General features: G+C 35.6%; 32 protein-coding genes and 1 other RNA gene. 18 read left to right on the top strand and 15 right to left on the bottom strand.

The window, feature by feature from the left end:
- Window positions 1-462: 462 nt before the first annotated feature.
- On the bottom strand, window positions 463-3,408 hold the full coding sequence (locus H0V01_03165) for an SBBP repeat-containing protein (GenBank protein MBA2582370.1): 2,946 nt from the start codon (window positions 3,406-3,408) through the stop codon (window positions 463-465).
- A 202-nt stretch (window positions 3,409-3,610) separates the two neighbouring features.
- On the opposite strand from H0V01_03165, the gene H0V01_03160 reads away from it, so the two are divergent.
- The 3 genes from H0V01_03160 (at window position 3,611) to H0V01_03150 (ending at window position 9,941) form a co-directional block, all read left to right on the top strand.
- Window positions 3,611-6,898, top strand: coding sequence for a T9SS type A sorting domain-containing protein (locus H0V01_03160; GenBank protein MBA2582369.1), 3,288 nt, complete (start codon window positions 3,611-3,613; stop codon window positions 6,896-6,898).
- A gap of 36 nt (window positions 6,899-6,934) precedes the next feature.
- Window positions 6,935-8,611 carry a T9SS type A sorting domain-containing protein gene (locus tag H0V01_03155; GenBank protein MBA2582368.1) on the top strand — a complete coding sequence of 559 codons (1,677 nt, stop codon included), beginning with the start codon at window positions 6,935-6,937 and terminating at the stop codon, window positions 8,609-8,611.
- Between the two features lie 613 nt (window positions 8,612-9,224).
- Window positions 9,225-9,941 carry a methyltransferase gene (locus tag H0V01_03150; GenBank protein MBA2582367.1) on the top strand — a complete coding sequence of 239 codons (717 nt, stop codon included), beginning with the start codon at window positions 9,225-9,227 and terminating at the stop codon, window positions 9,939-9,941.
- 34 nt (window positions 9,942-9,975) lie between these two features.
- Here H0V01_03150 and H0V01_03145 read toward each other — a convergent pair whose 3' ends face one another.
- The gene (locus H0V01_03145; GenBank protein MBA2582366.1) at window positions 9,976-11,310 is read right to left on the bottom strand and encodes a saccharopine dehydrogenase NADP-binding domain-containing protein; all 1,335 of its coding nucleotides are present in this window, start codon (window positions 11,308-11,310) and stop codon (window positions 9,976-9,978) included.
- 219 nt (window positions 11,311-11,529) lie between these two features.
- Window positions 11,530-13,353, bottom strand: a complete 1,824-nt coding sequence (htpG, locus tag H0V01_03140) for a molecular chaperone HtpG (protein ID MBA2582365.1) — start codon at window positions 13,351-13,353, stop codon at window positions 11,530-11,532.
- A gap of 625 nt (window positions 13,354-13,978) precedes the next feature.
- Here htpG and H0V01_03135 point away from each other — a divergent pair.
- Together H0V01_03135 and H0V01_03130 are read left to right on the top strand one after the other, a co-directional pair.
- Window positions 13,979-14,893 (top strand): WD40 repeat domain-containing protein, encoded by a 915-nt coding sequence (locus tag H0V01_03135; GenBank protein MBA2582364.1) that lies wholly within the window; start codon window positions 13,979-13,981, stop codon window positions 14,891-14,893.
- Window positions 14,894-14,979: 86 nt separating this feature from the next.
- Entirely contained in the window at window positions 14,980-15,513 is a 534-nt protein-coding gene (locus H0V01_03130) for a hypothetical protein (GenBank protein MBA2582363.1), read from the top strand.
- A 49-nt stretch (window positions 15,514-15,562) separates the two neighbouring features.
- Here H0V01_03130 and H0V01_03125 read toward each other — a convergent pair whose 3' ends face one another.
- The 5 genes from H0V01_03125 to H0V01_03105 all read right to left on the bottom strand — a co-directional run bounded on the left by H0V01_03125 (window position 15,563) and on the right by H0V01_03105 (window position 22,001).
- Window positions 15,563-16,480, bottom strand: a complete 918-nt coding sequence (locus tag H0V01_03125) for a hypothetical protein (GenBank protein MBA2582362.1) — start codon at window positions 16,478-16,480, stop codon at window positions 15,563-15,565.
- Between the two features lie 4 nt (window positions 16,481-16,484).
- A complete protein-coding gene (locus tag H0V01_03120) occupies window positions 16,485-17,477 on the bottom strand; it encodes a S1/P1 Nuclease (protein ID MBA2582361.1) in 993 nt (330 codons plus the stop codon).
- A gap of 98 nt (window positions 17,478-17,575) precedes the next feature.
- Window positions 17,576-18,316: a 2-phosphosulfolactate phosphatase gene (locus H0V01_03115; protein ID MBA2582360.1), complete on the bottom strand. Its 741-nt coding sequence runs from the start codon at window positions 18,314-18,316 to the stop codon at window positions 17,576-17,578.
- A gap of 18 nt (window positions 18,317-18,334) precedes the next feature.
- Window positions 18,335-19,417, bottom strand: a complete 1,083-nt coding sequence (gene gcvT / locus H0V01_03110) for a glycine cleavage system aminomethyltransferase GcvT (GenBank protein MBA2582359.1) — start codon at window positions 19,415-19,417, stop codon at window positions 18,335-18,337.
- 160 nt (window positions 19,418-19,577) lie between these two features.
- On the bottom strand, window positions 19,578-22,001 hold the full coding sequence (locus tag H0V01_03105) for a M1 family metallopeptidase (protein MBA2582358.1): 2,424 nt from the start codon (window positions 21,999-22,001) through the stop codon (window positions 19,578-19,580).
- 586 nt (window positions 22,002-22,587) lie between these two features.
- Here H0V01_03105 and H0V01_03100 point away from each other — a divergent pair.
- From H0V01_03100 to H0V01_03090, 3 genes are read left to right on the top strand one after another with little or no spacing between them, the layout of a single operon-like run.
- Window positions 22,588-23,136 (top strand): hypothetical protein, encoded by a 549-nt coding sequence (locus tag H0V01_03100; GenBank protein MBA2582357.1) that lies wholly within the window; start codon window positions 22,588-22,590, stop codon window positions 23,134-23,136.
- Window positions 23,133-23,339 carry an RNA-binding S4 domain-containing protein gene (locus H0V01_03095; protein MBA2582356.1) on the top strand — a complete coding sequence of 69 codons (207 nt, stop codon included), beginning with the start codon at window positions 23,133-23,135 and terminating at the stop codon, window positions 23,337-23,339. The genes H0V01_03100 and H0V01_03095 overlap by 4 nt, the downstream gene beginning before the upstream one ends.
- 7 nt (window positions 23,340-23,346) lie before the next feature.
- Entirely contained in the window at window positions 23,347-25,476 is a 2,130-nt protein-coding gene (locus H0V01_03090) for an RNA-binding transcriptional accessory protein (protein MBA2582355.1), read from the top strand.
- Between the two features lie 40 nt (window positions 25,477-25,516).
- Here the strand turns inward: H0V01_03090 and H0V01_03085 are convergent, their stop codons facing one another.
- Window positions 25,517-27,268 carry a hypothetical protein gene (locus H0V01_03085; GenBank protein ID MBA2582354.1) on the bottom strand — a complete coding sequence of 584 codons (1,752 nt, stop codon included), beginning with the start codon at window positions 27,266-27,268 and terminating at the stop codon, window positions 25,517-25,519.
- A 273-nt stretch (window positions 27,269-27,541) separates the two neighbouring features.
- The gene (locus H0V01_03080; GenBank protein ID MBA2582353.1) at window positions 27,542-30,424 is read right to left on the bottom strand and encodes a cation:proton antiporter; all 2,883 of its coding nucleotides are present in this window, start codon (window positions 30,422-30,424) and stop codon (window positions 27,542-27,544) included.
- A gap of 39 nt (window positions 30,425-30,463) precedes the next feature.
- On the opposite strand from H0V01_03080, the gene H0V01_03075 reads away from it, so the two are divergent.
- From H0V01_03075 to H0V01_03065, 3 genes are all read left to right on the top strand, one after another.
- A complete protein-coding gene (locus H0V01_03075) occupies window positions 30,464-30,652 on the top strand; it encodes a hypothetical protein (protein ID MBA2582352.1) in 189 nt (62 codons plus the stop codon).
- 426 nt (window positions 30,653-31,078) lie between these two features.
- Window positions 31,079-31,879: an acyl-CoA desaturase gene (locus H0V01_03070; protein MBA2582351.1), complete on the top strand. Its 801-nt coding sequence runs from the start codon at window positions 31,079-31,081 to the stop codon at window positions 31,877-31,879.
- Complete coding sequence (locus H0V01_03065) at window positions 31,880-32,827, top strand: isoaspartyl peptidase/L-asparaginase (GenBank protein MBA2582350.1); 948 nt, start codon at window positions 31,880-31,882, stop codon at window positions 32,825-32,827.
- Between the two features lie 13 nt (window positions 32,828-32,840).
- On the opposite strand, the gene H0V01_03060 is transcribed toward H0V01_03065, so the two are convergent.
- Entirely contained in the window at window positions 32,841-33,734 is an 894-nt protein-coding gene (locus tag H0V01_03060) for a cyanophycinase (GenBank protein MBA2582349.1), read from the bottom strand.
- A gap of 224 nt (window positions 33,735-33,958) precedes the next feature.
- Between H0V01_03060 and cphA the strand changes: the two genes are divergently transcribed.
- Window positions 33,959-36,601: a cyanophycin synthetase gene (cphA, locus tag H0V01_03055; GenBank protein MBA2582348.1), complete on the top strand. Its 2,643-nt coding sequence runs from the start codon at window positions 33,959-33,961 to the stop codon at window positions 36,599-36,601.
- A gap of 199 nt (window positions 36,602-36,800) precedes the next feature.
- Here the strand turns inward: cphA and H0V01_03050 are convergent, their stop codons facing one another.
- Both H0V01_03050 and H0V01_03045 read right to left on the bottom strand, forming a co-directional pair.
- Window positions 36,801-38,420: an ATP-binding cassette domain-containing protein gene (locus tag H0V01_03050; protein MBA2582347.1), complete on the bottom strand. Its 1,620-nt coding sequence runs from the start codon at window positions 38,418-38,420 to the stop codon at window positions 36,801-36,803.
- Between the two features lie 216 nt (window positions 38,421-38,636).
- The gene (locus tag H0V01_03045) at window positions 38,637-39,362 is read right to left on the bottom strand and encodes a murein L,D-transpeptidase catalytic domain family protein (GenBank protein ID MBA2582346.1); all 726 of its coding nucleotides are present in this window, start codon (window positions 39,360-39,362) and stop codon (window positions 38,637-38,639) included.
- 244 nt (window positions 39,363-39,606) lie between these two features.
- Here H0V01_03045 and H0V01_03040 point away from each other — a divergent pair, with 244 nt between their 5' ends.
- The 4 genes from H0V01_03040 (at window position 39,607) to H0V01_03025 (ending at window position 44,279) form a co-directional block, all read left to right on the top strand.
- A complete protein-coding gene (locus H0V01_03040) occupies window positions 39,607-40,476 on the top strand; it encodes a sigma-70 family RNA polymerase sigma factor (GenBank protein ID MBA2582345.1) in 870 nt (289 codons plus the stop codon).
- A 273-nt stretch (window positions 40,477-40,749) separates the two neighbouring features.
- Window positions 40,750-41,421: a ribulose-phosphate 3-epimerase gene (locus H0V01_03035; protein ID MBA2582344.1), complete on the top strand. Its 672-nt coding sequence runs from the start codon at window positions 40,750-40,752 to the stop codon at window positions 41,419-41,421.
- A 419-nt stretch (window positions 41,422-41,840) separates the two neighbouring features.
- On the top strand, window positions 41,841-43,043 hold the full coding sequence (locus H0V01_03030) for an outer membrane protein transport protein (GenBank protein ID MBA2582343.1): 1,203 nt from the start codon (window positions 41,841-41,843) through the stop codon (window positions 43,041-43,043).
- Window positions 43,044-43,058: 15 nt separating this feature from the next.
- Entirely contained in the window at window positions 43,059-44,279 is a 1,221-nt protein-coding gene (locus tag H0V01_03025; GenBank protein ID MBA2582342.1) for a carboxylesterase family protein, read from the top strand.
- Between the two features lie 236 nt (window positions 44,280-44,515).
- Here H0V01_03025 and H0V01_03020 read toward each other — a convergent pair whose 3' ends face one another.
- Both H0V01_03020 and H0V01_03015 read right to left on the bottom strand, forming a co-directional pair.
- Complete coding sequence (locus H0V01_03020) at window positions 44,516-45,850, bottom strand: hypothetical protein (protein ID MBA2582341.1); 1,335 nt, start codon at window positions 45,848-45,850, stop codon at window positions 44,516-44,518.
- Window positions 45,851-45,936: 86 nt separating this feature from the next.
- On the bottom strand, window positions 45,937-47,142 hold the full coding sequence (locus H0V01_03015) for an alanine dehydrogenase (protein MBA2582340.1): 1,206 nt from the start codon (window positions 47,140-47,142) through the stop codon (window positions 45,937-45,939).
- A gap of 127 nt (window positions 47,143-47,269) precedes the next feature.
- On the opposite strand from H0V01_03015, the gene ssrA reads away from it, so the two are divergent.
- Both ssrA and H0V01_03005 read left to right on the top strand, forming a co-directional pair.
- Window positions 47,270-47,666: a transfer-messenger RNA gene (gene ssrA, locus H0V01_03010) on the top strand.
- A gap of 360 nt (window positions 47,667-48,026) precedes the next feature.
- Window positions 48,027-49,773, top strand: a 1,747-nt coding sequence (locus H0V01_03005) for a tetratricopeptide repeat protein (protein MBA2582339.1), incomplete at its 3' end; no start/stop codon positions are given.

The following is a 49,773-nucleotide window of genomic DNA, read 5'->3' as shown; positions in this document are numbered from 1 at the left end:
GTATATAATTTATTCGTTTTTAATTTTTCCTTTAAGGAACTCAAGAATGCTAAAGCATTTGTTTTTTAACTGTCATCCCGATTTATCGGGATAGCCATGGTTATATTCATTAGCGTTTGTGAACGGTTCGTGCATGGCTATTTCATATATATATAATTTATTCGTTTTTAATTTTTCCTTTAAGGAACTCAAGAATGCTAAAGCATTTGTTTTTTAACTGTCATCCCGATTTATCGGGATAGCCATGTTATATTCATTAGCGTTTGTGAACGGTTCGTGCATGGCTATTTCATATTAAAAAACTCTTTTAATCAAGGCTTTATTATTTTGCAATTTAAATTAGATCAAATTTGCTGATAGCACCCACTACTGATGGAAAATTTTTGTTTGCATTTAATAATTTTCAAAAAAAGCAATAATAAATTAATGATTTTGAATTTAGTATATCCTTGCTACTACTTGTTACCTAATTAATGTAACATCTCCCTTTTTAAAAACCCTTTGCCCGCTTTCCAGCATGGCATCCACCATAAAAACATAAACAGCAATAGGCGCTGCTTCGCCTTTATAGCTGCCGTCCCAACCCTGGCTTAAATTGTTGCTTTCAAAAACCTTTTCGCCCCAGCGGTTGTAGATGAAAAATTGCACATTTTTAATTCCTTTGCCCCGCACATAAAGCACATCATTTTGGCCATCTCCGTTGGGAGAGAAGATGTTTGGAATGTAAACATGTAAATCCTCATCCACAAAAACGGTAACGGAATCCCTTGTGAAACAGCCGTTTTCAGCAGTTGCCATAAGATAATATGTTGTTGTTTTTGCAGGCGCTGCCAAAGGGTTTTGGCAATTGCTGCAACTAAGGCCAATATTTGGGTACCACGAATAGGAAACCCCTCCGCTTACTTTCAGTGGAGTGGAGGTGCCTTGTAGAATTGTGGTGTCTTTTGTTTCAACAAAAACTTCAGCGGTATGGATGCTTAGGTCAATTTCAATAATGCTATCACAGCCGGCAGCGTTGGGAATGATAGAAGTGTATTTACCACTTTGGGTGTAGGTTTTGCCATCTGGGGTGGTGTAGGTATTGCAGGCAGATTGGGTGATGTTGGATTGTGTGGAGTTAAGGATGGTAAGCTTGATGGTAAGGCTTAGGACGCTATGGTTGCCACATGCTTCATGATTAGGAAGTTCAGTTGTATAGATTCCGCTGTTGGTATAGGTTATACCATCCGGTGCGGTAAAGGAGTTGCAGGTAATTTCTGTAAGCTCTTTGGTGAAAGGACAATCTACAAATTTTACTAAAAAAGCATCATAAACTCCAAATGTGGCCTGGTGCGCCCCTATGGTGGCGATGGCATTGGCGGAGTTTGTATAACCTGCCAAATACACATTGCCGATTCCATCCATCGCACAGGACCTGCCAATATCATATCCACTGCCACCGTAATAGGTTCCCCATTGCCGGATGCCCTGGCTGTTGAACTGAACCAGAAAGGCATCACCATAACCTCCATACGTGGCCTGGTGCGCCCCAGGAGTGGCGATGAAATTGTCGGAGTATGTCACACCTGCCAAATACACATTGCCGCTCCCATCCACCGCACAGGAAGAGTCCCAATCCCATCCACTGCCACCGTAATAGGTTCCCCATTGCCGGACGCCCAGGCTGTTGAACTTCGCCAAAAAGGCATCACAATCACCTCCTAATGTGGCCTGGTGCGCCCCCGGGGTGGCAATGGCATTATCGGAGTATGTATTACCTGCCAAATACACATTGCCGCTCCCATCCACCGCACAGGAAGAGCCCCATGCACTTTCACTCCCTCCATAATAAGTTCCCCATTGCCGAACACACAGGCTGTTGAACTGAACCAGAAAGGCATCATAATAACCTCCAAGCGTGTCCTGGTGCGCCCCCGGGGTGGCGATGGCATTGGCGGAGTATGTCCCACCTGCCAAATACACTTTGCCGCTGCCATCCACCGCGCAGGAATAGCCCCAATCATCTCCAATGCCACCATAATAAGTTCCCCATTGCCGGACGCCCAGGCTGTTGAACTTCACCAAAAAGGCATCACGATTACCTCCAAGCGTGACTTGGTGCGCCCCCGGGGTGGCGATGGCATTGGGGGAGTATGTATCACCTGCCAAATACACATTGCCGATTCCATCCACAACACAGGAATAGCCATAATCATATTCACTGCCACCGTAATAGGTTCCCCATTGCCGGACACCCAGGCTGTTGAACTGAACCAGAAAGGCATCCCATTTTCCTCCAAACGTGGCCTGGTGCGCCCCCGGGGTGGCAATGGCATTGTCGGAGTATGTCCAACCTGCCAAATACACATTGCCGCTGCCATCCACCGCACAGAACCAGCCATAATCAGTTCCACTGCCACCATAATAGGTTCCCCATTGCCGGATGCCCAGGCTGTTAAACTGAACCAAAAAGGCATCACAATCACCTCCAAACGTGGCTTGGTGCGCCCCTGCAGTGACAATGGCATTGGCGGAGGATGTAAAACCTGCCAAATAAACATTGCCGATCCCATCCACCGCACAGGAAAGGCCATTATCATATTCACTGCCACCGTAATACGTTCCCCAAACTCGTACCACAGGGTCAATCAAGAGTGCAAGTTCGGGCTTGTATGCTTCAATTTCAAAGCCCCAGGTGTTTTTGCCAAACTGCTTCCAGCGGCTTTTCAGTTCCTTTCCTTCCTGAAATACTTTAGGTGCGCTTTCAGCTATGATTCCAAGAGGTGTTTCTAAAAGTAGGTTGCCTTCTTTGTCGAGCTTTGCTTGTGTTCCTGTAATTTTTATTTTTATTTGTTTGTAATCGGCACCGGGTGAAATGAGGTAGTCGTATTCTATACTGTTTCCCGTTCCATAGTAACGCACATCAATGCCCGGGTAAATTTTCTTTAGCATTACCTCTTCATAATCCCTTACCTCTAAAATTCCATCTTCTGCATAAGTTACATTGTAGTAATTAATATAACCGGGGAGTTCTTTGTTTTTTTCTATTTCCGGTTTTTCGTTTGCACCTATCCAATGCATATCCACCCGGTAAAACTCGGTTTTTTCCACTTCTTTTTCGGACATTAATTTATTAGGGGGAAAAAGGGAATCCTTATCTTCTTTTGTTTTCCAATGCAGCCTTTTCAACTGATGTGAAATGCCTTTGGCTGTAATGCTTAATTGCTGTTGCGGACTAATGCCCATTGCAAGTACATCGGGGCGTGGGTTGTAATGCCCATCGTGGATCTGGCCTTTGTTTTCGGTGAAGTAAACTGCCGGCTTTGCTATTGCAAATTCCTGGGTCTGCGAAAGTGCCGGCTGTGGCTTTTGAGCCAAAACAGAAAACATTACTCCTATTGATAATATGATGGTGAAAGCAGCCTTCATGCTAATATTTTTGTTGGCAAAGCTTTAAGTTAAGAAAAATTGGGGAGAGATGGAAGAAGTTCTTCAACTGTGGAAAAATCAAAATTTGTGAGCATTTATATCCTCATCTTTTAATTTTCAAACACTTAAACCACCAGTATTCTTCAAGATACCTGTTTTGGCTTCAGGCTTGTTTTTACCTTTTTTTATTAAATGAGGTAAAATGAAAATTTTATTACAAAAATTAGTATTCCTGGCTTTTATGGTCATTGCCAACTGTTCCTTCGGACAGTATTGGGAATGGGCAAAGGAGCTGGAAATAACCGGCCATCCCAGGCAGTTGGATATAGATACTTTTGGAAATATTTATATAAGCAGTTATAATTTCAATCATAACAACAATTTACATATTCATAAATACTCAGCCGCAGGAAGCCTATTGTGGCATAAAAATTATAACCAGTTAGGGGGAGTTGCAAAAGCTGATATTTCGGGAAATTTATACGTTACAACTTCCAGGCAGGATACTTGTAAATTAACAAAGATTAATGCCATTGGAATTATACAGTGGAATTTATTTATAGAGGATACTGCGAATTTATCTATGTCCTCTCCATATATCGATTATGACCAAAACATCTGGATAACAGGAAAAACAAATGCCGGAACAAAATTAGGTAATATCACATTTAACAATAACGGATTATTTGCTGCCAAAATTTCTCCTGAAGGCAAGGTTTTAAAAACTTTCCAGTCTGAGGAAGGAGGTGAGGGTTGGAGTATTGAAGTAGATGGACAAGGAAAGGCTTATGTGATGGGAGGGTGTTTTAAAACTTTTAGATTAAACAGCGATTTTAGCCAAACCTGCTTTGAACCTTATGGCAATTATTTTTTATTAGAATTTAACACTGATTTAGAACCCATTTGGATTAAAAATTTCGGCACCAACTTCAGGCCGAGTTATAGTTTTTTCCGTGTGGCAAAAGATGGCAGCATTTTTCTTGCTTCCGCAAGTTCTTTTAGCATTCAAAAACTTTCACCAGAAAAAGAAGAAGTTTGGTGGGCAAGCCTGGGGAGAGGAAGTTGTTATGACTTAGATATAGGGCCTGATGGATATATTTACCTTTCAGGCCGGGGTACTGACAACAATTTAAATACTCATTTTGCTTCAAGGCTGGCACCAAACGGTGCAATGTTAGACACTTTTTATGTCTCTGCAAAAACTACAGACATTTATGGCTATAAAATAGCAACAGATAAGAATGGCATTGTCTATTTCTTTGGTAGCTTTTCAGGGGAATTGAATTTTGGAAACACAAAACTTAATAGTAATAATGGACACTTGTATTTAGCCAAAGCAAATAGTCAATATCCTCATCCGGAATTCCTGTATGACACCTCCGCTGTTTGTCAGGCACATAAAATCCGTTTTTTTAACAGAAGTTTAAATTATCAGACATTAGAATGGAATTTTGAAGGAGGCATTCCTTCAAGTTCAACAGAAACTAATCCTGTAGTTGAATTTCCTGCTCCCGGATTAAAGAAGGTAAGTTTAAAGGTAAATAAAAACTCCCATTCAGAAACTTTCGAGAAAGAGATACTTCTTCATCCATTACCAGAAAAACCAGAAGTATTAAGAGATGGTAATTATTTAATTTCCTCTACTCCTACCGGGAATTCCTGGTGCTTCGAAGGAAGTTTAATTCCAAATGAAAAAGAAAGTTCTTTATTACCTCCAGAAACCGGAAATTATCATGCGAAATACACAGATAAAAACAATTGTGGTATTCTTTCAGAGCCTTTTTATTTTGATTTAAATCTTTTTTCTCAAAATCCTCCGGCAGAAGCAAAGGGATTTGAAAAGCTCTTTTTTAATGAAAATTCTTTTGCCATAATAAATGAAATCATTCCTAAAAATGACAATACATTTTTTGCTTTGGGCAGTTTCGCTCCACAAGGAACGCATAATAGTTTTAATTTTATTCTCGAGTTAAATGAGAAGCTGGAAATAAAAAATAAAATTACAATACCAGGTATTGGCCAGATAAGCAAGGCATTATTAACAAGTAATTCAGAATTTATAATAGCTCAATATAATCGCATCATTGGTATTAAGAATGGGAAAATCTCATTTTCCAGGCAATTATTCAGAAAAGGAAGTGATTCCTGGGTTTTTATATCAGATATAGCAGAAAGCCCAAATGGTTATATAATCATTGGATCTGTTTCACTGAATCAGTTTATTTTAGAAGTAGATAAAAAAGGTAAAATCATTTGGCATAAATTTATAAATCTTAGCCGGTTTACTACTTTAAATTCCATTGAGAAAGCTGGAAATGATGGTTATATTATTTCTGGTTTTAAGACCAGAGATATTAAAAATTTCTTATTAATGATAGATTTGGAGGGCAATGTAAAATGGATGAAGATGTATGAGAATCTGGGTCCTTCATTTCATATATCAAAAGTAAGAATGACACAAGATGGAAATTTCATTTCTTCTGGTGTAACTAAACCTGTTCTAGGCACAAGTCCAAACGATATTTATTTATTAAAAACAGATAGAAACGGGGAAATAATATGGGTCAAATCATTCGGTACCGCAAACAATGATGAAATTCTGGATTTAAAAATTGCAAAGGATGGAGGTTTTCTGATTAGCGGGTTTACTAATGATTTTTTGACTAATGAAAATGCCTATTTAATAAAAACGGACAGTGAGGGCAATTTTCTTTGGAGCAAAACATTTGGTGGAAAAGGTTTTGAAAGAGCTTATACGGTAAATGAATTAAAGGATGGCAGCATTATTATAGGAGGCGCATTTGAAATGCATCATCCTCGAGCTAAAGCTTACTTAATAAAAACCGATGAAAACGGGAATACCGGTTGTAGCATTAAAATGGTTAATACCCGGGAGAAGGAGATTATTACCAGAACAAATCCAGGTTTTGCTAATCCAACTAATGGTGAAATTAAAGATTCAATTATCAATATTGACTTAACACAATTAATCCTTGAAGATTCTACATTATGTAACTGCACTTATCAAAATCCTCCTAATATTACTGTAGAGGACAGTACTTTATACTCCAGCAAAACCTACGGCAACCAATGGTTTAAAAATAATAATCCTTTGGAAGATGAAACAGGTTACTTTCTTTCTTTAAGCGGCAATGGCAGCTATTTTACAGCGGTAATGGACACTGTCGGCTGTGCTTTAAAATCAAATACAGTAAAAATAGGTGAGATAACTGGAATTGAAGAATTGTCAACATTAAACATCTCAATATTTCCGAACCCTGCAGGAGATAGATTTACCATTCTGCTTGAAGATAAATCAGGCTCAGTTAACATAGAAATATTTGAATACTCGGGCAGAAAAGTATTTGAAAATAAATTTTCTTCAGGGGAGGAAATAACAATAGATATCAATGCTTTTTCACGAGGCATTTATTTATTGAAAATTAATTCCGGAGAAAAGGTGGCCAAGGCAAAACTGATGGTGAAATAAAGTAGCTGATTATTAAGTGAATTTATAAATGAAAAAATGAAATATACCATATTTCTGGCTTTTACGATCATCTGTAACTTCTCCTTCGGCCAGTATTGGGAGTGGGCAAAGGAGTTGGAATTTAATGAATATTCTTATTCAATGGATGTTGATGATGAAGGGAATATTTTTATTCAACCTTACACAAATAATAAAGATGCGGAATTATTTAAATTTTCAACTCAGGGCGAAGAATTGTGGAAAAAGAAGTTAGATGGGATTGGTGGGGATTTTAGCATTTGCCCAAATGGTAACTTGTACATGACTACCAATAAAAATGATGGCAAAGAGTGGATTTTATCAAAAATTGATAATAATGGCGAAGTAAAATGGAATAAAACCTTTTCAGGCCAAAAATTGATAAGAATGAGTAAAGCCCATGTAGATAAAGATTTAAATATCTGGATAACTGGCCATGCACATGAAGGAGCAAGCTTTGAAAACCATTCCTTTTCAAAAGATGGATTGTATATTTTAAAAATTTCTACCGATGGGAATTTGCTGCAGGTTTACCAATCTGGAATGGGAGGGACAGGATGGTCAATTTCAACGGATTCATCAGGGCATGTGTATATCATGGGCGGATGTGTCGGAGAATTTGTTGAGCCAGAAGGTGATAGGTATGGTGAATTATCCTTAGGTAATGGATTTAAGTTAGAATGCCCCGGATATTATGGAATATACTTTATGGCTGAATTTAATGCTGATTTAGAGCCGGTATGGCTTTATGATTTTGGAACTCCTTTTAGGGCACCATTTGGACTACCAGTAGTTACTAAAGATGGAACTATATTTATACCATCAGGTTTCGGGCTTTATAGGTTTTCAAAAGAAAGAAAACTTGAATACCTCTCTGGTATAAATTGCATAGGTGGACTTAAAGATGTTAGCATTGATAAGGATGGAAATTTGAATGCGATTGGCCAGGGCTTGGATTATAGTTTAACGCCAGTTTACCTCGGCCTGAAATTCAACCAGGAGGGAGATATATTAGACACTTATTATATTACAGGAAATCATTATGTAGATGGATACAGGATTCGAGCTGATGGCAATAATAACCTTTACTTCTATGGAAGTTTCTATCAAAAAGCCACATTTGGGCCATTTACATTTTCAAATGACAAAAAGGGCATTTTTATAGCCAAAGCAAACCAATATTATCCCTATGCTGCCTACGTATCCGACACTTTAGAAAGCTGCAATGAAATCCAATTCTCCAGCCAAAGCCTCAACTATACTTCTCTGCACTGGGAATTTGAGGGCGGTTTGCCGGCTAGCTCAACTGAGGCAAACCAAAAAGTATATTTTTCAGAAGAAGGCAGAAAAAAGGTTTTGCTGATCGCAGAAAATCAGAATACCAGAGACACAAGTATGGTTTTCATTGAAGTTTGTGAAACAGAAGATGCCGGCTTAGCGGTTAAAGAAATACTTTCAGGAGGGTTTGCCATATTTCCAAATCCGGCAAAAGGCATTGTAACCATAAAAACAAATATTACTTCAGAACCAATTTCTATTGAGCTTTTTGATATTTCAGGTAGAAAAGTAATGGAACGCAAGCATCAGAGAGGCAGTAATATCAAAATTGACATCAGCCATTTAGGCAAGGGCATTTACTTTCTGAATGTTAAATGCGGAAATGAGGTATGGAGAGAAAAACTGGTGGTGGAGTAAAAAATTAATAAGATGAAAAAACTGATTTTACAGGCTTTTATAATAATGGCCAACTTCTCCTTCGGCCAGTATTGGGGGCTGATTTTGGCTTTTCCTGTACCAACAGCGGAATTTTTACAACTGAAGTTCTATTTCCTGGCCGGAAATATGGACATAAAATATTGCCGCTAAAAAAGTGAAGACTACCCTCATTTATAAAAAAGCTATAACCTTAATTTAAGGAAAAATAGTGAGGAATGAAAATTCGGATAGCGAAAACTTAATATCAATTTTAAGCAAAAATGTTCACAAAGCTGATGGCGGGGTATCTGACCAAAACACTAAAATCAGGCTAAGAGCAATTCTGATGAAAAATTAAAAAAGTTTAATTTTTCCTTTCCTTAAATCTCAGTCCCCCATTTTTTTCATCAGCACTGAAGCATTTAAACTTTTACAAATGCCGGGATCTTGTAATCAAAAAACAGGCGCTGAATTTAAGTCTCCGGGGTAACTTTTCGGTTGTTATATTAGATTTTAAAATATTTTGAATCCTTTAGATAATGGAAAAAAACTTTCAGAACCAGAAGGGTTTTTTATTTTTACACTATAAACTAAAGTAAAGGGTTATAATCCAATGGCAGAAAGCACATTTCATTTTAAGCAATTTTCAGTAAAACAGCACGCATGTGCCATGAAGGTAGGTACAGATGGAGTTTTACTGGGTGCATGGACTGATGTTGAAAACACATTTAACATACTTGATGCAGGTTGTGGAACAGGATTAATTGCATTAATGCTGGCACAAAAATGTATTGCTCAAATAGATGCCATTGATATTGATGAATCGGCAGTTAAACAGGCTGCTAATAACATCCAGGAAAGTAAGTGGAAAGAAAGAATAGAAGTTTTTCATACTTCACTACAAAAACAATCCGAATTTTTACCAAATAAATATGATCTCATCGTTTGCAACCCTCCCTTTTTTCACAATGCCTTAAAACCAGAAAATGAAGCACGTGCCAATGCCCGTCATAGTTCCCTTTTACCTTTTAATGATTTAATTGATTCTGCATTTAATTTATTGAACCCCGTTGGAAGATTATCACTAATAATCCCAATAATTGATGCCGATTCTCTTATAACCATGGCAACTGCAAAGGGATTTTATATTAAACGCCAGTGTACGGTAATTCCAAAACCAAATAAAATTGCAAAGCGATTACTGATTGAATTTTCTAAGCTAAAAGTTGAAAATCTGGAGAAGCAAGAATTGATTATTGAAAATGAACAAAGGCATCATTATACCAATAAATACATTTCGCTTACCAAGGATTATTACCTGAATTTTTAGTTCTTAACCTTCAGCTTAATTCATTGAGCTAAACTTAAAAGTATTTTTCATTGAAATTAACCCCATATTCTTCCAATTCTTTTAATACTGGGAGGTAAATTTGCTTTGTAACTGGTATTTGCACTCCTGTGAGTTTTATGGTACCGTTTAAGATCATTTTTGTTGCAATGGCAATTGGCAAGCCTACGGTTTTAGACATAGCAGTATTTACTTTATCTTCTCCTGTAACAACCATTGAGGATTCTACAAATTTATCCTGTCCGTTTAATTCATAAATGAACTTATGCCACATAACAATCATATCCTTATCCTCGGGTTGAAGTGTCCATTTTCGTTCGAGTATTTGCTGCAAAATTTGAGCAGGGGTTGCATTTTTAAGCCCGATTTTAATATCTTTATAAATATCAAGCCATTCAAGCTTATTGAGTACTTCAACATCATCCTGATCAAGTTTCATATAATGCATTAGTTTTAACTCCACTGAATCACTTTCATGAAATGCAAGAAATGAATTAATGAATTCCCTGTAGGTCATATGTTCCGAATTTCCTATGGTATAAGAATCATCTGTTGCACCTAATTGAACAAAAATATCCCAGGCCCTACAGAAACCCGGACGTCTGAAAGTTCCCCTGTAAATAGTTTTCACATCCTCTAGCCCGTATACTTCTCTATATTTTAAGGAGTCCCTGTTAGCATAACCTTCAAATTTTCCGTAACCTTCAATTTCTACTATCTCGGTTCTTCGGAATATTTTTGTGTAAGGAATGTATTTGTACTTGTTTTCTTGAATAAACTTTACTACTCCCTGCCCGGCTAAAACAACATTGCGCGGGTTCCAACTGAATTTATATTTCCAGGGATTTTCCTTTTCTGCTTCAGGAGCAAGCAGGCCGCCTGTAAAAGATTCAAAAGAAATAACTTTTCCACCCTTGTCTCTTATTTCATCAACAATTTTCATGGCAGACATATGATCAATGCCCGGGTCAACACCTATTTCATTCAATAACAGAACTCCGGCTTGATTTGCTGCACTATCCAATGCTTTCATTTCCTCAGAAACATAGGATGCAGTTACCATGTTTTTTTTAAATCTTATGCAGTCTTTTGCAACAGAAATATGCATATGGGCCGGTAGCATAGAAATAATAATATCTGCCTCTTGTATTTCTTTCTCCCGTTGATCATTATTAAAAATATCAAATTCAAGAGCAATTCCTCTACTATGATTTTTCACTTTAGCCTGTGCAAGCTCCAGGGATATGTCTGCAACAATCAACTGCCAGTTTTCGCTAATACTGTTTTTAAGGATGTAATCAATCAGTGAAGATGCCGAACGGCCTGCACCAATTATTAATATTTTTTTCATTCTGAGCCTGTAATTTTACTTGAGTGGTAAAAGAAATATTTAATTGATCAAAATTAGAATTAATTAATGAGTTAAGAGAAAATTAAGGTGTTTAATAAAAAAAAATGCAAGAAATTCTTATTTTCAAATTTTAGGTTTTATCCATTAATATAAAAATGGGCATACCTCCTATAATTTGAGATATGCCCATGAGTATTCATGTCAAAAAAAAACGAATTGTTAATCAATTAATTCAACGCTTCTTCTTACAAAATTTGTTAAATCCTCACCTTTTAACATATTTTGTGATAAAAGTGCAAGATCAGTAACTTGCTTGCTAAGTTTCTTTTGGGTTTCTTCGTTTTTTTCATTCAAAATTCGTGAAATCAAAGGATGATTAGCATTTACCACAAGGTTAAACATCTCAGGCATCATTCCTCCAAACATACCACTACCACCGCCACCAACAGCCGACATATCCTTCATTCTTCTCATAAATTCAGGTTGAGTGATAATCATAGGATGATCCTTTTCACTTAAATTCTCAAACTGAACCATAAATTTCTCTTTTGGAAGCTGTGATTCAATAACTGGTTTTAATTTTTCTTTTTCTTCCTCCGTAAGTTTTGAAACAAGATTGTCTTCTTTTTTAATTATGTTGTCAATAATATCGGCATCAACTCTGGCGAAAGATGATTTTTCCAGGTGCTGTTCCAATTTCCCAGCAATATGGCTTGATAAAGGAGTATCCATAAGCAATACATCATAACCTTTTTCTCTTGCGGTTTCAATAAATGAATGCTGATCAGAAACATTACTGGAATATAGATATACCAGATTCTCATTTTTATCTGTCTGGATGGTTTTAATTTTTTCCTTATATTCTTCAAAAGAAAAATATTTCCCTTCTGAATTTTTCAATAAAGAGAATTTGATTGCGCGCTCAAAAAACTTTTCATCGGACAACATTCCATATTCAATGAACAGTCTGATATCATCCCATTTTTGTTCGAAATCTGCCCTGTTGTTCTTGAAAAGATCTTCCAATTTATCAGCAACTTTTTTTGTTATATGTGAACTGATTTTTTTTACATTGGAATCGCTCTGCAAATAGCTTCTTGAAACATTCAAAGGAATATCAGGAGAATCTAAAACTCCATGCAAAAGGGTTAAAAAGTCAGGTACTATACCTTCTACTGAATCAGTCACAAATACCTGGTTGGAGTACAACTGAATTTTGTTTTTTTGTACTTCAAAATTGTTTTTCAATTTAGGAAAATACAATATTCCTGTAAGATTAAAAGGGAAATCAACATTCAGATGGATATGAAAAAGAGGGTCTTCAGAGAAGGGATATAATTCTTTATAAAAATTTTTATAATCCTCATCACTTAAATCTGCTGGTTTCTTGGTCCATGCTGGTTTGGTATTGTTAATTACCTTGTCTTGAAATTTAATTTCAACAGGAAGGAATTTACAGTATTTATTCAAAATGGTTCTAATTCTCTCTTCTTCCAGAAATTCCTCAGAGTCTTCTGCAATATGCAGGGTAATTTCTGTACCTCTTGTTTTACGGGTGGAATCAGTAATTGTATATTCAGGGGAGCCATCGCATTCCCATTGTACAGCTTTTGTTTCGGGGCCTTTTTTGAAAGTTTTTGTGTTTATAATAACTTTCGAAGAAACCATGAAAGCGGAATAAAACCCAAGTCCAAAATGACCTATAAGGTTTGCTTCATTTTTCTCTTTGTATTTTTGCACAAATTCCTCTGCACCTGAAAAAGCTATTTCATTGATGTATTTATCAATTTCCGCTTTTGTCATTCCAACTCCATTATCTGCAATTGTGATTGTTTTTGCTTCTTTATCAACTTTAACTTCTATCAAAAGATCCCCTACTTCGTCCTTAAATTCGCCCATTGAACCTAATGATTTTAACTTCTGGGATGCATCTACCGCATTGGAGATCAATTCCCTTAGAAAAATTTCATGGTCAGAATATAAAAACTTCTTAATTATTGGGAAGATGTTTTCTGTATGTACATTAATTTTACCTTGTTGCATTGTATTTTCTTTTTAAAATTTACACTATTTATATAACGCTGCTGATTTCCAAAACTTGTGCCAAGGAAAAAAACTGACAAAGTGGCGGTAAATTAGAATTCCAGGTACACAGAGAATGAGAAAATTTAATATTCACGCAAAGAGCGCAAAGGTTAAAATTTACGCAAAGTCGCAAAGGGTTTTTACATGGAGTTTGCAGGGAGTGAAAAATAATTAGGGGAGGGAATGAAAAAATATTCACGCAAAGTGCGCAAAGGTTATAATTACGCAAAGTAGCAAAGGGTTTTTTCTTAAAGCTGGAAGGAGTGAAAAATATTTACGGAAAGGAATGAAAAAATTATAAAAAAAATATTCACGCAAAGAGCGCAAAGGTTAAATTTACGCAAAGTCGCAAAGAATTTTTGCTTAAAGCTGCAAGGAGTGAAAAATATTTACGGAAAGGAATGAAAAAATTATAAAAAAATATTCACGCAAAGAGCGCAAAGTTTATATAACCCAAAGTCGCAAAGGATTTTTGTTAGAGGATTCTTTGAATTTATTTAAACAATATTAATCGTGGAAATCAGTAATTAAATAAATGAATAAATTTGCAATAATTAACTTTGTATAAAACAGGAAAAGGGGAATGGGATTTTCAATTCAAAAACTGGCACAATTAACTGGTCACTCTAGTTCTGTATATGGACTTTGTGAGGGTCCAACCTCTAATATTTTCTTTTCCGGCAGCAGTGATGGTGTAGTAGCAGAATGGGATATGGAAAATACAGAAAAGGCAAAAATTGCAGTAAAAATTGAAACTGCCGTTTATTCTGTTGAATTTATCAGGGAAAAGAAAATTCTTTTAATTGGAAATGGTATAGGGGGAGTTCATATAGTAGATTATATTCAAAAAAAAGAAATAAAACTTTTGCAACTGCATAAAGCCTCTGTTTTTGACATTAAATATTCCAAAAAAAACAACTGCTTTTATACTGCCTCCTCTGACGGTTCAATTGCTATTGTTAGCATGGATGATTATTATACTGTACAAATTAAACTTTGTCCAGAAAAAGCAAGGCAGCTTAATTTAAATCTCGATGAATCTCTATTGGCTGTTGCCTGTGGTGATGGCTCCGTTCGAATTTTTAACACCCTTACATTTAAACAGGAAAATACAATTACTGCTCATAATTTATCTTCTAATGCTATATGTTTTCATCCTGATAAAAATTTATTAATAAGCGGTGGTAGGGATGCCATTGTTAACATTTGGGATATTAAACAGGATTACGAATTGGTACAAACCATTCCAGCCCACAATTATGCCATATACAGTATTGGATTTAGCCCGGATAAAAAACTTATGGCAACAGCCAGTCGGGATAAGACGGTTAAAATATGGAATGCTGAGAGTTTCGATTTAATTAAACGACTTGATAATAAAAGCAGTAAGGGGCATTTAAATTCTGTAAACCGATTAATGTGGGAAAAAGAAACAGGGAAACTTATAACTACCGGAGATGACAGAAGCATTATTTTATGGCAGGCATTCATGGAATAAACCGTCTTTTTTTGTTTAATCTATACATTTTTCTGAATTAAAGGTTAATTTAGTTTTGTAAACACATCAAACCAAATATTAAAAAAATGAAAAAACTAATCATTCTCTCTGCTTTTCTTTTTTGCTTCACTATAATTTCCTGTAATGAATCCGTTAAAGAAAATGCTGTAGTTAATAAAGAAGATGCAATTGAGTACAATGATTTTTTGGCAACATCAATTGATCCGGTAATTACAAAAATGCTCGATTTCGAGGAAGCTCTTTTTGTTGCTGATAATGAAAAAATAAAGGCATTGTATGCTGAACTTATTTCTATAACCCTGGAAACAAGAAAAAAAATAAGTGAGAGGCCTGCTTTTGACGGCAATGAAACATTCAAAAATTCATTGCTCGAAATCATGAACTTCTATACCACAGTTGCCGAAAAAGATTATAGCCGGATTATTCAATTAATAGAATCAGAAAATGAATTATCACAAGAGGTATCAGATAAAATAGAGGAAATACTTACAACTATTTATGACAGGGAAAATGAGTATTATATCAATTTCGAAAAAGAGGTAAGTCTTTATGCCAAAAAATACAACCTTGAGGTAAATGAATTGAATGAATCTTATTAGAAATTAATTCTTGATTTTAGCCCTAGTAATTTTTTAAGCAAAAGATCTTCTATTTTTTAATCCTTTCATAAAAATACAACTTTGGTATTTCATCTCCTACTTTTTCACTTAGTGTGAAATAGCCTGAGGCATCAACCTTCCAAGCTATTGCCTCTCCTTGTGGTTCAACAAAATAAGGCAATCTTCGTGGAGTTCTCTTAAGGGCCTTTTGAATTGTTTCCTTCTCTTTTCTTTGCCAATAATAAATATCTGTATAGGTTTTTATGAGTATTTCATTGCCATCTACCGATATATCACCAGCTACAGCTTGCTGTATGTCTATTGTTGTAACATGTTCCAAGGTTATAACCTCTGATAAGGATTGTGGATAAGAGGCCAAATAGACATTAACAGCCGCCTCTTTTTTAGAAACAATAAAAATATCAGCAGAATTGGGGTCAACAAAAATTGTTTCAGCATCTTTATTACCATCAGGAAAACGAAAAGAAATTATTTGAGCATCACGCACATTTGATTTAATAGGGAAATAATTATGCATATTAAGATCCGGTTCAGGGAAACGATAAATCTGTTTTATCTCTATTAAATCGTTGTTATCACCTATATCGGCAACATAAATATAATTTACTCCCTTCTCAGGGCCTGGTCCTATTGCAATATCTTCCCAATCTCTATTTTCAGTTTTTTTTATATTGAAAACGCCTTTATGCCTGCCATAAAAATCAATCAAAAAAAGTCTTGATTTATCACCACTATCATTGTGTACCCATATTAAATCAGGATTACTCCTGCTAACTACCATTCCCGATGCCTCATTTATTTCAGGGTTTTCAAGGGCACCCATTTCTTTTGCTTTTTCGAAACGAGGGCCTGAATTAACCTTAGTATAGGCCACTTCAATAACCTCATTGCATTTCCCAAATAAAAGAGTAAAATAAAGCAGGCAGATGTAAAATAATAAATTCATCCTTTTATTCGTGTTCTTTCGTAGTTTTCACCTTGCCTGTCTTCCACATTTCTTCCTCCTCTGCAATTTGTTTTTTTAACTGATCGGTAGTTTCCTTGTCAAGTAAACGTTTTAAATCTGGTTGTCCTGCATTTACCCATGCAGTGTACCAATAACTTCCAACCATAATAATGGTTTGCCGCATACGTCTTTCTACCATACCATTTAACTTTTGATCATAAGCCTTTGAATATTCTGCAGAATATACTTTCATAAGTGTTGCCCCTCTGTTTTCAAAGCTATATTTTTTATCCGTAGGAAATGTTTCATTTAATTCTGCTTCAAACAATAAAACAGAATCTTTGGCTGCAAAACTTGCCTTTACTATATTCCATGCTGTTTCCAATGGATCCTCAATATAATTTGCCTTGCCAACGAAAAAATCGTAATTATCAGAATAAAGTTCAGGAAGTCTTGATTCCCAAAAACCATGAATCCCTTTTTGATTGGTTAACTGGCCATTGTAATTTTCAGTGGTATGCAAAGGAACATGGGCATCTCCAATATAATGGCCAAGATCCGCTGAAGTTCTTAAAATCTTATTTACATTTTCCTCCCTGAAAGCATCAGTAAGTCTTCTTACCATAACATCAATGTGCCAGGGAACAATACCGTTTGCCCTTAGTGTATCTTCTGAGAATTTAGCAACTGCATCTTTCCATTTCCTGGGAATAACCTCAAAAGGATTGTCACCATATTTATAATATCTGTCCACATCAATAAAGTGCCTTTCTGCTTCACCTTCAACTGCATACCTTCTTTTATCAGGGTCAACTGCATGTTCGGTAACAAATTCAATATGGTGTTTATAAAAACCAATCATATTTGGAGGAAGGGTAAAAACTGCTATCCTGTTGATGCGTTTATGAGCAAAAAAACCCCAGGAATAAAGCACACCATAACTTAAAAAAAACAGCATAAATGCTAAGGAAAAAACATAGAACAGCTTCTTTTTCATAAAAACAGGTGTATTATTCAAATTATGTTTACTCTTCTATGTGGATCTTTTTTTAACCCAACAGCTAAAATACCCGCCTATTAATTCTATAATTTCAATTATATATTTTCAAAAACAGGTTGCAATTTAACGATTTCCTTGCCTTTAAGTATGGGAATAACGGGGGCAATGTCCAGTTCTAAACAATACATGATATCTTTTTCCAGGTTGAGTTTTTCAAGCCTTTTACGGTGCGATGAATATTCAAGAAATTTAAACAGATTATTTTTACCTGAAGTATAAAGATGCAATGCGGCTTGGGTTGTATCACAAGCATTGGAATAATTTCCTGATAAAAATAATTTTTCTGCCACAGCCCCTGCAAACAAAGTATCTTCAAGATTAAACTTGTTTTTCCATCCGGCACACAACAAAACTACATCACGATCCTGTTTAATCAACCACTGGGCTAAAACAGAAAGGTTAAGAAAAGATCCGATTACCACTTTGTATGCATCCTTTGAAACCTCAATTGCTTGGGTACCATTTGTTGTTGTTAGAACTATTGTTTTACCCACTATTTCCTCATTCATATAACTGAAAGGTGAATTTCCGAGTTCAAATCCAGGTACAACTTCACCGTGCCGTTCTGCGGCAGCTATAAATCCTTTTGATTTATATGCTTGTGCTTCCTCCACTGTTGCAACCGGAATAATTGAAGCGGCTTGATGAAAAAGTGCAGTGCAAATGGCTGATGTTGCTCTAAAAACGTCAATAACAACAACTATTGCCTTATCATTTTTAAACAAGGGATAGGAAACAGGGGAAAAACAAACTTCTAACGAATGCTTTGTTGTCACTATAATTAATATTAAAGGTTAATTCTTAAAAAAAGGCAATTTAACAACTGTGGCTTTAATTGCTTTGTCCCTGATTTTAATAAATATTTCAGTATTTGGTTTAGCAAACGAGGATTCCACATAACCCATTCCGATTGCTTTACTGAGTGAGGGGGATTGAGTTCCGGAGGTTACTTTTCCTATTGTTTTACCAGTTACATCAATAATTTCATAATCATGACGCGGAATGCCTCTATCTACCATTTCAAAACCTATTAGTTTTTGAGCCACACCGGTATTTTTCTGATTTAAAAAATCCTCACTTTTAGTAAAGGATTTTGTAAATTTAGTTATCCACCCCAAACCTGCTTCTATTGGGGAGGTGTTATCATCAATATCATTGCCGTAAAGGCAAAATCCCATTTCAAGTCTTAAAGTGTCTCTTGATGCAAGCCCTGCTGGTTTAATACCATATTTTTTTCCAGCTTCCATTACAGCATCCCAAATTTTGGGTGCATCCTCATTTTTTACATAAATTTCAAAACCTCCGGCCCCTGTATATCCGGTTGCAGAAATCAAAACGTTATCAACACCGGCAAATCTACCTTTTGCAAAAGTATAATAAGCCATGTTTTTCAAATCCAAATCGGTAAGGCCTTGAAGCGCCTGTGCAGCAAGAGGACCCTGAACAGCAAGCAAGGATGTTTCTTCAGAAATATCTTTCATTTCTACATTCGCTGTGTTGTGTTTTTTAATCCAATTCCAATCTTTTTCAATGTTTGAAGCATTTACAACCAACATATAAGTATTGGCTTCTATCCTATAAACTAATAAATCATCCACAATTCCACCTTTATCATTTGGCAGGCAGGAGTATTGAATTTTACCATCAACAAGCATGGAAGCATCATTGCTGGTAACCCTTTGAATAAGATCAAGTGCATTATCCCCTTTTAATATAAACTCTCCCATATGTGAAACATCAAATACACCAATGGCTTGGCGCACAGTTAAATGTTCATCAATAACACCTGAATACTGAACTGGCATTTCATATCCTGCAAAAGGAACCATTTTAGCTCCAAGAGCCACATGTTTATCGTATAATGCTGTTTTTTTCATTTTAAATATAAAAGGTTAGTAGAAGTATATCTTCCGAATATATGTGTTAAAAAAGTATTAAAAAATGTTGATTAAAATCATTTAAAAAAATACAAGGAGGTTTCTCAGACCTCAATTCATTGCTAAGATTTGCAAAAATAAAAAAAATATTTTCTTCAGTTTAATTCAAAATCCCATTTGCTATATCCTTTCGGTGATCTTCCCATTTATTTTGTTCAATATAAACTGCAACCATATTCTTACAAACTGACTGATTGCAAAAATGTTTTAAACATTCTAATGCAGCCCCGCTTAACTTCCTGTTCGGTGAAAAAGAAGCCTCAAAAAGATTTTCCATTAAAACTGAATCAAAATGGTTTAACCTTTTTAAAGCTGCCATGGCATTTGATCTTGTAATAAATTCATAAGAATTTGAAGTCAATGAAACTAATTCATCCAAGTGCTTTTTATTCAATGGAGCTGAAATTTCCAGCCATTTAACTTTAACATTTAAGCCTCTTGTTCCAAAAGAACCTTCGGTTAATTTAAGATATCCGGCCTTTTTATCAACAAATTGTTCGCATAGTTTTTCTAAAGCAAGAGCTTGGATATCATAGGAAGAATCCATCAGTAGCTGTTCATAATCCTTTAATAATACAAGAGGTAATTTAGTAGTATTCTGAATTACACTTTGCCTTACCTCTGCATCCCTATCCTTTAATGCTGCTATAATTAAACCAGTACTTGTTTTATCATCAGCATTAATAATTTGTGAAATTATTTCGGACTTAACTGCATGGAATTTCTCAGTCTTAAAAATTTGATTGTATAAGTCAATTTTTTGGTCCACAGAAATTTTCCTTAAGGCCACAACGGCATCATACCTATCAAGCATAAAGGGAGCTTTTAGGGCCTGAATTTTCAGCATTTCTGTTGTTTTTTGAAAAGACACCTGTTTTATTACTTGGTTATTTGGGTCAAACAAGGCAAAAGCAACTTTTTTGTTTTTGGGATTTCCTATTCTAATTGTGTGTTGCTGTTTCTCAATCCAAATTCTCTGGCTGTCTTTTGAACCATCTAAATAATGCACTTCAAATACAAAGGGCATTTTAAATAAACCTGTCTTATCATTTGTTTCATGTATTTGAGTTATATCAAATTCAGAAAAAGCCTCACCAGCAGCTAATTTAATTTCCCTGAATGAAACAGAGTAATTTGGTTCTCCTCCTTTATAAATCCATTGATCCCAGAACCAGTCAAGGGACAAGCCAAGGGTTTCATGAAAGGCAATTAGCAAATCATTTGAGTCCACATTTTTGTAGGCATGTTTTTCAAGATAATGTTTAATTGATTTGTTAAAGGATTCACGGCTTGTTACGTATTTAAGCATTTCCAGCACTACAGCTCCTTTTGGATACCATCTTGAAGTACCTGCCTCACTGTGGGCAATGGGTAATTTATCCTTTTTTGATGCAGCAAGGGCAGAGTTTTCTGAATTTCTTCTTTTCCAGTCAAAATGATCCTGGCCAAAAACTACTCGCTCAAACATCATGTTGTAATGGGTAGCGAAGCTCTCCTGAAGCCATAGATGAGAGGAAGTTCTGGCGGTTATCATATCACCAAACCACTGGTGAGCAAGTTCATGAGCATTTGTGCCAACGTAATTTTTATCTAAATAGGAACGGGAATCCACAAAACTAAAATCGCCAAACAAAGTAGCTGTAGTATTCTCCATTGCTCCATACATAAAATCCTGAACGGGAATTTGTGAATAGGATTCCCATGGATAAGGGATACCTATTTCTTTTTCAAAAAAGTCCATCATCTGCTCACTATACTTATATGCATGCTCAAACCGATCTTCCCATTCAGGATAATACCAAAAATTCATTGGAACACCTGATTCAGATTGTTTTTGTTTAATAGCATATTCACCAATTCCTAGCATAATCAGGTAAGTAGCATGAGGATTTGACATTTTGTAATGCCATGTTTTATTGCCATTGCCATTATCTTTCTCCCCTAATTTTATCCCGTTTGATAATACCTTATACCTGGCATTGAAATTCACAATTATCTCCGTGGTAAGTTTATCGTTTGATTCATCGTAACAAGGTATCCAATGTCTGTTATCGATTCCCTGACCCTGAGTCCAAATTTGTTTACGACTTAAATTATTCGGATCGTTCCAACCAATAAAATAAATTCCCTTGCGGGGATAAGCTTCATAAACAAGGGTTAGGCTGTCATTTGTGCCCCATTTTAATGGTTGTTTGGGATAAATGGTAATTCCCTGGGGATTCATTTTAAAAGTAACAGCTTTGCCATTTAAATTTGCCTCTTTAATTGTTATTCCCGGGGCATCAAGAAATATTGAATCAACCTGGGACTGTATGGGTTGAAAAAAATGAGTTACCTTGCCTTTAACAAGGCCTATTTGTGGCTCAAACTCAACCTCTAGGCGCATATGCTTCATATCAATATTATGCTCTCTTGGAGTGAGTTCCTTATCAACACTATATGATCTCATCTTCTCCTGTGCTACCACATTAGCTGAAAAAATTACTGTTAAAGTAAATAGGAATAATTTTATTTTGATGTTCATGATTTTATTAAAATAGTAAATAATTAAGGGATAATCAGCAAAACTAAAAATAATGAAGCATTAACACTAAATATAATACCATAAAGATTTCTTTTATTTTAAAGCTTAATTACATTTGTGGCTATTAAAATACTATTTACCCGTGGCGTCCCGGTAAATTGGGATGACCTTTAATAATCAAATGCTTTAGCATTCATGAGTTCATTTAGGAATAAAAAAAACGAATAAAATCCATACATATGAAATAGCCATGCACGAACCGTTCACAAACGTTAATGAATATAACATGGCTATCCCGATAAATCGGGATGACCTTAAAAAACAAATGCTTTAGCATTCTTGAGTTCCTTAAAGGAAAAATTAAAAACGAATAAATTATATACATATGAAATAGCCATGCACCAAACGTGCGCAAACACTAATGAATATAACATGGCGTATTCCATATGACCTTTTAAAAACAAATTATCTACATATGAAATTGCCATCCAAAAAAAACAAATTATATACATATAAAAAAATCTTGTCTTTTTTTTATAAATAATACGAACTTTGCAATAGTATTTATTAAAAAATATTTAATCTTATGAGAAAGCTGATCTTAATATTCACTTTTAATTTAATTGCACTTGCAATTTATGCACAATCAAATCTTATTGGTAAAACATTTCCTTCTATAACGGGAGAATCATTGTCGGATAAAAATGTTACAATCCCTGAAGATTCAAAAGGAAAATACACTTTGATTGGAATGGCTTATTCCCGGGATGCAGAGAGTGATTTAAAAACCTGGTTAAATCCTGCATATAATAAATTCATTGCAAAAACAGGTTTAATGGATATGGAAATTGATGTTAATTTGTATTTTATTCCTATGTTCACAGGAACCAATGTTGCAGTTGCAGGAAAGGGCAAAAAGAAAATGCAGGAGGATACTGATAAGGAATTCCATCCACATGTGTTGTTTTACAAGGGGGAGTTGAAAACATACAAAAAGGCTCTTGAATTTGATGATAAGGATACAGGATATTTTTTCATCCTGGACAGGCAAGGGAAAATCGTTTATGCAACTTCAGGACGATTTTCAGAAAAAAAGATGGACACAATTGAGAATATATTATTGGAATCAGAATGATAAAGTTTAAAATAACAACTGAATACATAGAGTTAATTGGCCTGCTTAAAGCCACTGGTATTGCATTAAGTGGGGCAGAGGCTAAAGCAATGGTGGAAGATGGCCTTGTTAGGGTGAATGGTGAATTAGAAAACCGTAAACGGGCCAAACTAAGACCAGGCGCTAAAGTGGAAACTCAAGGTCAAATTATTTTGGTTGAATAGAAAAAAAATGAATAAAAAACATATAGATTTTTTAGCACGCACTTTAAACCTTCCTGCTTTTAAAATTTCAAGTACAGCCGACCTAATAGACTTGGGTGGCACAGTTCCCTTTATTGCCAGATACAGAAAAGAAGCAACAGGAGGCCTTGATGAGGTTCAAATTTTAGCCATCAAAGAGGGATTGGTGAAACTTTTGGAACTGGAAAAGCGCAGGGAGAGTATTCTTCATAGTATTCGTGAGCAGGGAAAACTAAGCGAGGAGTTGGAAAAGAAAATTCAAGAATCCTGGGATATTTCTGAACTCGAAGACATTTATCTTCCCTATAAACAAAAGCGAAAAACAAAGGCGGATGCAGCGCGTGAAAAAGGATTGGAACCCCTGGCCAAAATACTAATGGCACAACAGGAAAATGATCCTGAAAAACGAGCCTTGCAATTTTTGAATAAGGATGTAACTTCCATTGAAGATGCCATTCAGGGTGCAAAAGACATCATTGCAGAGTGGGTAAATGAAAACTTACAGGCTAGAGGATTAATCAGAAAACTTTACGAAAGAGAAGCTTTTGTTAAAAGCAAACTTGTAAAAGGAAAAGATGAAGACGCTATTAAATACAAGGATTATTTTAAATACGAAGAAAAATTAAGCAAGATACCTTCCCATAGGATGCTGGCAATAAGAAGGGCAGAAACTGAAGGATTTTTAAAAATAGATATATCACCTTCCGAGGAAAATGCACTTTCTGGGTTATATCGTTTGTTTGTAAAGGCAAACAATGAATCATCGGTAATGGTTGAAAAAGCCGTAAAGCAGTCCTACAACCGTCTTTTACAGCCTTCCATTGAAACAGAATTCAGGAATTCCTCAAAGGAAAAAGCAGATGATGAAGCAATAAAAGTTTTTGCCGATAACCTCAGGCAACTGCTGCTTGCCCCACCATTGGGGCAAAAACGCATTTTAGCTATTGATCCTGGCTTTCGCAGTGGATGTAAAGTTGTGTGTTTGGATGAACAGGGAAGTTTGCTTCATAATGAAACAATTTTCCCCCACAAGCCACAAGAGCAATTAAAACAAGCAGTCGCAAAAATTTACAATTTAGTTGACACCTATAATATTGATGCTATTTCTATTGGAAATGGAACAGCAGGCAGAGAAACTGAAAGTTTTATTCAAAAGCTGAAATTTAACCGGAAAGTCCAGGTTTTTATAGTGAATGAAGCAGGAGCATCTGTATATTCAGCCTCTCCTGTTGCCAGAGAGGAGTTTCCTCAATTTGATGTTACTGTAAGAGGAGCAGTTTCAATTGGAAGAAGGTTAATGGATCCTTTGGCAGAGTTGGTGAAAATTGAACCTAAGGCTATAGGTGTAGGCCAATATCAGCATGATGTGAACCAGGAAAAACTACAGCTTAACCTGGATAGCGTTATCGAAAATTGCGTAAATAAAGTTGGGGTTAATCTTAATACTGCAAGCAAACATCTTTTAACCTATGTTTCTGGCCTTGGAGAAAAACTTGCTCAAAACATAATTGATTACAGAAATGAAAACGGTGCTTTTACTTCCCGACAAGATTTAAAAAAAGTTCCCAGGCTGGGAGATAAAGCATTTGAACAAAGTGCAGGTTTTATGCGTATTCGAGGCGCAGTTAACCCCCTTGATAATACCTCCGTACATCCTGAGAGTTACTTTATTGCCGAAAAAATGGCCAGGGATTTAAAATGTACTGTTGTTGATTTAATTCAAAAAACCGAATTAAGAGAAAAAATTGATCCTTCAAAATATATAAGTGAAAAAACAGGTATGCCAACGCTTCTGGATATTTTGGCAGAACTTGAAAAACCGGGACTCGATCCCAGAACAATCATTAAAATTTTCCAGTTTGCCAAGGATATATATAAGGTGGAACAACTTGTGCCCGGAATGGAATTACCTGGAATTGTTACCAATATAACCAATTTTGGCGCCTTTGTAGATGTTGGAGTAAAACAGGATGGACTGGTGCATATTTCCCAACTGGCAGATGCCTTTGTTAGTAACCCGGCTGATGTGGTTAAATTAAACCAACATGTAAAGGTTAAAGTATTGGAAGTAGATTTACAGCGAAAAAGAATTGCCTTTACTATGAAGGGCTTAAATTGAATTACCCAGCTTGCATTTTAGTTAAAAAAGCATGTTTTCTCTATTCCAAGGGTAAATTCATTCTCACGTTAATTCTTGCTATGGGATGCCTTAGGTAAACCTTTTCGAAATAAATTGAGCGTTGGTAAATAAAATAAAGTTGTGACATGGAATTGGATGCAAATTGAGCATCCTGTTTTTTCTTTTCTTCAAATTCCTTTTTTATTCCTGGATTGTTTCTTAAGATTTCTTCCGCTTTTTCTTCAAAAACATAGGCTGAAAACCATTCTTTTTGTTGAAGGATCTCATCAAAGAAATTCCATGCAAAAAAACCATCTGTGGCCTGTGGTTCCAATGTTTCAACAATGTATCTGTTATTGCTTTGATTTACCTGAATTACATAATCACCTTTATTAAAATTTATGCTCGAAGTTTCGGTTCGGGTTTTAATGTTGCTATGCAAATAATGTCCCTCAAAAGGTTTTTCAGAAGTTTTGTAATCCTCTAAATAATATACTTGAACGATTAATGCAGTATCTTTTTGAAGTCTTTTCATTTCTACTTTATTCCATTTTAGCCTTTCAACAACTTCTTTCCATGCTTGAGGTACAATATAGTATTCGGGTTTTTTAACACTTATTTCAGTATTATAAGAAGAAAAATAGTTAATACCTTTGGTATATGGTGCAAGCGTATCGTAATAAAGCCGTTCCATGCCTGTTACATTACTTTTTTTGTGTTTTGCTTCATATCCCATGAAATTAAATTTTTCATGTTTAGTGGTATCAATAACCCAGGAAAGGGGGAATTCAGTTTTGGATATAATATCATTATCTGCCTCTTTTTTTAATTTCCCCAGCTTATCATTTTCCTTGTTAACTATTTCCAACATACTAATTAGAAAGGCATAGGTTGATTTAACTCTTTCAGGAAAAGGTTTTAACATGTGAGCTTCTGTAACAAAACCTATGGTGTTAAAAAGCGCAGCATAGCCTGTTGAGTAGCGAGGTGTTTCCAAAAAGTCTGCTATTCCACCATCAGGAGTTTCATTTACTGAATTTACATAAGGACACATTGGATAATTTTTTATTTGCATCTTTTTATATAAATCTGGCAACATAGTTTCTTTTAAATAATTTCCCAGTAAAGGATGAAGCTTGTTGTGCTGTGTGGGAATTAAAGTCATTGCATGTTGGTAATCTGCACCGTTTGTGGAATGGGTGTCTATAAAAATATCAGGTTTCCAGGTTTGAAATATAGTGGTAAAAGCATGGCTGTTTTGAGAATCACATTTGATGAAATCCCTGTTTAAATCCAGGTTTCGGGCATTTCCCCTGAAACCATATTCTTCAGGGCCATTTTGATTAGCCCTGCTACAGCATCCCCTGTTGATTGAACCACCCACATTATATACAGGAATAATACAAACCACAGTATTATTAAGCAGTTCTGCAGCATTGTTTTTATTTGTAAGTAAATCTTTTGCCAGGTTAATGGAGGCATCTATTCCGCAGGGTTCGCCTGCATGAATTCCATTATTTATCAATATTATCCGCTTGTTTTTTTTGCTTAAAGATGCTGGATTAAAATCCTTGTCTTGCGATATAACAAATAAATGCAAAGGAAATCCTGCATCTGTTTTTTCATATTCAAATAGTTTTGCCTGGGGATGCATTTTGGCAAGCTTTGCATAATAATCAATTGTTTCCTGGTAGGTTAAGGTTTTATTTGAAAGATATTTATCCTCAGGTTTTTGAGCCTGAATTTGAATTGTGATTATATACAAAATAAGAAAAAGGTATAGGAATTTCATTTCAGAATTTTAGATTAAATGACAAAGAGCAAATATAATAAGCTTTTTGAACTACTTTATTGGCATGAGCAATTCCTTCTTTTGAAATTTAAATAAATGGACGACTGAAACCAACAAAAGTAAACCTCCATCCCTAACAGCTGTAACCATTTCTCACAGGGGAGTTGAAAATCGGGTTATTGTTATGGTTTTGAATTTTCATTTAAAGAAGGGATAAATAAACTGAATTGCCTGCAGGTAAACCTGAAAACAATTCAGTTTAAATCTATCAATTTATTGCTCCTCGGTGCCCTGTTCCTCTAAAGTGGCTAAAAATATCCTGGCATTAGGGCTTAGAGTTATATCAGAATTAATGATAGAGGGCGCTGTAATTTCTTTGTTGTTCGCATCAAAAGCTTTATCTGATAAGAGCACACCAATTTTATTTTTCATAGTGATGTTTTTTTCTTTCTGTCCTGAAACAATATAGCCTTTTTCAATCAACTTCTTTAATTGTTTTGCCCTCCAAATATTAAATGGCTCAGTTTGCCCCAATAAATTTCCTGCCATCCTTGCACCACCAATCATCCAGAGCATTTCTTCAACTTTTGGGGATTTATTAACTATCCGGCTAAGGCTTGCATAAGAAATTCTTAAAGCGGTAACAGGTGATTCGGCCTTAACCAGGGCAGAACGGTTTTTACCAGTGAGAAAAGAAATCTCGCCAATTACAGCCCCAGCACCAACAACATCAACAAGTTGACTGCCAACAGTAACTTTGGCTGTTCCTCTTGCAATAACAAATAAGCCGTCACCACCTTTTGCTTCCTTGGTAATTACATCACCAATTGCAAATAATCTGCTTTGAAACTCTGTTGCAACTTCATTGAAAGTGGCATCATCCAAATCTTTTAGCCATGGAATATTTTTGAGCAATTCGTTATTTTCAGGCAGATAAACAGCAGGTGGAGAATCCATAAGTTTTTTCATCCTGGCTTCAACAGCATGGATCATTTTTTTGGCTTCATCACTTTCCAGTTGTCCTTTATTTAATAAACGTTCTATTGTATGCAGTTCATAATTAAGAACCAGGCGGCTTGCTTGCCTTGTAGCAATTGCAGTATAAATTTCAGGATATTCTTTTCTAAGATTTCTTAAAAAAGTAAGTCCGTGAATACGGTTTTCATTTATCTCTGATTCAATCATGCTTAAATTTTTCAATTCATCCTTGTCATCACCAGCGCTTCTAACCATGCTCTCAACAAGTGTAAGGCATTCCTCCTGGGCCTCAACAAAGCCCCTGGCACAATCATAACTTACCGATAATTTATCGATGAACATGCGCTCGGACATTTTGCCAAGAATAGGAAGTTTCTGAATCCTACTCATCATTTTAGGCGTGTGCCAGAGTTCCTCAAGGTCTTTACGTTCAGATAGCGGAACCAATCCACCCGCATCCATTACCTCATTTATACCATCAGAAAGCAATACAACCCCATCAGGACCAAGTATACCTTCTTTAAACTGTTTCCAATAATTACTCTTTTCTTTTTGCAGCACCCTTCTCCTTAGTTCAGCAATTGTTTCAATAACTATTTTTTCCTGATTCAATGGAATTGCGTCAGGAAGATATTCACTCACTATGCTCCAGTTAGCCCTGCTTAAAAAGCGGTCTTTTTTGAGCCGTTCCAAAGCGTTTTCTGAGCTGTTTCTCAAATATTGTTTTGCGTTTAACATCATAAGGGCTTTTGCCGGTGGTATTGCAGTAAGCCCGAGTGAATTCACAAGAAATTTAATTGTAGTAGCATTAATCAAAAGTGTTAGTACCACTATACCGGCAGTGTAAAACAAGAATTGATTTTTTATTTCAGGACTAATATACTTGTCATCAACCCCGGCAACTACAAGGGCAAGCGCAAGGCCTATTGCTCCTCTTAATGCACCATACCACAAAACATAGGCATCTTTAATGGGAAGTCCGTAACCCAGGCGTTTCATAGCCGGATAAAAAATAGCAATTACAATTGCCCGTACAACATGAATTCCTATGTATAAAATTCCGAGAACAAGGAAATCTGTGGCGGTAAAAACTGCTCTTTCAGCAACCACTATTCCAACAATAATAAAAATAAGGGCATTGGCAATAAAAGCAGCAAGTTCCCAGAACTCATGAAGAAAATGCTGAACTTCAGGGCTAATACGGGTTTTTCCAACACCACCAATCATAAGGCCAAGAGCAACAAGTCCCAATACACCTGAAACATGTAAAAAATCCTCAGCAATATAGAAAGTCAGGTAAGCAGTGGCTATGATAATGCTGATTTCTACCATGGCATTATTAAAAACCTTTTTAATCCATGCAATGGCGATCCATCCTAAAAGCAGGCCGACAAAAATACCTCCGGCAGCAACCCTTAAAAATTCAATAACAGGGGCGGTATCACTGGCAGCACCGGTAAGGGCAAGAAAAAACACCATGAAAATCACAATAGCAGTACCATCGTTTAAAAGGGATTCGCCTTCAATTAATGTTCCCAGTTTCTTGCTTGCTCCGAGTTCTTTAAGAAGGGCAACTACAGCCACAGGGTCAGTGGCACTTACTACAGCTCCAAACATCAGTGCTATTGACCAGTTCCAATATTGAAGGCCAAAACCAAAATAAGCTAAACCCATCATTAGGGCTGCGGTTAAAAATAGTGCAAGCAAAATACCAGGTCCGGCCATTATCACTGCATTGCTTGAGGTTTTCTTGAAAGTATGAAAATCCATGGCAAAAGCGGCCTCGAAAATAAGTGTAGGCAGGAAAACAAAAAGGATAATATGTGGATCGATATTGCCCGCCCAACGAATGGCATGGCTTATTGAATCAAGATAGCCTTCAAATAAAGAATTCCTGTTGGCTACACCCAGCACAAGTCCGATAATAAGTAATGTAACCGTAAAGGGCAGAGGGCTTTTTTTAAGAAAATGACTTGTAGCTGCCCCAATTATTAAGGCTATTATTATGAAAAGAAGTGGTTCCATACCATGACCATGATCATCATGTACCAATACTTCACCTGAATGTTGTGCCACTTCTGAGGCAAAAACACTTAAGGGAATTGACAGGTTAAATAAAAGGATTGTAAAAAATAAGGCAAGTATAACTTTAGTTGTAAATTTTACAGATAGCATCATATAGAAGATTTATATTGGCAATTTTACAAAAATTTATGAATAGTATTAATTTTTATTTTAAAAATTGCCCTAGCTTTTTATTTTAGCGCAATTACCTTCCTTACCATCGGATATGGGGACTGCCTACCTGTTGGTTATATAAAATGGCTTGCTCCACTCGAGGGCTGGATGGGAATGTTTCTCATGGCTTACTTTACGGTTGCATTTGTACGGAAAATCTTGCGTTAACAAAACAAGAAATTGGTGCTAAAGTACAGTCAAATTATTTTATCTTTTAAATAGATTTAACCTGCTTCAAAGCTATAGTGAACTGATTTTCCTAATATCAACAGAAAAATATTTTGAATGAGCGAAATATTATGCTCAAAATTAATAAATCATTCATTTAGCTTTCCGGCCATCGAGCATACTATAAAATAATTATCCCTAATAACTGATTTTCCTTTGGGGTGTGGCTTCTGGGGAAATTGAAGGAATTCCTAAGCAATAAAGAGGATGCTGTTTTTTTCAATTAAAATTGAACTTGTTTTTTTCTTATTTAATTTGATTTTTATTTCGTAATCTTGCAGTCTTTTTTAATTTCATTATTTTTTAACTAACTTTAGAAATTATGCCTGATATCAGGCAATAACTAAACTTTAAAAACCAAATAAAATGCCTGTTTTAATATTTTTTATAGCCCATTGGTATCTGTCCCTTTTTACACAAACCTTCTTTCATCACCGTTATTCGGCACATAAGGCATTCACAATGTCAAAATTTTGGGAAAAAGTTTTTTTTGTTTTAAGTTTAATTTTTCAGGGTTCTTCCTATTTAAGCCCTAAGGCCTATGGTATTATGCATAGAATGCATCATGCTTATGCTGATACAGAAAAAGATCCTCATTCTCCAATTTTTTCAAAAAACGTTTTTGAGATGATGTGGAAAACAAAGAAAATTTATCACGATATTTTCTACAACCGTCTTCAACTTGATAAACCTTTCACAGAGCGTGTTCCAGATTGGCCAGCTTTTGATAAATTCGCTGATTTTTGGCCAGTACGACTTTTTTGGGTTGCATTTTATATTGCATTTTATGTTGCCTTTGATGCTTCCTGGTGGATGTATTTAACACTTCTGCCCATTCAGTTTGTAATGGGGCCATTTCATGGTGCAATCATCAACTGGTTTGCACACAAAATCGGTTACATCAGTTATAAAGTTAGAAATACTTCAACCAATCTTTTGTTTTTCGACTTTTTGATGTTAGGGGAGAGTTACCACAATAACCATCATAAATTTCCAAGAAGAGTTAATTTCGGAATCAGATGGCATGAAATAGATCCAATTTATCCTTTTATCCTATTATTTAATTTGTTAGGAATCATTAAAGTTGGAAAACAAATTGTTGTAACCAAACAAGAACTTGAAGAAGTAGTGGAAAAATCTGATTCCACAGTTATGGAACCATTTTAAATGGAAAAGCATGTAATTGTCGTGCATGGTGGGGCAGGCACTATAACCAAGGCAAAGATGTCTCCTGAGAATGAACAATACCATATCTCTGGAATTGAGGAGGCACTTAAATACGGTGATGAAATACTAAAAAATGGCGGATCGGCTTTGGATGCTGTGGAAGCAGCCGTTAAAAGCCTTGAAGATAACCCTCTTTTTAATGCTGGCCGTGGTTCTGTTTTTACCCATGAAGGAAAAAACGAACTTGATGCTTCCATAATGGACGGCCAAACCCTAATGGCAGGTGCAGTTTCTGGTGTTACCAATATTAAGAATCCCGTTTCACTGGCAAGACTAATAATGGAAAATACTTCCCATGTTTTGTTATGTGGATCCGGTGCTTTGGATTTTGCCAGGAAAATGAATGTTGTTTTTATGCCCGATGCCTATTTTTTCACCCAGCATAGATTTGACCAATACCTGGCCGTTTATAAAACAGACCAAGTGCAGCTGGATCATACGGAAGGAACTACTGATTTACCTAACCCATATATTGGAACAGCTGGTGCTGTTGCGCTTGATAAATATGGAAATATTGCTTCTGCAACTTCTACCGGAGGCATGACCAATAAAAAATTCGGCAGGGCAGGGGATAGCCCAATAATAGGAGCGGGTACTTTTGCCAATAATGCCACCTGCGCTATTTCTTGTACTGGCCACGGTGAATTTTTTATTCGTTCTGTAGTGGCTTATGATGTTTCTTGCCTTATGGAATATAAGGGGATGAACCTTGAAGCAGCCAGTAATTACGTAATTCATCAAAAATTGAAATCAATTGGAGGTGAAGGGGGATTAATAGCAGTTGATGCAAGAGGAAATATTGCGCTCCCCTTTAATTCAGAGGGAATGTATAGGGGTTACAAAAGAAATGATGAAGATTTTAATATTAAGATTTATAAAGAATCATAAACTGCCATTATTCCTAAAACTCTTTTTTCTTTTCCGCTGCTGCGGGCCCTAATTTTTTAGCATAAAATTTTCGTAAATTTAAATCGTAATGGTTTCCTTTGGCCATAACATGCACAATAAGGTTTTCTATGGAAAGAGGGCTGCCATCTCTAATTTCAGAAAGATTGGTATGCATCATTTCAAAGCCATCAACAATAATAACAAGTCCTGAACCTATTGCCTCGAGTTTATTTCCATCAGTAATAAGAACCCCTGTATCATCGGCAAGTCCAACTCCTATACTATCAGGATAGGTGGCAACAGCCTGGGCTAATCTGCCAATTCTGCCACGGGTTACAAAATGTGTATCTATAATTACCTTATCTATAAAATTAAGTCCATTTGAAATTTTTACTTCCCCTTTTAATAATGCCTCTGAACTGGAACCTGAATAAATCATGATGTTTGACATGGCCATTGCTCCCGCACTTGTTCCTGCAATTACAAAACCTGTTTCATGATAATACCTTTGCTTTAAAATAGTCAAAAATTCAGAGTCATTGAAAAAAGCACTTAACCTAACCTGGTTTCCTCCTGTAAACAATACTCCGTCAGCTACTTTTATCCTTTCAATAAATTCAGGGTTCTTGGCATCTTCCAAACTTTTAATGTGCATGGATTCTACATTTGTACAACCTAATTTTGAGAAAGCACTTAAATAGATTTCTCCTATCTCATAAGGTATTTTAGATGCAGAGGTTATAACTTCAACGCGTGGATTTTCCTTATGTAATTCTTGTTTGAATTTACTTAGAATTTGTAAATTGGTAAAATTCAGGTTGTTTCGTTGAATGTAATCGGGTTCCTCATTTGCTCCCTTATCTTCATTTCCACCTATTGATATTAATTTCCCTTTTGGAATAAGCATATTGTTTTTCATTTTTTCCTTGATGTAATATACATAAATTTTATAGTTTTTTCAATTTATTATTTGGTAAAAAACACGCGAAAAATTAAATTGTTTTTTTATCAGGAGTTTAAAAAATTTTTCTTGTAAAAGTTAAAAACTTCAAGTAATTTAATAGTAACAAACAAATAGAAATAGAATAAGCACATCAAATAAAAAATAACAAATTAAAACGAAATAGCCAAATGAAAATTCTAGAAACAAATGTAATGCGTGGACCAAATTATTGGTCGGTATTCAGACACAAACTTATTGTTATGAAGTTGGATATTGAAGAAATGGAAAATCATCCCACGAATAAGATTGAAGGTTTTTCAGAAAGACTGGAAAAAATGTTTCCATCCATGTATGAACACTTTTGTTCTGAAAATAAGGAGGGTGGTTTTTTCTTAAGAGTAAAAGAGGGCACATGGATGGGTCATGTAATTGAACATATTGCATTAGAAATTCAGAAACTTGCAGGTATGGATGTTAAGTTCGGAAGAACTAGAAATACAGGTGAAAAGGGAATTTATTATGTTGTTTTTTCTTATATGGAGGAGGAGGCAGGTTTATTTGCTGCAAAATCAGCAGTTAAAATAGCCCAATCTTTAATTGATGGAGAGGATTATGATCTTGAAGCTGATTTACAGGAAATGCGCGAAATACGCGAGGAAGAAAGATTGGGCCCAAGTACAGGATCAATAGTTGAGGAAGCTCAAAACAGGGGAATACCTTCAGTACGGTTAAACAGGAGTTCGCTTGTAATGCTTGGATACGGCATAAATCAAAAACGTGTGCAAGCAACCATTACAAGTACTACAAGTAATATAGCCGTAGATATTGCATGCAATAAGGAGGAAACAAAGTATCTTCTGGAAAAAGCAAATATCCCAACTCCAAAAGGCAGGATAGTTTCAACAGTAAATCAGTTGAAAAATGCAATAGTTTCGCTGGGATTTCCCCTGGTGATAAAACCCATCAATGGTAATCATGGTAAAGGGGCTACCATTAACATTAAAAAATCACAGGAGGCTTATGATGCTTTTGATGCAGCCCAAAAATATTCCAAAACTGTTATTGTTGAAAAATTCATTGAAGGGTTTGATTTCAGGCTTTTGGTAATTAATTACAAGTTGGTAGCAGCAGCTAAAAGGACTCCTGCCCATGTTGTAGGTGATGGCAAATCTACGATTCAAACCTTAATTGATGTTACCAACAGTGACCCAAGAAGAGGTTATGCACATGAGAAGTCTCTTACTGCTATAAAAATTGAATCAATGTCTTTGAATATACTTAAAGAAAAGGAATTCTCATTAGACTCCATTCTTCCAAATGGAGAAATTCTTTACCTTAAATCCACTGCTAATTTAAGTACAGGAGGAACAGCTACGGATGTAACAGATATGGTACATCCCTCTAATGTTTTTCTTGCTGAACGCATAGCACGAATCATTGGTTTGGATATTTGCGGAATTGATATTATGGCAACTAATTTAACTGTGCCAATAGAAGAAAATGGTGGAGTTGTACTTGAAGTTAATGCTGCACCGGGCTTTAGGATGCATATTGCCCCTACGAATGGTTTGCCTCGTAATGTTGCTGCACCTGTTATAGATATGTTGTTTCCTCCAGGAGCAAATTCTACAATTCCTATTATAGCTGTTACCGGAACAAATGGCAAAACCACAACTACCCGTTTAATTGCTCATATGGTAAAAGCTGTGGGTTATAAAGTAGGTTATACTACATCCGAGGGTATATATATTCAAAACAGGCTTTTGGAGGAAGGAGATTGTACGGGGCCTCAGAGCGCAGAGTTTGTATTGAAGGATCCTACCGTAGATTTTGCCGTACTTGAATGTGCCAGAGGTGGAATTCTTCGCGCAGGACTTGGTTTTTCCAAATGCGATGTAGGAATTGTCACCAATATTTCTGAAGACCATTTAGGAGATAAATTTATTGAAAATCTTGAAGATATGGCAGCAGTTAAGGCAGTAGTCCCAGAGAGTGTTTCTACAAAGGGTTATGCTATATTAAATGCTGATGATGATCTTGTTTATAACATGAATAAAAATTTAGACTGCCAGATTGCCTACTTTAGTCTTAATGAGGATAATCCACGGATTAAGAAACATTGTGAAAGAGGTGGCATTGCTGCTTTTATTGAAAATGGATACGTAACAATCAGCAAGGGAACCTGGAAAATAAGAATAGAAAAAATAATAAACATACCCTTAACTTTCTCTGGAAAAGCTATGTTTATGTTGGAAAATATACTTCCTGCCGTTCTTGCTGGTTTTGTTCGTGATTTTAAGGTAGAAGACATAAGAGTAGCTTTAAATACTTTTATCCCGGCACCTACTCAAAATCCAGGAAAAATGAATCATTTTCAATTCAGAAATTTCATTGTAATGGTTGATTCCGCTCATAATACAGCTGGATTAGCTGCAATGGGAAAATACCTTGAGCTTATTCCTGAAAATCCTAAAACAGGAGTAATGGGAGTGCCTTTAAACAGAAGAAAGGAAGATATCATTCACATGGGAAGAATTGCTGCCCAAATTTTTGATGAACTAATAATAAAGGAATCCCCAAAAGGAGATAATATAAGTGATCAAGCGGATTGGTTGATCCAGGGTATTCTTATGGAAAAACCAGGAATGACAATAAACAGAATAGCAAATGAAGAACAGGCAATATCCCAGGCGGTAGAAAATGCTCCAGTTGGATCCTTCATTGTAATTTGTAGCGAAAGCCCTCAAGAAACAATAGAAATAATAAAAAAATACAAGGAAGAAGAAGATCAGTTTCTGCTTATGAAGCAGGAGTTTGACCTGCAGTATTAAGAGTTAAGGAAAATGTAATTTCTGTTTATTTTCCAAATCAGGAATATCACTTCCGAAAAGGACTTCAGGGTTTTAAACCTTGAAGTCCTTTTCGGTTAAAACAGTTAAAACAAGGGTTTTTGTAGAAAATAAATTTTTAAAAAGCGATTGTACTTAAAAAGTTCAAGACCTACATTTATTTAAAATATCAGGCAAACAATTAAGCATGCATTTTTATTCTAAGTGCTTTAATATTTTCATCCTCAAGATATTCATCATAAGACATACGCTTGTCAATAATACCTTTTGGAGTAAGTTCTATTATCCTATTTGCAACTGTTTGCACTAGTTCATGATCATGAGAGGTGAACAATGTAATGTGTTTCCAGTCTTTCAAAGCATTGTTTATGGAAGTGATTGATTCCAGGTCAAGGTGATTGGTTGGCTCATCCAAAATAAGGCAATTGGCATTGGTAAGCATCATGCGGGAAAGCATACAACGCACTTTTTCACCTCCTGAAAGGACACTTGATTTTTTTAACGTTTCTTCTCCGGAAAACAACATTTTTCCAAGAAATCCCCGAATGTATGTTTCCTCTTTGTCCTTTGAATATTGACGTAACCAATCTATCAGGTTCATGTCTTTTTCTTCAAAATATCCGTGATTTTCATTGGGAAGATAGGAAGTTGTAATAGTGCTTCCCCAGTTAAATTCTCCCTTATCTGCTGTTTTCTGTCCCAGCAATATTTCAAAGAATTCTCTTATGGCCAGATGATCTTTAGCCAGGAAAGCTACTTTGTCACCCTTTGTGAGGGTAAAAGTAATGTCGGAGAAGTATACATTTCCATCCTCTGATTTTTTAGAAAGTTTTTCAACAGCTAAAATCTGGTCACCACAATCTCTATCCGGTTTGAAAACAATACCGGGGTATTTTCGGTTTGAAGCTTGAATTTCATCTACTACCAATTTCCCCAACAGTTTTTTACGACTTGTTGCTTGTTTTGATTTGGATGCATTGGCACTAAATCTTTCAATAAAATCCTGCAACTCCTTTCGTTTATCTTCAACTTTTTTGTTTTGATCAGATCTTTGACGAAGTGCCAGTTGGCTTGATTCATACCAAAAAGAATAATTACCTGTATAAAGTTGTATTTTTCCAAAGTCAATATCGGCAACATGAGTACATACTGCATCGAGAAAGTGACGATCGTGAGAAACAACGATAACCGTATTTTGAAAATCAGCAAGAAAGTTTTCAAGCCAGGCTATAGTTTCCACGTCAAGATCATTGGTAGGCTCATCCAGCAAAAGAATTTCAGGATTTCCAAACAATGCCTGTGCAAGTAAAACCCGTACTTTTTCCTTTCCATTTAAATCACTCATTTTCCTGTTGTGTAATTCTTCCTTCACACCAAGATCGCTTAACATATTTGCAGCATCGCTCTCAGCATTCCATCCGTTCATTTCTGCAAATAAAGTTTCCAGTTCAGCTGCTTTAATTCCATCGGCTTCACTAAAATCTGGCTTAGCATAAACAGCTTCTTTTTCCTGCATTATTTGGTAAATCTTTTTGTTACCCATAATTACAGTTTCTAAAACAGGAAATTCATCAAACTCGAAATGATTTTGTTTTAAAACACTCATTCGTTCACCCGGGGTTATGGAAACCTGTCCGGTAGTTTGATCAACTTCACCAGACAGGATTTTAAGAAATGTTGATTTACCGGCACCATTTGCCCCAATAAGTCCGTAACAATTACCCGGTATAAATTTTAAGCTTACTTCATCAAATAATACGCGTTTGCCATAGCGTAGGGAAAGGTTGGATACTGAAATCATTGATAGTATATTTTTTTTAAGGGCAGCAAAGCTACTATTTTTTTGCTAAACCCTATAATTCAACGCTCCATGAAACTGCAAATTGTGTTTTTTGATAGTCCGATGTTAGTATAATTCCCATTAAATTTACCTGAATTGCACAAATGGATTTTGAGCAGTGTCAATAGTTATAACGGTTTTTGTTGTATAAAGGCAGAATTTTACTCCTTCAAAAAATCAATTCTGATTTTTTAACAAATCCGAGGTGGAAAGATACTTCAGACAAGGGTAATAAATGAAAAGGCAGGAACCCTCTTTTATTAAATCAATTACTTGCTTGCTAATTAATGGAGGCAAAGCAGGACATCCCTGGCTTCTTCCTAAACGGCCATTTTTTTTAATAAAATCGCTGGTAGCGTAATTAGCACTGTGCATTACAATTGCCCTATCCCTGGCCGCGCTGTTACTTTCTTCAATTCCATCAAGTCTCAATGAATATCCATGTTTTCCGCTATATGTTTCGCCAGTAAGGTAAAATCCAATACTGCTTTTATTGGAATTAAGAACATTAGAAAAGATCTTTGCGTACTCCTCACCCGAATCCTTTCCATGAGATACAAGGGTTTGATATTTCAGTTCAAGTAATTCCATGTCTATTACATACATTCTTTGAGTATTTGAAGATTTGCTAAAATCAATTACTGAAAGTATTTTGTTTTTTAGTTTACCTTCTTTTTCAAGAATTGAATATCCATTGTATGCAGCTTTAAATGCCCCAAAATCCAGGTCAGCAATATTCAGCTGTTGAAAAACCGATACTGCTTTTTCATTTAAAAAAAATGAATTTGTCTTGATGTTTGTATGGTTAATATTTACTGAATTACTAAAATTTGGAGAAAGAAAAAAAAGAACCATAAAAAGCGGAAGAAATTTGCAGGTATGAATCGTACTGGGTATTCTCATTTAATTGTGTGTTTTTTTGTTTTGGGAACAAGCAGGACTGATTATTTCAAAGCTATCAAACGAAAAGGGGAGTTGTAAATTGTTTTTACTTCAAATTTAACAGCCTATTAAAGTCTGCAAAATTAATGCTAAAAAAGGGTTGAAGAAAATGATTTATTCAGGACTTTTAGAATTAAAATAGCAGATTGTAACTTGTAAAGAACTACTATCGTAAAAAGAATAAACCCATATAATAAAAACGCCTATGAGACAATTAAAAATAGCTAAACAGGTAACCAATCGAGATACTGCATCACTTGATAAATACCTGCTTGAAATTGGAAAAGTAAATCTGATATCTGCTGAGGAAGAAGTTGAGTTGGCTGTAAAAATAAGACAAGGCGACCAGGCAGCATTAGAAAAACTTACCAAGGCTAATTTAAGATTTGTGGTTTCAGTTTCAAAACAATACCAAAATCAAGGACTAAGTCTTCCTGACCTAATTAATGAAGGAAATTTGGGTTTAATAAAGGCCGCCATGCGTTTTGATGAAACGCGTGGGTTTAAGTTTATTTCCTATGCAGTATGGTGGATCAGGCAAGCAATCCTTCAGGCAATGGCTGAACAGGCAAGAATAGTTCGACTTCCATTGAATAAAATCGGAGCTATAAATAAAATAAATCGTACATTTTCTAATCTGGAACAATCCAATGAAAGAGAGCCAACCTATGCTGAAATAGCCCAGGAACTTGAAATAAATGAGGATGAGGTAAAGGAATCATTTAAAATTAGTGGCAGGCATATTTCAATGGATGCCCCTTTAACTGCAGGAGAGGATGAAGGTGGAAGTCTTTATGATTTAATGTACAATGATGATGTTGACAGTCCTGAAAAAGGTCTTTTAAAAGATTCCCTCAGAAAGGAAATTAACCGTGCCCTGGCAACCCTTACCACACGTGAGGCAGACATTGTTAAATACTATTACGGACTAGGTGGGGAATATGCAATGACACTTGAGGAAATTGGTGAAAAATTTGATCTAACCAGAGAACGCGTAAGACAAATAAAAGAAAAAGCCATAAGAAGATTAAAACATACTTCAAGAAGCCGGATTTTAAAAACATATTTAGGTTAACCATTAATACATTAAGGCCTATAGAAAACAGATTACTTAATTTAAATTAAATAAAAGAGGCTGCTTATTTTAGGCAGCCTCTTTTTATTTTTAACTTTGACCCTTTAAATAAAGCCATTTTACTTATTATGGAATAAACATGCACAATCCATGCAAACAATAAGGATATAATATGGCAATCCCGAAAAATCGTGATCCCCTTTTTTAAAAAAATGTTTTAGCATTCATGAGTTTCTTAGATGAATAAAAATTAAAAAACGAATAAAATTATATATGAAAACCCCTTTTATAGCCCCTTCTATTTTATCTGCTGATTTTGCCAATATTCAACGTGATGTTGAAATGATTAATCAAAGTGAAGCTGATTATTTTCATGTAGATATAATGGATGGTATATTTGTACCTAATATTTCATTTGGTTTTCCTGTAGTTAAGGCCATAAAAAAGCATGCTCAAAAGCCCCTTGATGTGCATTTGATGATAGTTGAACCAGAGAAATACATCCAAGAATTTAAAGATGCTGGCGCTGCTATATTGACTGTTCATCTGGAAGCTTCCACACATCTTCACAGGACTGTTTCAGCCATAAAAGCCGCTGGAATGAAAGCTGGAGTGGCAATTAATCCGCACACTCCTGTAAGTTTACTTCAGGATATTATTGCGGATATTGATTTGGTTTGTGTTATGTCTGTAAATCCGGGTTTCGGAGGGCAGAAATTTATTGAAAACACCTACAATAAAGTAAGGCAGTTGAAAAATATGATTTTATCTTCAAACTCTTTGGCAAAAATTGAAATTGATGGAGGCGTTGACATGAATAACGCTTTGGAATTGATAAAAGCAGGAGCTGATGTTTTGGTTGCAGGAAACACAGTGTTTTCATCATCTGATCCAATTAAAACAATTGCCCAATTAAAAGCCCTAGGTGTGCAAGGAGGCCACTGAAAAAGTCATTTTAATACCTAAATGTTAATAAAAGGGAGTAGAAACGCAAGTTTATCTTCTCCCTTTTTTATTTTTTTAATTAAAAAAGGTTTTTTCAGTGGTCTCCCCAAAAAGGAGGCCACTGAAAAAGCTAACCCCGAAGGGGTGACAGGATTACAGAAAATAACAATAATTAAAACCAAAACCCCGAAAGGGTGTTATAAAAATAAACAATCAATAATTCCCCTCCGGGGTTGAACTGGAATTAAAAATATTAATCTATAATTGTATCATCCCTTCGGGATTAGCTTTTTCAGTGGCCTCTGTGCAAGTGGCTTAAATATTGGGTTTAAAAAAAAACCTAAAACATTAGGAAACTTTTTTAAAAGAAGTTATTATTGTATTCTATGAGTTGCGATATAAGAATTTTTTTGTTTTTGATGATTTCTGCTGTTTCCACAGTTAAAGCAGGGGGATTCCAGGTAAACCTGCAGGGTCAAAAACAAGCAGGCATGGGCCATACCGGGACCTGCCTTACTTATGATGCCTCCTCACTCTTTTTCAATCCAGGGTCTATTTCCTTTTTAAAAGACAGATATAATTTTTCTGTTGGCGGAAGTTATATTGTACCAAGTACCTATTATCAGGAAAAATCACCAGGGGTATATAATGAACGTATGGTGGTATTTCCAAGTACACCGTTTTCAGTTTATGGAACAGCAAGATTTTTACAAGATAAAATAACATTTGGCATAGGTGTATATACACCCTTTGGAAGTCGTGGAATTTGGGATGACCAATGGAAAGGTAGGTTTATAATCCAGGAAATAGCTTTAAAAATGATTTATGTTCAACCCACTTTATCCTGGAAGGTTTCCGATAAACTTGCAATAGGTGGGGGTTTCATTTATTCCTTTGGCGATTTTTATTTAAGGAAATCTTTGCCTTTACAGGATTCTGAAGGAAATTATGGAACAGCTGAAATTAAAGGAAGTGGAACCGGATATGGTTATAGTGGAGGGATTTTCTATAAGGTAAATGAAAAATTAGCAATCGGATTAAGCTATAGAAGTGCAGTTACTATGAATCTAAGTCAGGGGAATGCTGTTTTTGAAGTTCCCTCTTATCTTGAGGCTTCTTTTCCTTCAGGTAATTTAACCGGTTCGTTAAAACTCCCAGGAACAGCCTCTGCTGGTTTATCGTATCAATATTCGGAGAAATTGTTGCTGGCCTTTGATTTTAATTACGTTCAATGGTCATCTTATGATACCTTATCAATAGATTTGGAAAACAATACAGAGAAACTAGAGGACATTAATTCACCAAAACTATTTAAGGATTCTTATATCATTCGAATAGGAGGACAATACAATGTATCCCAATCGTTAAATATAAGATTAGGAACTTATTTTGATAAATCTCCGGTTCCTGATGATTTACTTGGGCCTGAAACACCAGATATGTCAAAATTGGCATTTACTTCCGGCATGAGTTACCTAATTAAAAAAAGACTTAGTATAGACTTATCATTCTTATGGATTGAGGGTTTAAAGCGAAATTTTGAAAATACTGAAACAGGGTTTGCCGGAACATTTAAATCCCGTGGTTTTGTTTCTGGAATAGGAGTATCATTTAGTTTTTAACTTAATATTTAAATTATGAAGAGAATTTTACTTATTTTTTCTTTAATTGCTATTAACAGCAATTTCATTTTCGGACAAATTGATACTGCCAATGGCAGATATTATCAGCAAATTTTCCCTAATGTTACCTTAAGCAGCAATATTGTTTATGGCTCCAATACAAAATCAAACAACACTTCTCAAACTCTTTTACTGGATATTTATGAGCCAACAGGAGATACAGTTGCTCAGCGTCCTTTAATTATTTTGGCTCATGGTGGAAGTTTTATAGGTGGAACAAAAACAGAACAAGACATGGTGGAAATGAGCAACCGTTTTGCCAAAATGGGTTATGTTGTTGCCTCCATTGAATACAGGGTAGGATTTTATCCTTTTGATTCAATTAACGCCATTAAAGCAGTAATAAGGGCTGTTCAGGACATGAAAGCTTCTATCCGTTTTTTTAGAAAGGCTCCGCAGACTTATAGAATTCATCCGAATTATATTTTTGCAGGAGGTAGTTCAGCAGGTGCTTTTATGGGTTTACATACTGCATATATGGACAAGGAAGCTGAAGCTTATCAGCTTATTTCAGCCTCAGCATTAACAGCCCTTGGGGGATTAGATGGAAACAGTGGCAATCCGGGATATTCAAGTAAAGTTTCTGGTGTTATTAATTTATGTGGGGCTATGGGTCTAGCAAATTGGATAGAAGCAGAAGATCCTCCATTTGTGAGTACACATGGCACTCAAGATGGAACTGTTCCTTATGGCACTGCAAGAATTTATGTTGCTGGTTTCCCAATTATGGTTGTTGAGGGAAGTTCATCTTTAAAAATACATGCCGCTACTATTCCTGTAGTAAATCCTTTTCATACTTATGAAGGAGCTGGTCATGTACCTTATCTTGGAACCTCTGCAAGCCAGGTTGCATATATGGATACAACAATTGATTTTGTTCGTGATTTTTTAAGGCCATTATTGGGAGGAGCTTCCAGTATTTCTGTGAATCAGATAGATCAAAAATCTACACTTAAAATATTTCCAAATCCTGTTCATGACCATATCATTGTTTCCTTTGAAGAAGATATGAAATCTCCAAGAGCTGAGGTTTACAGTTTCAATGGTGCTTTTGTAAAAAGTTATCCCCTTACAAGTAAAAACACACTTCATTTAAACCTGGATACTGGTGTTTATTTCATCAAAATACTTGATGGTGAATTGGTTTTAAAAACGGAAAAGATTGTTGTTAACTAAATTTTTTTCAAAACTCATTTTTATAGCAAAAAGAGCGAATTGTATTTAAGATTTGATTGAAATCCGGTTGATTTAATTCAACCGGATTTTTTTTAGAAATAGGTTTAATTAAAACTTCTTCAAGTTTGAGCGTTCAGGCATTGAATTTACAGATTCCTCATTACGCTTCGCTTCATTCGGAATGACAGGGGCCGATAAGAATTTAGGATGAGAACAAAGAATTGTGTTAAACTTTTTTAAGGGAATTTTACTCCTGAACAGTTTTTGCAATATACAGTAGGAATGGTGGAGGAGTATTTTGAGTTAATTGCCTCAATAAATTTATTTGTAAGCAGTGCATAGCCTTTTTGATTTGGATGGTAACCATCCAGACTAAAAAAACCTCCGGAAACAAATTCTGAGGAATAGGAAACTCCATCAACACTAATTTTAGATGAAATGGTATTGAAAAAATAATTCATGTCAACAAATGCAAAATCATATTCCATTGCTTTTCTTTTGATGATTTCATTGTATATCCTGATTTGGGATTGAATAAAAGCTATTTCTTTTTTATCAAGAATATACCTGTTGGGTAAAGGATAAAAAAGGCCCATTTTATGGCATTTAACACTGTCAAGAGGAGTATTGAGCAGTACGTATTCACCTGGTTCACTTAGACGGTAAGGGAAATTCTCCAAGGACTCATCCTCAATTTGAAAACCATTTTTTCCTTCATGATATTCAAAATAGTCCTGAAGTGAGGTGTTGAGTGAATCGGATTGATTTTTAGTAAGATCGATGCTCAGCGAGGGGATTAGGGTGTAGAAAGGAAAGTGATGTATATCGGGAATATTTGCCAAAACTCCTTTAGCTTGGTTTAAACTTGCCTTTTTTAGAATTTCATTGAGGTGATTTTCAAAAACGGCAGGTTCAGTAATTTCTACATCGTTACCGCCTTTCATTGCATAATTATAAATATCTTCCATACCTATCCATATTGTTGAAAAGGTTGGATTCAATTTTTCATAATCATACATTACTGTTGATGTTCCAGGGTTTGATGCAAGTGCGTAATAAAAAGGATTCGGTTTATTGAAACTTGGTTCTTCCCCGAACTTTGGATCAAATAAATCTTTAATTCCTGCATAAGGAATAGAGAGGTTGTTGTAGGAAGTAAAACCTTTTCTTAAAGAAAGTGCAGTTTGGAATGCAATAGGATGGTTTGCCGGTTTCAAACTGGTTTCACCCTTACAATCGGATTTGTGTTCAAGGTAAAATCTGCTTTGGTAGGGATCTCCCTTAAAGGTTAAACCAATAAAGGTTGCTTCATCAAGCAAAGCGCAATTTAAGGGTGTATTATTGATTAATTCAATCTGTTTAGAAAGTAAAGCTGGTATGCTAAATTCCTGGCCCTCTCTAAATAATGCGCCATCCTGGTAACCTGATAAATAGTTTCCACCAATATAAGCCATACTGCTAAAATTTGCTGAACCTGATTCTGCTTCAACAAACTTTGGCCCTGGTTTACATGCATTTAACAGAGAAATTAGGATCAGTAAAAACAGGGAAAAACAAGTTGGCTTTAGCATAACTAACAAAAATAAGAAATCAGGATCAGTTTAAAATAGTAAATATATTATAAATAAAAGTAATCACATAATTGATTCAAGGAATTTTACTCCACATAATCCTTTAAATAATTGAATGCTAAAGTAAGATTTCCATTTTTAGTAATGCTTGCTCTTTCGATAATATCTTCGGGATCATTTCCTAAAAGAGCCGGAATAACGTATTTGCTTAAATCCTGGCCAAAATCTTCTGAGGCATCTCGTGGGAGTTCACAAGGCAGGTTGTCTACGGCCATTATTGTAATTGTGTCTTTACCAAAGGCGGGAACAATTTTCTCTTCCATTACATCATAATCATAAAAAGGCTGCTGGATGGTTGAAGACCTTAAGGTAGAGGGCACAGATCCGGCAATATCACAGGTAATATCAGCGATTAAAGAAATTTTAAATTCTTGGTTTTTCATATCCTCTTTAGTAAATAGCTGTGGTGATGCAGGATCCCAAAAATGTGCGCTTATTAAAATGTCTGCTTTTTTAGTAAAGGGAACAAAAGTGGATTCATAGTGTTGAGGGTTTGCATAAAAATCACCAAGCTGGCCTTTTGTATTGTCAATTCGTTTGGTGTAATCCGTTGCATTTAGCTGGCAATATACCGGCTCATTAAATTCAGTTTCCATAAAATCAACTAAACTTACTTTTGAAATATTAAGTTCGGTTAGGATTTCTATTGCCCCGTTAGCCACTCTCCCGCCTCCGGTAATTGCAATTTTTATTGCAGGGAGTTTTACTTTTTTCAATTCTAAATTCACTTCAGCCCGGTCTTTACACAGATGGGCAGGTTTAATAGTGTAAAGTTTGTTTTTTATTCCAAAACCAAGTATTCCGTTATATGCTCCAACTATACCCGCATATCTTCCAAAGCCAAGAATTCTGTTGCTGTTTTTATCTTTAAGGCATTCGTAGTCGATCATCTGCACTTTTTTTTCAAGAATAGTCCTTAAAAGTGTTTTATTGTATGGCTGTTTTTTAATTGTATGAGAAAAGAAAAGGTATTTTTTTTCAGGGATAAGCTTATCAACAGGAACTTCCTTTACACCAAGTAATATATCACAGGCAGATAAATCTTCCACCACAGGAATTCCCTGTTCTTTGTATTCTGCATCAGTAAAACTTCTAACCTTGCTGTTTTGAACATAAATTTCAAGGCCCGGATATTGGTTCATTAATTTGTGACACTGTTTAGGAGATAATGCAACTCTTTTATCGGGGTGTGTTTTTTCTTCCCTAATTATTCCTATTTTTGTATTTTCCATTATTGATTAAGTATTAAAGTGCAAAATTAAAAAAAGGAATGCAAAAGACTAATTTGCATTGTACTTGTTATTAAAATAATGCCTTTAAACATAGCGTTGATAATAAAGTAAAGTTATTTGAAAAATTGGGGCCGACAGGTTTTGACAGCAAGATGACTTGTTGGGTAAGCATGCCGAGCGTTGTGAATATTGCTCGTAAATCTGAATTCTCAACCGTCTTAACTGGCGAAAACGACTACGCGCTTGCGGCTTAATTCTTCATAGAAGAATGGCCTTATTCTCTCACTAGGTGGGAAGAACAAGCTACCTTTTAGCAGATCCGGCTTAAAGATCTGCTAAGTTTGGTATCATCAAATTTAAGCTAGCTTTTGCAAAGCCTTGGTGCAGGAGCGAAATTAAAAGGCTAAGGAATAAATAGGTGGCATTATGCCGGTTTTTTCCCTACAATCAAGTTAATGCTACGCATGTAGAAAGCTTAATGATTCCTTGTTTGGACGAGAGTTCGAATCTCTCCGGCTCCACCCAGCGGGACAACTCCAATTTTGTGGAAAGTTGTCCCGCTTTTATTTTTATGGAACCCTTGTTAATCAACAGAATCCGAAGAAGGAGCTTATTGATTCTGGACATTTCTCTCCATCAAAAACAAACTTTTCCGCAAATATCGAACAAATGCACTTTTAAGTCTAAATCCCCTGATTTGTAATGGTTTTTCATTTTAGGATCTACCTGAAGTAATTCTGAAGATTGACAGTTTAGTGTTTGTAAATCCCCACCTATGCAAACTGATATCAATGAAATAAATAATTTTCTTTGCGCTAAAAAAATGCTTTAAAACAATCATTTGCAAGACCAGAATTAATATATTTACCATAAATTCTTACTTAGTGAAAAAACTTTTGTTGCTTATCTTTTTGTTTTCATCTGTGCAAACTTTTGCACAGAATGCCTCCATTGACTCCCTTAAAACCCTGCTGGCAAAAGAGAATAGGGATACCACCCGCGTTAAGCTGATGAATGATATTAGTGGGAAATTAATTAATGAAAGCGATTATGAAAACGCTCTGAAATACGCTAATGATGCAATAAATCTTGCTAAAAAATCATCCTCTTTTGCAAAGGGGGAAACCCAAAGGGGGTTGCAAAAAGGTATTGCCGTTTCTTTAAATAACATCGGAAATATTTATTTTTATCAGGACAATTACCCCGAGGCGCTTAAAAATCACCTTGCCTCATTAAAAATAAACGAAGAATTGGGGGATAAAAATGGTATTGCTGGTTCTTTACATAGCATGGGAAAAATTTATTCTGAACAGGGCAATTACTCCGAGGCGCTTAAAAAAAACCTGTCCTCATTAAAAATAAAGGAAGAATTGGGGGATAAAAATGGTATTGCCAATTCTTTAAATAGCATCGGAAATATTTATTCCGATCAGGGCAATTACCCCGAGGCACTTAAAAATTACCTGGCCTCATTAAAAATAAAGGATGAATTGGGGGATAAAAGAGGTATTGCCAATTCTTTAAATAACATCGGAAATATTTATTCTGAACAGGGCAATTACACCGAGGCGCTTAAAAATAACCTGGTCTCATTAAAAATAAACGAAGAATTGGGGGATAAAAAAGGTATTGCCGGTTCTTTAAATAACATCGGAAATATTTATTCTGAACAGGGCAATTACTCCGAGGCGCTTAAAAATAACCTGGCCTCATTAAAAATAAGGGAGGAATTGGGGGATAAAAGAGGTATTGCCTATTCCTTAAATAACATAGGACTTATTTATTCTGAACAGGGCAATTACCCCGAGGCGCTTAAAAATTTCCTGGCATCATTAAAAATAAAGGAAGGGGATAAAAGAGGTAGTGCCTATTCTTTAAATAACATCGGAATTGTTTACACAAAAACAGGTAAGGCTGAGGAAGGGAAAAAATATATCCTTAAGTCGTTACAGCTTTCTAATGAGATAGGGGCATTGGATATTGTTACGCTTAATTATCAAGCCGTGGCTGAAGCCGACAGCGCCCTTGGAAACCATCAATCCGCTTTAGAAAACTACAAGCAATACATAGTATACCGCGATAGCCTGTTCAATGAGGAAAATACCCAAAAAACCATGCAGCAGCAAATGCAATATGAGTTTGATAAAAAAGAAGCAATAGCCCAGGCAGAGTTTGAAAAGCAGCAACAACTCTCAGCAGCAGAGCTTGAGAAACAACGAATAGCCACCTACTCTTTAGCCGGAGGAGGAATGCTGATACTGGTATTTCTAGCATTTGCATTGAAAGCCTACAGGAACAAGCGAAGATCCAATGTGATTATTTTAAAACAGAAGCAGGAAGTAGAAACGCAGAAAACTGCAGTGGAACAGCAAAAACAGGTAATCGAAGAAAAACAAAAGGAGATATTGGATTCTATCAACTATGCCAAAAGGATTCAGACAGCCATTTTACCGCCTGCCCGACTGATAAAGGAACACCTTCAGGAGAGTTTTATTCTGTACAAACCTAAAGATATAGTTGCTGGGGATTTTTACTGGATGGAAATTGTTCAATTAGCCGATGAGAAAATTAGCGGATTAAAGGATGGGGAAAAGAATACAGAAGATCATCAGCTAATTAAAACATCAGCTA

Source organism: Bacteroidota bacterium (genome assembly GCA_013696965.1).
In the GTDB taxonomy this organism is placed as follows: Bacteria; Bacteroidota; Bacteroidia; order JACCXN01; family JACCXN01; genus JACCXN01.
Note: the sequence above shows the minus strand (reverse complement) of the source record. Positions and strands in the feature narration are given on the sequence as shown.

Coding starts and splice junctions, on each gene's coding strand:
- H0V01_03165 (MBA2582370.1), bottom strand. CDS start 3,408: ATGAAGGCTGCTTTCACCATCATATTATCAATAGGAGTAATGTTTTCT.
- H0V01_03160 (MBA2582369.1), top strand. CDS start 3,611: ATGAAAATTTTATTACAAAAATTAGTATTCCTGGCTTTTATGGTCATT.
- H0V01_03155 (MBA2582368.1), top strand. CDS start 6,935: ATGAAATATACCATATTTCTGGCTTTTACGATCATCTGTAACTTCTCC.
- H0V01_03150 (MBA2582367.1), top strand. CDS start 9,225: ATGGCAGAAAGCACATTTCATTTTAAGCAATTTTCAGTAAAACAGCAC.
- H0V01_03145 (MBA2582366.1), bottom strand. CDS start 11,310: ATGAAAAAAATATTAATAATTGGTGCAGGCCGTTCGGCATCTTCACTG.
- htpG (MBA2582365.1), bottom strand. CDS start 13,353: ATGCAACAAGGTAAAATTAATGTACATACAGAAAACATCTTCCCAATA.
- H0V01_03135 (MBA2582364.1), top strand. CDS start 13,979: ATGGGATTTTCAATTCAAAAACTGGCACAATTAACTGGTCACTCTAGT.
- H0V01_03130 (MBA2582363.1), top strand. CDS start 14,980: ATGAAAAAACTAATCATTCTCTCTGCTTTTCTTTTTTGCTTCACTATA.
- H0V01_03125 (MBA2582362.1), bottom strand. CDS start 16,480: ATGAATTTATTATTTTACATCTGCCTGCTTTATTTTACTCTTTTATTT.
- H0V01_03120 (MBA2582361.1), bottom strand. CDS start 17,477: ATGAAAAAGAAGCTGTTCTATGTTTTTTCCTTAGCATTTATGCTGTTT.
- gcvT (MBA2582359.1), bottom strand. CDS start 19,417: ATGAAAAAAACAGCATTATACGATAAACATGTGGCTCTTGGAGCTAAA.
- H0V01_03105 (MBA2582358.1), bottom strand. CDS start 22,001: ATGAACATCAAAATAAAATTATTCCTATTTACTTTAACAGTAATTTTT.
- H0V01_03100 (MBA2582357.1), top strand. CDS start 22,588: ATGAGAAAGCTGATCTTAATATTCACTTTTAATTTAATTGCACTTGCA.
- H0V01_03095 (MBA2582356.1), top strand. CDS start 23,133: ATGATAAAGTTTAAAATAACAACTGAATACATAGAGTTAATTGGCCTG.
- H0V01_03090 (MBA2582355.1), top strand. CDS start 23,347: ATGAATAAAAAACATATAGATTTTTTAGCACGCACTTTAAACCTTCCT.
- H0V01_03085 (MBA2582354.1), bottom strand. CDS start 27,268: ATGAAATTCCTATACCTTTTTCTTATTTTGTATATAATCACAATTCAA.
- H0V01_03080 (MBA2582353.1), bottom strand. CDS start 30,424: ATGATGCTATCTGTAAAATTTACAACTAAAGTTATACTTGCCTTATTT.
- H0V01_03070 (MBA2582351.1), top strand. CDS start 31,079: ATGCCTGTTTTAATATTTTTTATAGCCCATTGGTATCTGTCCCTTTTT.
- H0V01_03065 (MBA2582350.1), top strand. CDS start 31,880: ATGGAAAAGCATGTAATTGTCGTGCATGGTGGGGCAGGCACTATAACC.
- H0V01_03060 (MBA2582349.1), bottom strand. CDS start 33,734: ATGCTTATTCCAAAAGGGAAATTAATATCAATAGGTGGAAATGAAGAT.
- cphA (MBA2582348.1), top strand. CDS start 33,959: ATGAAAATTCTAGAAACAAATGTAATGCGTGGACCAAATTATTGGTCG.
- H0V01_03050 (MBA2582347.1), bottom strand. CDS start 38,420: ATGATTTCAGTATCCAACCTTTCCCTACGCTATGGCAAACGCGTATTA.
- H0V01_03045 (MBA2582346.1), bottom strand. CDS start 39,362: ATGAGAATACCCAGTACGATTCATACCTGCAAATTTCTTCCGCTTTTT.
- H0V01_03040 (MBA2582345.1), top strand. CDS start 39,607: ATGAGACAATTAAAAATAGCTAAACAGGTAACCAATCGAGATACTGCA.
- H0V01_03035 (MBA2582344.1), top strand. CDS start 40,750: ATGAAAACCCCTTTTATAGCCCCTTCTATTTTATCTGCTGATTTTGCC.
- H0V01_03030 (MBA2582343.1), top strand. CDS start 41,841: ATGATTTCTGCTGTTTCCACAGTTAAAGCAGGGGGATTCCAGGTAAAC.
- H0V01_03025 (MBA2582342.1), top strand. CDS start 43,059: ATGAAGAGAATTTTACTTATTTTTTCTTTAATTGCTATTAACAGCAAT.
- H0V01_03020 (MBA2582341.1), bottom strand. CDS start 45,850: ATGCTAAAGCCAACTTGTTTTTCCCTGTTTTTACTGATCCTAATTTCT.
- H0V01_03015 (MBA2582340.1), bottom strand. CDS start 47,142: ATGGAAAATACAAAAATAGGAATAATTAGGGAAGAAAAAACACACCCC.